Here is a 57,671-nt window from a genome sequence, read left to right as displayed (position 1 = left end):
CCTCGTCTCAAATCGTAAGTTAAAGCTTATATTTTAAAAACTCGTGTTCTGGAGCGGCCCGTGAGCAAGCGCCGAATGACCGTAACCCCCCGTAAAATCCCGGCCCAGGCACGCTCGCGGGCAACCGTCGAAGCCATTATGCAAGCAGCTACTTACATTTTGACCCAGGTCGGTTGGGAAGGACTGACAACCAATGCGATTGCAGAGCGCGCGGGTGTCAATATTGGCTCGCTCTATCAGTTTTTTCCGAACAAGGAGGCGGTAATCGCCGAGCTGCAGCGACGTCATGCCGCTGCAACGCGTACGGATCTGCTTAACGCTTTGGAGATTTTGCCAGGACAACCGTCTCTTCGAGAGGCGCTCACATTGATCGTCGACATGATCGTCGCGGAGCATCGAATTGCCCCTGCGCTGCATAAGGCGATTCATGAAGAACTCCCCCTTACCGTTCGGCAGGCAGAACCAGAAAAAGGTCATCTGCAACGACAGTTCTCAGACGTATTGCGGCCTTTCATGACGAATGTTCCCGATCCGGATCTTTCGATCTACCTGGTGGGCATCGCTGCGCACGCGATCATCCATACGGTTACCGCGGATCGACCGCAATTGCTGGAGGATCAGCGCTTTATCACTGAGGTTGTCACCCTGCTTGAAAGCTACCTTCACAGGCCGACGGAGAATTGAGGAGAGGCACCTGAAGGTTTCTTAACGACTGGCTTGCCACTGGGCCGATCCGGGGCCTTTGAAGCCCTCCTCCCCCCTAATTCTTCCTATAGACCTGCGCGCAATAGTTTAGAAATCTCTGAACTATCTTTTTGCGCTGCCCTATTCTTTTCGCTCCTCGCCCTTCCCTATCATCGACGCCAATAAAGGAGCCCTCCCCTAGAGATGCGGCCCGAAGTTTGCCTTTTCTGATAGTCACTGCCGTTTGTCGTGCGTTTCGGTTTGCGCCGCAACGCCGCTGTGTCAATCACACGAAGGATTCTTTGGGGCACATCGATGAAACTGGAAATATTCCGCACGCTGTGGGGCTACACCGCAAGCAAGGCGCAAGCGCTCGAGGAGTTGCTTGAGGCCGGTTTCGATGGCATGGAAGCTCGCCTGCCCATGACCGCCAGCGAGCGTGCCGAGTTCGCAGCCTTTCTACGCGCTAACCATGTCAGCTATATCAGCACCGTCTTCAGCGCCTACGACGTCCTGCCGGAACAATCGGCGAGTGTCGACGAACACCTCCTGGACCTGGATAAGAAACTCAGTTGGGCCGCCGAGTTGTCGCCGCGCTTCGTCAACCTCCTGGCGGGCAACGACCGCTGGCCACTGGCACAGCAAGTCGACTTCTTTGGCCGCGCCATGGACCTCGCGCGCAAGCACGACCAGGTGTGCGCCTTTGAAACCCATCGCGCTCGCTCGTTGTTCAACCCGTGGGTCACCCTCGAGCTGATTCGTCAACTGCCGGACCTGCGCTTCACCAGTGACATCAGTCATTGGGTCGTCACCTGCGAGCGCCTGCTCAATGATCCGTTCGACGACCTCAGCGCCTTCGTCGAACGCGTTCACCACATTCAGGCCCGGGTCGGTTATGACCAAGGGCCGCAAGTGCCCCACCCCGCCGCCCCCGAGTACGGCCCAGCGCTGGCCTTCCATCAGCAACATTGGGAGGCCGTCTGGCGCTCCCAGGAACTCCGCGGCTATCAAATCAGCACGCTGACACCCGAGTTCGGTGCCGACGGCTATCTGCATCATCTGCCCTTCACCAATGTACCGGTAGCCGATCTGTGGTCGCTGAACGTGTGGATGGCAAACACCGAGCGCGAGCATTTCCGGCGTTTCACCTGCGCCTCAACCCGATAAGGAGCGTTCCCTCATGCCTGACAAAACGCCCAAGAGCGCCAACTTCAGCCGCATTCCGGTGGTGGACATCGCCGGGCTTTACAGCGACGACATCACACAACGCCAGGCGGTCGCCGAAGAACTCGGTAACGCCGCCCGCGCGGTGGGTTTTCTGTACATCAAGAACCACGGCATCGCGTCGTCACTGATCGACGGCTTGCGCCACGCGGCGAAGGCGCTGTTTGCGCAATCGCTTGAGTACAAGATGCAGCACTACATCGGCACTTCCCGCAGCCACAAGGGGTTTGTGCCTGAAGGTGAAGAGGTCTATGCCAAAGGCAAACCGGATCACAAGGAGGCCTTCGATATCGGTTTTGAAGTGGGCGAAGACGATCCGCTGGTCATTGCCGGAACGCCGTTGATCGGCGCCAATGAATGGCCCGACCTGCCGGGTTTCCGCCCCGCGGTCGAAGCGTATTACGCAGCGGTGTTCGCATTAGGTCGTCGCCTGTTCAAGGGTTTTGCACTCGCATTGGGCCTGGAAGAAGACTATTTCGACGCGTTGGTCACGCGCCCACCGTCGAAGCTGCGCCTGATTCATTACCCATTTGATACGGCGGCACAAGACGCGCCAGGCATTGGTGCGCATACCGACTACGAGTGCTTCACCATTTTGCTCGCCGACAAGCCAGGCCTCGAAGTGATGAACGATCAGGGGCAATGGATTGATGCGCCGCCCGTAGACGGTGCGTTTGTGGTCAATATCGGCGACATGCTGGAGGTCATGACCGCGGGGACGTTCGTCGCCACGGCTCACCGAGTGCGCAGCGTCAGCGAGGAGCGCTACTCCTTTCCACTGTTCTACGCGTGCGACTTCCACACCCAGATCAAGCCGCTGCCGCAATTTCTGGCGGGGGGTGAGGATTACGAGGAAATCACCATCGGCGAACACATGTTCGGCCAAGCGTTGCAGACCTATCAGTACCTGCGCCGCAAAGTCGAACGCGGCGAACTCAAGCTGTATGAGAAGGCACGCAAGCCCTCCAGCTTCGGCCACCTGAAGAACCAGGCGCAGAACGCGTCCTGATGCAACCCTCGACCGGTTCCAACAACCCTGTTTTAAAACCCGCCCAGTCCTACTTTACCGACGTGGAGTCATCGATGATGCGCAATCCAATGAATAATGTTGTTCGCTTGACCCTGCTTGCCGTCGCAATCCTGGGTTCGACTGGCGCCCATGCGGCGACCACGGTGACGCCCGGCGTACTCAAGGTCGGCATGGAGATCACCTATCCGCCCTTCGAGTCCTACGACGAACATAAAAACGTCGTCGGCTCCGACCCCGAACTTGCGCACTTGCTCGCCAAGCACCTGGACCTCAAGGCTGACTTCGTTGACACCAAGTTTTCCAACCTGATCCTCAGCCTGAACGCCGGTCACTACGATGCGATCATCTCCGGCATGTACATCACTCCCCAGCGGCAGACTCAAGCGCAAACCATCGCATACGCCAAGACCGGTGCCGCAATCATGGTGCTGAAGGACAGCCCACTGAAACCGAAAGTACCGGAAGACCTTTGTGGCCTGAAAGTCGGCCTGGAAAAAGGCACCACGTGGGTGGCGCAGTTCAACACACTCTCGACTGACTACTGCACCCCGAATAACAAGGGCGCGATTATGGTCAGCGAATTCCCGTCCGCCCCTGAAGTGACCCAAGCACTGCTCTCCGGCAATGTGCAGGCTCAGGTAGAGATCGACGGCGCCGCCGGCATGATCGCAGAACGTACCAAGGGCCGCGTGGTCGTCAGCACCGAGCACTCGATCTACCAACAGACGCTGGGTATCTACGTCAAGAAAGGCAACGACGCGCTCTATCAGGCACTGCTCAAGGCCTTCGATGCGACGAAAGCGTCGGGGGAATACGCCGCCCTGTTGAAGAAATACAACCTGGAAGCACCGACTAACTGACTCAGTACAGCCATGGCCTTCTGTAGGAGCGAGGGGGACGCCTAGTTCCTACAAAAAGCCTTACCTGACTGGCATTGGGGTAAAGCCCCGTCGGCGCGAGCAGTTGGAGATACACATGCAATTTGAATGGCCCTACTTTTTTTCTCTGTTTTCAGTCTCCGACTTCTGGAGCGCCTGCGTTACCGTGGTGCAGCTCAGCACGCTGGCCTGGTTCATCGGCATGCTATTGGGGTTCCTGCTGGCCTCGGCCAAACTCTCGGCCACGCGTTGGGTCAGCGTGCCGGCGTCGATTTATATCTGGTTCTTTCGCAGCGTGCCGCTGCTGGTCCTGGTGGTGTTCGTCTATAACCTGCCGCAGATGTTCCCGGTCACCCGTGAAGTACTCTCCAACCCCTTCTATTCCGGCCTGTTGGCCCTGGTGGTCACCGAAGCGGCGTACATGGCGGAAATTCACCGTGGCGGCTTGATATCCGTTGCCAAAGGCCAGAAAGAAGCCGGCCGCGCGCTGGGCATCGGTCTGCTCGGGCTACAGCGCCTGATCGTGATCCCGCAGGCGTTTCGCATTTCCCTGCCGACGCTGATCAACGAATACATCACCGTGGTGAAACTGACCTCGCTGGTCTCGGTGATTTCCTTGACCGAACTACTGACCGTAGGCCAGCGCCTGTACGCACAAAACTTCCTGGTCATGGAAACCCTGTCGGCGGTGGCGGTGTATTACGTGCTGATCGTGACCGTGCTCGGCTGGCTGTTTCATTGGCTGGAGCAACACCTGGAACTCAACAACCGCAAACCACACACCCTGGATGACATCAGCGTGCAGCGCCTGCGTGCGTCACAGGTGGCACCGCCTTCCACGGGCGCTCGTACCGCGTTGGGAGCCGGCTCGGCGCCCGCCCTGCAACTGGTCGATATTCACAAGCGCTACGGCCCGCACGCGGTGCTCAAGGGCATCAACCTGAGCATTGATGTGGGTCAGGTGATTTCCATCATCGGCCCGTCGGGATCGGGAAAAACCTCGCTGATTCGAACGATCAACGCCCTGGAGAGCATCGACCAAGGCGAGATCATTCTGTTCGGCGAAAGTTATATCCACGCCGGTGACAACCCCCATGCGCAACAAGTCCGCCGTGGGGTGAAGCGCATCGGTATGGTGTTCCAGAGCTTCAACCTGTTTCCACATCGCACCATTCTCGACAACGTCACGCTTGCACCGCGCTATCACGGCGTCGACACGTTCGTCAGTGAGCAGCGTGCCTACGCCCTGCTGGACAAGGTCGGGCTGCTGGCGCACGCGCAAAAATACCCGCACCAATTGTCTGGAGGCCAGCAACAACGGGTGGCAATTGCCCGCGCATTGGCCATGGATCCCCACATCATGCTGTTTGATGAGCCAACGTCAGCCCTCGACCCGGAACTGGTGGGCGATGTGCTCAAGGTGATCGGCGACTTGGCCAAAGACGGCATGACCCTGTTGATAGTGACCCATGAGATGGACTTCGCCCTGTCAATTTCCGACCGGGTGATTTTCATGGAAAACGGTTTGGTTGCGCTGGATGCGGCGCCCGAGAGCATTCGTGCCGATCAGTGCGGGGACAGAATCAGGCAATTCATGCAGGTTTGAACGCGAGACGGTGTGTGGCTTGCACCCTGCGCAAGCCATCGGGCCCCGGATCAACGCGATTTTTTTTATAAACCCATTCAATCAGTTAGGTATTCCCACTGACCCAACGACACCTACATCTGATTTAAATCAACCAGGCCCTGGCCCTTCACGCAGAAATTAAGCGCAGCAGTCGCACCTTCGTACTCGATGGTGCAGAAACGCTAGTTTCCTGGAGGTTCGTCATGGCTACGCATCTACAAGGCTCCCAACCGATCGCCCCGCCGTCTGCCCAACCCGTTGCGGGCAGTCTGCACAAGGTTGAACCCAAGCGCCTGTCGTTGAGTCTGTTGATCGCCCTGGTGGTCGGCTCGATGATCGGCAGCGGCATTTTCAGCCTGCCACAAAACATGGCGGCCGGTGCGGGCGCTGGCGCGATCCTGATTGGGTGGTTGATCACCGGCGTCGGCATGCTGTCGCTGGCCCTGGTCTATCAGACCCTGTCCAACCGTCAACCGGCGCTGGACAACGGCGTATTTGCCTATGCCCGTGCGCTGGGCGGTGAATACCTGAGTTTCAATTCCGCCTGGGGTTACTGGATCAGTGCCTGGATCGGTAACGTCAGTTACCTGGTGATCCTGTTCGCGGCCCTGAGCTACTTCTTCCCGCTGTTCGGCGATGGCAATAACAAAGCCGCGATCGCCGGTGCATCCGTGGTGCTGTGGGCGTTGCACTGGATGATCCTGCGGGGGGTGCGCACCGCTGCCCGCGCCAACGCGTTGACGACCCTCGCCAAGATCGTGCCGTTGCTGCTGTTCATCGGCCTGGTGATCGCGGCGTTCCAGCGTGAGACCTTCAGCGTCGACTTCTGGGGCGCGCCCGCCTTGGGCAGTACGTTGGATCAAGTCAAAAGCACCATGCTGGTGACTGTCTGGGTGTTTATCGGGATCGAAGGCGCCAACGTGTTTTCTGCCCGGGCGGCGGAGCGCGCGAATGTCGGGCGCGCCACGGTGATCGGTTTTGTTATCACGCTGTTGCTGCTGATCGCGGTGTCGTTGCTGTCGCTGGGGGTTCTCAAACAACCGGAACTCGCCGCCCTCAAGAACCCATCGATGGCGGGTGTACTGCAGGTAGCGGCCGGGCCATGGGGGGCGGTGCTGATCAGTATCGGCTTGATCATTTCGGTGGGCGGCGCCCTGCTCGCCTGGACGCTGCTGGCCGCCGAGTCGGTATTTACGCCGGCCAAGGAAAAGGTCATGCCGGGCGCGCTGGCCACGGAAAATACCCAGGGCGTGCCCGCCAATGCGCTGTGGCTGACCAACGGCTGCATCCAGGTATTCCTGCTGTTGACCCTGTATTCGAGCGCCAGTTATCTCGCGCTGATCTCCCTGGCCACGTCGATGATCCTGGTGCCCTACCTGTTCAGCGGCCTCTATGCATTGAAACTGACCTGGCAGGGCACCACCTACGCCGGCCACCGCGCCCTGCAACTGCGCGACATGGCCATCGCGGCGGTCGCCACGCTGTATTGCGTATGGCTGCTCTACGCCGCCGGGCCTAAATACCTGCTGCTCAGCGCCCTCCTCTACGCCCCTGGCTCGTTGATCTACCTGGGCAGCATGAAAGCCCGTCAGGGGCAACCGCTCAGCGGCCCTGAAACCGGGCTGTTGATCATCATCTGGGCGGCCGCTGCCTACGCCGGCTGGATGCTGTGGTCCGGTGCGCTGACCCTGTAAGGGGGTTGTTTTGTCCTGGCAGGCCGCGCGGAAGCAGCCGCTGCCTGCCTTCTATCTGAAGAGGAGTACCGCAAGATGAGCAATTCCGTAAAAAAAATGCCGGTCACTGCCGAACACAAATCAGACCAGCATCCCACGACGACAGACCTGTGGCGGCCATTGGAAAAACTGCGGCAACAGGTTGATCACCTGTTTGATGACTTCAATCGCGGGACTAGCCTGTCGCCCTTCAGCCGGGGCCTGTTCGACGTTGAACCGCTCTGGCGCCGCGAGCTGATGGGCCGTGGCATGCCAGCCGTGGACATCACCGAGAAAGAAAAAAGCTACGAAATCACCGCAGAAGTACCTGGCATGGACCAGAAAAACATTGAGGTCAAACTGTCCAATGGCAGCCTGATCATCAAAGGTGAGAAGCAGGAGGACAAGGAAGAAAAACGCAAAGGCTACCACCTTAGCGAGCGTCACTACGGTTCCTTCGAACGGGTGTTCAACCTGCCTAAGGGAATTGACGCCGATAAGATCGACGCGAGTTTCAGCAAGGGTGTGCTGAGCATCTCGTTGCCGAAAAAGCCTGAAGCCATGAAAGCGGATAAGGTCGTGCCGATCAAGGGCGAGTGAATCCCAGGCCACCTTGCCCCTTGCCGGGAGACCGGCCAGGGGCTTTTTTTGTGTACGCTCCGGCCCGGCCACCGCGCTGCATGCGCCTCAGCCGCGAAAGATATCGTACGGCTCAATCCTCAGGACCTTGCGGATCCCCAGGTAACTGGAAAATCCCGCGATCAACAACACCATGCCAAACGCCAACCCGAGGTTCCAGAAGGTGATGATCGCCGCGTAGTTAGGCAAGTAAGTCCGCGTGACGCTGATCAGCAGGGTCACCAGGGCGATGCCCAGGCCGTAACCGGTCATGGCGGTAAACAGTGCCATGAACAGGATCATGTACACCAACCATATAGATGATGCGATCGGCGTACTCGTTGATCCGCGCATCGTGGGTAACGATCAGGATGCAGCGCTGCTGATTGAGGATTTTTTCCTTGACGAAAGCGATGATCATTTTCCCGGTGTCGCCATCCAGGGACGCCGTGGGCTCATCCAGGATCAATATCTGCGGGGCGCCGACAATCGCTCGGGCGATGGCGACACGCTGCTGCTCGCCGCCCGACAGTTTGACCGGCAGGATGTCCCCGCGGTCCTTGAGCCCGACGACCTCCAGGCTTTGCCTGGCCTGCGCAATTGCGTCATTCCAGTCGTGGTGCTGGAGAATCAAGGGAATGGCCACATTTTCAGCGGCGGTCAGCCGCGCGAAGAGATGATAGTCCTGGAACACGAAGCCAATGCTGTTGAGCCGCAACTCGGCCAACTGGTCGGTGCTCAGGCTCCAGATATCCTGCCCATTGATCGTCACTGTGCCGGCGTCGGGGCGCAATATCCCGGAGATCATGCTTAACAGGGTGGTTTTGCCACTGCCCGAAGGCCCGACGATAAAGACCATTTCGCCAAACTGCGCGACCAGCGCCACCTGATCGACCGCCGTCATGCGCGCACTGCCCTCGCCAAACCATTTACTCAGACCGTTCGACGCGATGGCCGGGTGTGCGGCGGCAGTGGTGGGGACGCTACTCATGACTTCTCCTGCCCTGCCCGGCACCGGTCGGAATACCCAAGCCTGTGTCGCTGCCGCCCGCGTTGGAGCGGCCTTGCAGCAAGCCCGACGAGGCGTCGGGTGCTGCAACCGTTCACTACTTGCGGCTCGCCTTTTCGAGTACCCGGCTGGCACGCTCATTGGCTTGGTCGGCGGTCTGTTGCGCTTGATTGGCGGCTGCCGCCGCCTGCTCGGCTTTGGAGTAGGCTTCATCGGCCCTGGCTTTCGCCGACAGCGCATTGCTTTGGGCCGACTCCAGGCGCGCATCCAGCTCTTTGGCGGACTTACTACTGCAACCGGCCGACAGCGCCAACAGGATGCTGAGCAACACAACGGGTAAACGCATATTCATGGGAATCTCCTTGAAGGTCATGGCAGGAAAGCACCTGCTGCGGTTCAAGTATCCGGCGCTGTGGTGGTGGCACTCTGATTTTTGTCAACTATCGACCAACAATCAGTCCCTGGCAGCGTCGGCGCGCCCTCCCCGCGCCTTGGCCAATAAAGACTTCAGCGTGCTCAGTGAGCGGGTATTGAGTACGTCATCCTTACCTAGCCAGGCACGCCGGGCTTGAGCGACGCCGTAGCGCAAATACGAAAAATCCGTGGTGCGATGGGCATCCGAATTGATGCTGATAAGCACGCCCTGGTCTTTGGCGTATTGGCATTGCAGATCGAACAGGTCCATGCGCTGGGGTTGCGCGTTGAGCTCCAGGCAGCAGCCGCGTGCGGCGGCGGCCCTGATGATGGCCGACAGGTCCATATTCAACGGCGCGCGTTCATTGATCAGGCGACACAACGGGTGCGCCAGAATCGTGAAATAACGATGATCCATGGCCCTGAGCAGGCGTTGAGTCTGTTGGCGCAGTGTCAGGCCGAAATGGGAGTGGACCGCCCCCACCACAAGATCCAGGCGCCCCAGGACCGTGTCCGGTAGATCCAGGCTGCCATCTTCGAGAATCTCGACTTCCACGCCCTTGAGCACGGTGATGCCTTGCAGGCGGGCGTTGAGTGCATCGATCTGGTCGATCTGCTTCAACAACCGCTCGCCAGCCAGACCATGGGCCACTGCGAGTGCGCGGGAATGGTCAGTGATCGCCAGGTATTCCAACCCGGCTTGCTGCGCGGCCAATGCCATCTGTTCCAGGCTATTGCCGCCATCGGAGTCAAGGCTGTGCACGTGCAAATCACCCTTGAGGTCACTCACCTCCACGAGCCTCGGCAAACGCCCGCTGAGTGCCGCCGTCACTTCACCGCGATCTTCACGCAACTCCGGCGTGATCCAGCGCAACCCGAGCGCCTGATAAACAGACACCTCCGTGGCCCCCGCCAGCCGCTCCTGCCCCTTGAACACCCCATATTCATTCAGCTTGAGCCCTAGGTCCCGCGCCTGCTTGCGGATCGCGATGTTATGCGCCTTGCTGCCGGTGAAATACACCAGCGCGGCACCCAAGTCCGCGGGTTTGACGACCCGCACATCCACTTGCAGACCGGAATCCAGCACGACGCTGGCCCGTGTACGACCTTTCACCAATACGGTGGAAACCTCCGGGTGCTTGATCAAGTGCGCCGTGACACCCACAGAGGGCGCAGCGGTCACCAGGATGTCGATATCCCCCACGGTGTCGCGCATACGCCGCAGACTGCCAGCCAACTGGGCATCCTCGACCCCAGGCAGTTGGCGCAAGTATTCGATCAACCGCAGCGCCACGGGCTCGACAACCGCCAGCGGCAATCGGCGATCCTTTCCGAGCCCCTTCTGCGCGGCGCTCAATAAGCGCGCCTCCAGCCGTTCGCCAAAACCGGGAACGTGACGGATATGACCCTGCTGGGCGGCCTCGCACAGTTGCTGCGCGGTGGCGATGCCCAGGTCATGGTAAAGGTGCTTGATGCGTTTGGGCCCCAGGCCGGCGATGGACAGCAACTCCACCAGCCCAGGCGGCAATGTCGAACGCAAGCGCTGACGCAGGGCACAATTGCCGGTCGTGGCGATTTCACTGATCTTGCCCGCCAGGTCCACGCCAATCCCCGGCAGTTTTGGCAAGGGTTCGCCACGTGCGATGAGCGGCGCCAGCTCGACCGTCAGCGCCCTCACGGTGCGCGCCGCCACCCGATAAGCACGGATGCGAAACGGGTTGGCGTCATCGATCTCGAGCAGGTCGGCGATATCGTCAAACACCGCGGCAATCTCATCGTTACTGATCGCCTGCGAGCGTTCGGCCGTGGGGGGCGGCGCGCCGAGCAACGCTTCCCGAGGCGGTACAGCCGTGAGTTTCATGGCCCCAGCCTCGCCATGTAATGCGCGACCGCCTCGGCATCGGCGTCCGACAGCGTATGCGCAATCTGGCTCTCCAGGTCCCCCCGCTCGCGCAGGTCAGCCTGTTGAAACACCTTGATCTGGCTGATCAGGTAGGCGGCATGCTGGCCGGCCACGCGCGGTGTCCGACCTTGGCCCTGCCCCTCGCTGCCATGGCAGGCGCTGCACTGGGCGATACCGGCTGCCGGCACGCCGTGGCGAAAGATCCATTCGCCCCTGGCATCCGGCGTTTCGCTTTCTGCCTGCATGGGCCGCTGCTTTGAAAAATAGTCCGCCAGGTCAGCGATCTGCGCGTCGGTCAAATGGGTGAAGCCCCACATGTACTGAGTCGCGGCCTTATCCATGCGCACATGGCCTTTGAAATCGGTCAACTGGGCCTTGAGGTAGTCTTTTTGCTGACCGGCCAACTTGGGAAACGACGGCGACACCGACTCCCCCGTCAGCCCGTGGCACAGGGAACACACGTCGTTCACCAAGGCAAGCGCGGGCATGGACGCGGTTTTTTGCGATGCCCGATCACGGGTGCCGGAACAGCCCACAAGCACCACCACGCAGACGGCAAGCGCCAGGTGTGATCGGTTGATAGAGCACCTCATGGCACATGCCTCCATGATCAGCGTCGGTCGTCGGCGCGTAGCGGGTTCAAATCCGTTCGGTGTATAGGGTTCACCTTTCGAGGCGGTTCTCCCCCGAGTGCGCTTCAGTCGATTCGCGTTGCCAGGCCAGCTGCAATAACTTGATGACCTCTTGATCGGTGAGCTGCGGGAAATTCGCGTACCAGTAACCGATGGACATCATCCGCTCAGGCGTCAGCGGGCAGATCACTTCATTGACGATACAGCGCAGGGTCTCCACCGTCTCCAGCGGCGCTACCGGCACCGCCACGACGATACGCGCCGGGTGCTGCAACTGCACCGCCTGGACCGCGGCGAGCATCGAGGCCCCCGTCGCCAGGCCGTCGTCGATCAGGATGACCACCTGATCCTTCAGTTGCAGCGGCGCTCGGGCGCCCCGGTAAACCTGCTCACGGCGCGATAACTCGCGTGTTTCGCGGGCGACTACGGCGTCGTAACGGTCTTGATCAATCGGATGATCGCGCAGCATCTCTTCGTTGCGTATATGGATACCGCCACTGGCAATGGCGCCCATGGCGAATTCCGGATGGGACGGCATGCCGAGCTTGCGTACCACGAGGAGGTCCAGACGCACCTGCAGCGCGGTAGCCACCTCATATGCCACGGGGACTCCGCCACGGGGTAAGGCGAGGATGATGACGTCGGCTCGACCTGCGTATTTGAGCAACGGCTCCACCAGGCCTTGACCGGCCACTGACCGATCGGGCCAGAGGGTTTGCAGTGAAGGGCTATGAATCATGGGGCACCTCATCAGACGCTAGCGCCTGTTGGTTGATTACACCGGGCCTTCGCCGCGCTAGACCGCCAGTACGCTGCAAGGCACTTGGTAGAGGATGTGTTCAGTGGTACTGCCGAGCAGCTTCTCGATGCCGCGGTACTGGACCCGGCCCATCACGATCACATCCACCTGGTGTTCCTTGGCGAATTGACTCAGCACCGCAACCGGGTTGCCCGACACGAAGTGATGACGGTCCGACGGCACGCCATAACGTTTGGCCAGTTCGAGGAATCTTTTTTCCTCGTTGCTCGCCAGCTCCTTGCTGAGGTTGGAAAGCGCCATACCGCCCATATCGCCCATGTACAGCGCGGACATATCGCAGGCATACAGCATGTGCAACTCAGCATTGCATTGCAGGGCCAGGTTGATGGCCTGATCAATGATGCGCGCGTTCAGCTCGCTGTTCGCCTGCTGGATATCCGACACGTCAACCGCAGCCACGACGATACGCGGCAAGGCATGGTCCCGGCCGCCGACCAGGTACACAGGAATCGGGCACTCGCGCAGCAACTGCCAGTCCAGCGGGGTGAAAAACGCGCGCCTGAGCGCAGACTCGTGCTGCACCTGTTTGATCAACAGGTCGGGCTGCATCTCGCTGACGTAATCCAGGATGTCTCGCTTGATGTCAGTGGCCCATGCCACCTGCGTGGTCACGTTCAGGCCAAGCGCGTGGAGACTCTTGACCTGGGCTTCCAGCCAGTGGTGGTGATCCTCGAGGTAGCTTTCGCGGGCTCGGTCGCGCACGTCGCCTTCCAGCAACGCCAATATTTCCAGCGGTTTTGCCAACGCGGCAATGTGCAGGCTCGCGCCACTGGCCTTGGCCAGGGCACCGGCATGGGTAATCGCCGAGGCATCCCGCAGGGCGGGGTTGATGATCAGTAACAAGCAGGTGTATTGGCTCATGATCGATCTCCAGACAGGAAGGAAAAACCACCCCGGCGCTTCAACGTATCGGGCCAGGCGGTATCGCGGGAACCCTGCGCCAGGTTTTGGGGCATTGGGGTACCGTCGGGTAGTAGCCTTTGGCGGGGGCGTCGTTCGACGTTATGGGTCAATCCGAGCATAGGAGCTGGCCTGGCAGCGGATCTGATCCACATCAGAAAACAAATAGACAAGCGAACCGCAGGCTAGGCGGTCGCTGACGCTCTTCATCAGCCTATCCAATGGATAACCGGCGCCTTGTGCGCGATAGGCGCGGGCGCAGACTTTGGATGACCGACGATGATTGGGGCCACAGGCGTCCATTCGGCGGGAAGCCCCAATGCGTGCTTACCCTGCGGCGTATTCAGATAGCCCTGGGCGAAACCGATCCAACAGGTTCCAAGCCCCTCGGCATAAGCCGCCAGCATCAGGTTCTCGGCAGCCAGGGCGCAGTTTTCAATACACTGGTTGGGCTCGTTACCGGAGATCAGTACCAATACCGGTGCGTGGTAGAAAAGCTGAAAGTCTTCATCACTGAGCAACGTTTGGAAGTGACTGGAGTGCTCTCCCACCGGAGTCGTGGCAAGCACCCAGGCCTTGGCTTCCTGGGAAATCCGCTCCAGCAGTGCCTGGTCACGGATCACCGTGAACGTCCAGGGTTGTTGGTTCATCGAGCTGGGCGCCTGGACGGCGGCGTCGATCAAACGAAGAATGAGTTTTTCATCGACGGCTTCTGTCGTGTAGTCACGTGTCGAGCGCCGGCCGGCAATGGCCTTGTTCAGATTCATGAGTGCATACCTCAATGGAATTGCTTCATAACGTCGTCCACCCGAGCGCACGGCCTGTTGATTTAAATCAAGCCGAAGCGTCATGAGGGGATGACGCCGAGCGCCCGCCTCGCCCTGCGTTGGCGACGATAAAAGACCCGTTTCACACCCTCAGCCGCACCCATGTAGACCAGGCTGATTGCCAGCACTGTCAGCAGGATCGGCAGTGGCAAAGGCACCAGCCCGAACCACGGCGCTATCGGGCTGTAGGGCAACCCGACAGCCAGCAGGCCGATGGCCGCGGCGCTGCCCAGCAGCAGGGGCGCCGGGCGGCTTTGGTAGAACGGCCTGTAGGTGCGCACGATGAATATGGTCAGCAGTTGGGTCAGCAGCGACTCCACGAACCAGCCACTGCGAAATACCTCGGGGCCCTTCTGCGCCATCAGGTACAGGGCCACGAAGGTGAGGACATCGAACAGCGAGCTGACCAGCCCGAACACCACCATGAAGCTGCGGATCTCGCTGATGTTCCAGCGGTGCGGGGTGCTTTCCCATTCACGGTCAACGTTGTCGCTGGCGATGCCCATGGACGGAATATCGGACAGGAAGTTGTTGAGCAGTATTTGCTTGGCCAGCATCGGCAGGAACGGCAATACCAGGGATGCCAGGGCCATGCTGATCATGTTGCCGAAGTTGGCGCTGGAGACGATCGAGATGTACTTCAAGGTATTGGCAAAGGTATGCCGGCCCTCCTCGATGCCTTCGCGCAATACGTCGAGGTTGTGCTCCAGCAACACAAAGTCGGCGGCTTGCTTGGCCACGTCGGCGGCGTTGTCCACGGAAATGCCGATGTCGGCCACTTGCAGCGCCGGCGCGTCATTGATGCCGTCGCCCATATAGCCGACCACATGCCCGGTCTTTTGCAGGGCGCGGATGATGCGTTCCTTCTGGTTGGGGTCGACCTCGGCAAAGAGCATGGTCAGCGGCGCCAGGTGCATCAACGCTTCGTCCTTCATGCTGGACAGTTCGGCGCCGGTGATGATGCGTTCCACCGGCAGGCCCACTGCCGTGGCCACATGCCGGGCGACCAGATGACTGTCGCCGCTGATGATCTTGACCTGCACCCCCAGCCTGTCGAGGCTGGCGAGGGTGTCCTTGACCCCCGGCTCCGGCGGGTCGAAGAACAACAGAAAGCCGCGAAAGGTCATCTCGGTTTCCACCTCCCGGCCATAGTGCGGCTGGTCCGGCACGGCCCGCGTGGCCAGGCCCAGCACCCGGAACCCCTGCTCGCTCCACGCCGCGAAGCGCTGGGCGATCGTCGCCCGTTCGGCCTCGGTCAGCGCCAGGTCCTGCGCGCCGTGACGCACCTGGGTGCAGACTTCGAGCACGTTATCCAGCGCGCCCTTGGTCACCACCAACCGCTCGGCCTCAGGTGCATGGGCGACCACCACGCTCAGGCGCTTGCGCACGAAGTCATACGGCACTTCATCGAGCTTGCTGGCCGCGGGGCACGGCGCCAGGGTTTTACCGGCCAGGGTAATGGCCTCGTCCATCGCGTTGCGCATGCCGGTCTGTAGGCTGGCGTTGAACACCGCCAATTGCAGCACAGGGGTGGCGGGCTGGCCCTCGACATCCATGGCGCCGTCCAGCACCACGACACCGCGGGTCAAGGTGCCGGTCTTGTCGGTACACAAGATGTCCATTGCGCCAAGGTTTTCAATGGCATTGAGGTGACGCACGATCACGCCCTTGGCCGCCATGCGCTGCGCGCCCTTGGCCAGCGTAATGCTCAGGATCGCCGGCAACAGTTCCGGTGACAGGCCGATGGATAACGCAATCGCAAACAACAGGGTGTCGAGGGTCGGACGGTGCAGCAGGATATTGATGCCGAACACCACGATGGTGATCACCAGCATCACCCGCAACAGCAGGCCGCCGAAGCGTCGCAGGCCGCGCTCGAACTCGGTCTCGGGCGGGCGCAGCGCCAGGGTCTTGGCGATACGGCCGATTTCACTCTGCGTGGCATAGCGCGTGACGAGTACCTCGGCGGTACCGCTGCGCACCGAGGTGCCCATGAACACGCAATTGTGGCGCTGCCCCAAGGTGGCATCCGGCGCGCAGTCCCCCGCCAGTTTTTCCACCGGGAAGGTTTCGCCCGTCAGCAGGCTTTCGCCGATAAAACAGTCGAGTGCCTGCAAGATTCGCCCGTCCGCCGCGATCAGGCTGCCCGCGCTGAGCAGCAGAATGTCCCCTGGCACCACCTCGCTGGCGGCAACGTCCACGGGTTTGCCCGCGCGCCGCACCGTGGCGCGTAGCGCGATCTTGCTGCGCAGTTGTTCCACCGCGTGGCTGGCGCGGCTTTCATACCAGGCGCTGAGTACCGCGCTGATCAGCACAATGCAGCCAACAATCGCCGCATCCAGCCAGTCCCCCACCACCACGGCCACCAGCGCACCCAACATCAGAATCAACACCAAGGGCGTGCGCATTTGCTCCAGCACCAGCCTGCCCAGGCCTTGCGGGCGGTCCTTGGCCTGGGGCGGGGCCCTGCGCAGGCGGGCACGGGCCTGGGCATGGCTCAAGCCCTGGGGCGTGCTGCGCAGGCTGCTCAATACCTGGCTGAGCGCTGGGCTCCAGTAATCGGCGTCGACCAAGTGCACGGGTTGCCTGGCGGAGGACTGCCATTCCCGATGGGCCAGCCAGAGGCCCGGCAACATCGGTAACCAGAAGGTCAGGCCCCGGAAAAACAAGGTGGCGGACAGCGCCACGGCAACATTCACCCCCACCCAATGCAGCGTCACTACCGCCGCGGCTTCGAACGCGCCAAGACCACCCGGCACAATGCCGATACTGCGCAGCACACTGGCAAGCATAAAGCCGGCAAACAACCCCAACGGCGGTGCGGACACCCCCAGCGCACGCACCAGAACCCACAAGGTGGCGCTGTCCAACAGGATGATTGCCAGCTCCAGCACGGTGATGCGCCACAGCAACCCTCGGCTGCGCACCAACTGGCGGTCGGCGCCCGTGAGCAATGAAACGATCCTGGCAGCCATCGCAAAGCGTTGCCCCGGTAAACGCGCCGCCAGGTGGGTACTACCGGCCAGCCTGGGCGTAACGACGGCCAATACCAGGCTGACGGCGACAAACACCAGGCACGTCGTCATCACCGTGGGTGTCGCATGCCCCTGCAAGATCACCACCGGCAACGCCACGCCGACCGACAGCGCATACGCGAGGAAATAGCCGGATAAATCCAGCACCAGGCTGGCCAGCACCACCGGTTTGGCAAACCCCAGGCGTACAAACGACGCCACCACCGCAAAGGCGCCACTGATACCGGAGGACGGCAGGGCTTGATCGACAAACAGCTTCATCAGGCTGAGCTTGCCCGCGTCCCACAGCGACAGCCGGTGTGCCCCGGCCTTGAGCACCAGCCGAAACACCTGCCCCTGCGCCATATACGTCAAGGCTTGCAAACCCAGCGCAGCCAGCAGCCACAACGGTTCGGCCTGGGTCAGTAACTGGGTGAAGGATTCAACGTCGGTGAACTGCAACGCCACGCCGACCACGGTCGCAAACATCGCCGCGCCCAACAGCCAGGTCAGCCACAGCGCAGAGCGGCTGTAAGGCTGTTTTTCTTCACGCGCAGGGGGATGGGTGACACCTGGAATGGACGGTTTGACAGACATGCCGTGCCCCGGATCGAACCAGCGGAGTGTCCGATTCTGCCGCGGCGACCAGACGTGCGTTTGATTCAGGTCAAACACCCCGGATTGACCGTGCCGCTATCGGGATGGCCGGGCCCTTTGCGCCGGGCTTTGTGACTTTAATCAATAAGCCCGCGCTGCCGAAGCCGCACTGTGATGCAGGTCGTTCCGCGAGGCCACCGACTTCACTACCTGCCCTGCACTGGAGCCCCTCCATGCTGACCAACCCGCACACTGCCGCGCTCATCGCCGAGATGGATAAAGCGTCACCCGAAGAGCACTGGCTGGAGAAACTGCGCGACGGAACGCATGTGCTGATCCGTCCGCTGTCGACCGACGATCACGCACGCCTGCTGCGTTTCTTCCAGCGTTTGTCGCCGCTGTCACTGCGCTTCCGTTTCCTGGGGGCGGTGACCCATGTCGACGAGCGCATCATCGACTCGCTGCTGAGCGTCCCGGGGGATATCAGCCGGGGTTATCTCGCCTTGATCCACCATGACGGCGAATTGCAGGTCATTGGCGTCAGCCGCTACAGGCAAGCCATGGATAGAGACGACTGCTGCGAATGCGCGGTCGCCGTCGCCGACCCCTGGCTACGCAAGGGGCTGGGGCATTTATTGCTGGGGCACCTGATTGACGCGGCCAGGCGCAACGGCTTCAGCGTGATGCGCTCGACGGATTTATCGACCGATTACCCGATTCATGGTTTGTATAAGCAGTCGGGGTTTACCTCGGTGTACCAGGGGCGTGATTTCGATCGCATTATTCATGAGTTGGCGCTGTGACCGGGGCGGCTCCCGGCGCATCAACCTGCTCAAGGTGGTAGCGCGATTGCACGAGGCGGCTGATCTGTTCCAACGCCACCGGGATGGATACCGCGTCGTCGTTTTCAATCAGGCGGGTTTTGTTGGCCAGGACATCGTCGCGAATCACCTCGCGGAACCAGTTGGAAAAATCCCCGGCCCTTCGATGTTCGCCAAACGCCCGAGCGTCCAGCTGCGCCAGCGCGGATAGAAACTCCGTCAGGTTGGACGCATGCTTGCCCAGCGCGGGAAAGTAAAACGCGCGCCATGCGCCGACATTGCCGGCAGCGTATTTGCCGCTGTGGCGGTGATGCTTTTGATGCGGCTGCAACTGCTCCAGAAGCACAACCGCTTCACCATGATGAAGGTCCCAGAGGCATACCGGTTCAAGCCCCGGTGGGTGTGCCGGGAACGCGGGGCACGTTCGCTGCGTGTGATGGGCGAAGCGTTGGACCAATTCCCTCGCGGTGCTGCCCAGGGTCACCAGCATATCGACCCCTTCGAGCAACGCCGGGCAGACTTGGTCGAAGTCCAGGGCCACGATGATCGCCCCCATATTGGCGAGAAACCCCAAGGGCCACACCGCGCGCTGAGGCAGCATGTAGTGGGCTTCGTCCACGATCAGCCAGTAGGGTCGACCGGATGTGTTCCGTAGACGCTGGATAAACGGCAGCAGTTCGCCAAACAGTTGCACCCGGGCGGGCGGGTCCAGGGCGAGCGTGCTCACTACTACGTTGAGCCGGGCCTGTAACAGAAGGCGCAGTGATTCTTCTGTCGTGGGGGGCGTGGTGAGGCCGCCCACGGTAACCGCGTCCTCCAGGCACAGGTAATCGCCCTCGGGATCGATGATGCAGAAATCCTGGCGCGCCTGGACCATGCGCTCTGTCAGCCAGGTCACGTAGCTCGATTTGCCGGACCCCGAATTACCAATGATCAGCAACACCGAGCCTGGCGGTAGCCAGACCGGACGCTCATCGTCGGTCTGGCCCAACCGCAAGCCGATGCGTTCGATCTTGCCCAGCGCCGCGTCTTGTTGCAGCAGCCTTTCTATCAGCTCGCAGACACCCCGACCATGATCCTGTGTCAGGCAGATATCAGCGCGGGCCTTGATCGATTCAATGGCATTGCTCACCGCCGCCGTACAGCCGCAGAGTGCCAGAAACGCATGGTCATTTTCAGCATCGCCCACCCCCACCACGTTCAGCTCGCAGATCCCCAGCCTCGACAACGCGGCACTCAGGCCCGAGGCTTTGTTCACACAGGACGGCAAGATCATGATCGCATCCTTGTTGAAACTGATCTGCAGCTCCAGGCCAAGCTCGCGGATGGTACTGATCACCGCCTCTTCGAACGGGTGCCAGGTGGCGACCACGGACCGGCCGACGGACAAGGGCGACACCCCCTTTTCGCGCAGGCGCCCCACCAGTTCGGTCGAGGCGGGATCTGCGATGAGTTCCTCGGTATCGGTAGTGGGGTCATACAAGAGCGCGCCATTTTCCGCGACGACCAGGTCGAACAGCGACAGTTGCGCAAAGTGGTGCTTGAGCGCTTGCAACTCGCGGCCGGTAATCAACAGCAGCTTGCGACCGCTGTGTTTCAGGGCGGCGAGCGAGGCACAGACTTCAGGTGGGACGCTGCCGTTTTCGGCAATAGTGCCGTCATAGTCGACCGCCAAGGCTAAGAAGTGCACGGGTGCTCCTTGAGGGGTTGACCTCGACGAAAACCGGCCGATTGGTGGGCCATCGCTCAGGGCGCGAACTTCACGTTCAGGGCCTATGGAGGGGTGGGCAAGGGTCCGGGTGCAGGTACTTTTCAAACCAATTGCCGGTCAGCCTCGCCACGTCCGCCAGGGCGCCTGGTTCTTTGAACAGATGGGTGGCCCCTTTCACGACCTCCAGGTGTTGCGTGCAGTGCAACGCCCGGCAGGTCTGTTCATTCACGTGCAGGGTCACCGGGTCCTGCGCGCCGACCACTTGCAAGGTGGGCGCCCTGACCCGGCGCAACACCTGCGCCGCGAGATCGGTGCGCCCTCCTCGGCTGACGACCGCCTGGACCGTGGCCGCACGGGTGGCGGCGACCAAGACGGCGGCCGCGGCCGTACTGGCGCCGAACAACCCCAGGGCGAGCGGGCGTAACTCGGCATCGTGGGCAATCGCCTCGATGACCCTGGTCAGTCGATCGGCGAGCAAGGAAATGTCGAAGCGCAGCACACCGGTCAGGTTATCCCAGCGTTGCTCGGTCCGCGTCAGCAGGTCGAGCATCAAGGTCCCCATGCCGTGGCGAGCCAGGTACTCCGCAATATAGTGGTTGCGCGGGTTGGAATGGCCCCCGCCGCTCCCATGCACCAGAATGACCAGGCGCTCGGTGCCTGGCGGCAATCGCAAATCACCTGCCAGCTCAAAGCCGGAAAAGTTGAACTTCCTGTATTGGAGCCCAGAGACCGTAACGCCAGCGGGAGAAGCCATTGGTTGAATACCTTCGTATGTAATCTTTTGGGGGGGCAAGGTACTTCAGACGTGGCTTCATCTTTGTTCTTTCATCAAGTCGATCACCCTGCCGACCTGGAGCCGCTGCGGGCTAACTTGCCTTTTTTTGGCAAGCGCTCCTTGATAAAAATCAAACCCGCGCCGATCGAGGGGCCAAATCAATTGACCAGGCCACGCAACAGCACGGGCAGCACGGCCGGCCAGTCTTGTGCCGAGAACCCCGGACCGAACTCGGCAATGGCCGCGCCGTGCAGCCACATGCCCGCCGCTGCCGCCGACAACGCCGGCATCCCCTGGGCCTGCAGGCCATGAATGATCGAGCGCGATACGACGCTGGCACCCGCCCGGTTCGAGGGTGTATTGCTGTTGATGATGGCTTGGCCATCCGGCGCAGCAATGACCGTGTCACCACCTTCAAGGACCACCACCCTTGAGCAGGACTGGGCAGCGGCTCGAGTGCGGGTCAGCGAGTCGCCTGAAAACGCGAATTTCTGTCGGAATTCGTCCTCGTCGAGGGGCAGCACGCCGGCGCATCGGGGGGTACGATCCTGGGTGGCGATGGGCGGCAAGTCGCTCAGCCACAACCGGGGATGGTTCTCATAGGTCTGGGGGACGAGGGTGTCGAGTACCGTTTCGGGGGTACCGATATCGGCAACGACGACATCGCCACACAGTGCCCGCCCAGGTTGCAACAGATGGCCCGGTTTCTTGCGAAAAAACGTCACGGTCAGCACGGCCGCGACCGCGCCCAGGCTTTCACCGGTATCGCCCATGACCCCGCTGGGTATATCGATCGCGATAATCGGAGCATTGCCACGGCCCGCGGCGGTCAGCGTCTCGAGGACTGGCCCTTGCAGGGCGCGGGCAAGGCCGGCGCCGAACACCGCGTCAACGATCAGTTCGGCCCCCTCGAGCAGCGCTGGGCTCAGCGTGTGAACCGCGCCCTGCCAGCGTTGTGCGTGCTGCTTGGCTTCGCCCTTCAGGGCCGATGGATCGCCCCACATGGCCAGCGTCACCGGCCAGCCTGCCTCGGCCAGCCGATGCGCGGTGACAAAGCCATCCCCTCCGTTGTTGCCCGGCCCGCAGAGCACCACCAGCGGCCTGGGCGTCCAGCGGCGCTGGATTTCGCGCGCCACGGCCGCACCGGCATTGCTCATCAACGCGAAAGACGACACGCCAGCGACAACCGAGAGCCGGTCGGCTTCCGCCATCTGACTCACCGTCAGCAACACGCTCTGGCGCCGATCTCTGTCAAACGTATGCATGCTTTTTCACGCTCTCAACGGCCACTGAAATCGATCACCACCCGCGCGGGGACATCGCCATGCTCAAGGCGCTCGAACACCTGGTTGATCGCAGACAACGGCTGCAGTTCAATGTCGGCCTTGACCTTGCCCGCGGCGGCGAACGCCAGCGCCTCCGCCATGTCCTGGCGATTGCCGACGAACGAGCCGCGCACCGTAATGCAGTTGGCGACCACGTCGAACAATGCCATGGGAAACTCGCCAGGGGGCAAGCCGACGAGCACGCAGGTCCCCAGTTTGCGGGTCATCGCGACGCCTTGCTTGAACGCGCCGAGCGAAGGCGCGGTAATGAGCACCCCATGGGCACCGCCCTGGGTGGCGGCAATGACCGCGGCCACCGGGTCCGCACCTTTGGCGTTCACCACTGCGTCAGCCCCCAGTTGCGTGGCATGGGCCAGCTTGCGCTCGTCGATGTCGACGGCACACACCCGCAGCCCCATGGCCTTGGCGTACTGAACCGCGAGATGGCCCAGGCCGCCCACCCCGGAAATGACGATCCACTGCCCCGGCCGCACATCCGCCTCCTTGATGCCTTTGTAGGTGGTCACCCCGGCGCAAATGATCGGCGCGGCCTCACACGGTGTCAGGCCGGCGGGGATATGCGCCACATACTCAGGGTCTGCCAGTATGTATTCGGCAAAGCCACCGTTGCGCGTGTAGCCGCCAAACTCGGCCTGGGCGCAAACGGTTTCCCAGGCTTGCAGGCAGTATTCGCAATGGCCGCACGCCGAATACAGCCATGGCACCCCCACGCGCTCGCCCTTCTGTACGGCCGTCACGCCTTCGCCCAGCGCCACCACGATGCCGATGCCCTCGTGTCCAGGGGTAAAGGGTAAGGAAGGCTTGAGTGGCCAATCCCCCCGCGCCGCGTGCAGGTCGGTGTGACACACCCCGCAGGCTTCCACTTTAATCAGGATCATCCCCGGCCCCGGTACCGGAATATCCACCTGGCGCATGACCAATGGTTGTCCAAATGACTCGACGACGGCGGCTAACATCTTACTGTTCATCTCGCGACCCTCTTCCAGAGTGGTGTTTGCCGGCCCGGCGAGTGCCCGGCCAGCCCGAAAAGCCTTTAACCCAAACCTCTGACCGCCTCGATCATCTTGACCAGGACAGCCTGTGCATCGCCGTACACCATGTTGCAGTTTTCTGCGTAAAACAGCGGGTTCTGAATACCCGCGTAGCCCTTGCCTTCCCCGCGCTTGACCACATACACGTGATGCGCCTTGTCCACGTCCAGGATCGGCATGCCATAGATGGGCGATGCCTTGTCATTGCGTGCCGCGGGGTTGACCACGTCGTTGGCGCCGATGACCAGCACCATATCGGTGTCGGGGAAGTCGGTATTGATGTCTTCGAGTTGGAAAATCAGGTCGTAGGGCACCCCCGCTTCTGCCAGTAACACGTCCATTTGCCCCGGCATGCGCCCCGCCACCGGGTGTACCGCGAAACGCACAAGGACACCGTGGGCCTGCAACAGCTTCACGAACTCATAGAGCTTTTGCTGGCCCTGGGCGACGGCCAAACCATAACCCGGCACGATGATGACTTTAGCGGCGTAGCGCATGGCGACCCCGGCATCACTGGCGGCGGTCGGCTTCAGCTCGCCCGTGATCACCGCGCCTTTGCGAACGGGCTGATCACCAAAACGGGCAAACAACACATGCGCCACCGTGCGATTCATGGCGTTGGCCATCAACAATGTAAGCAACACACCGGCGGCGCCCACCAGCATGCCCGCGATCATCATGGCCGGAACCTGCAACACAAACCCTTCGAGGCCGACCGCCAGGCCGGTAAAGGCATTGTAGATGGAGATCACCACCGGCATGTCGGCACCGCCGATGGGCAACGTCATCAACACGCCAAACAGCAACGCCCCCGCGAAGAATCCGGCGATCAACCAGGGCACATGGCCTGGCACGCCGTCTGCCGCCTGCATGGCGAGCATCAGCCAGGCGCCGGCAGCCAGGGTCAGCAGCATCACCGCCGCGTTGATCAGTTGCAGGCCCTTGAGGCGCAGGGGTTTATCGAGGCGACCATCGAGCTTGGCCCAGGCGATCAACGAACCCGATAGCGAAACCGCGCCGATCAGTGCGCCGAACAACGTGCCGGCCAAGGTGGGCAGGTCGAGCGCCCGCGTGCCGAACAGTTCCATGGCCGCGATGGCGGCGGCGGCGCCACCGCCCATACCGTTGTAGATCGCGACCATCTGCGGCATGGCGGTCATTGCCGCCTTGCGCCCACTCCACCAGGCAGCGCCACCGCCCAGCAACAAGGCCACCAGCGCCAGGCCGATGTTGGTGGGCAGATGCGGTCGTGCCGCCTCGCTCACGGAAAACACATAGAGGAAACTCACGATCACCGCGCCCGCCATGCCCCACCCGGCCACATGGATACCGCCGGGGGCCGTGACAGGCGACGACATGCGCCACAACCCGAAGATCAGTAAAAACGCGGCGAAGAAGTACACCAGCCCTATCAGCCATTGCGACGTCATCATCAACATGATCAAACCTCAGGCCTTCTCAGCCTTGCGGGTGGCGGAGTGATGGGCTTTGCGCCGCTTGGGCTCCGGCGCGCTGGTCTGGAACATGGCGAGCATCCGGCCGGTGACGGCGTACCCGCCCGCTGCATTCCCCGCCCCGAGCAGCACCGCGACGAACCCGGCCACTTGCTCTGGCAGTGTCGCGGCGTCGAGCAAGCCGATCAGGCCACCGATCACCACGATGCCGTGGATAAAGTTCGAGCCCGACATCAACGGTGTATGCAGGATCGCCGGGACCCGGCCAATGATGACCCAGCCGGCAAACGCGGCGAGCATGAAAATATACAGGCCGATAAAACCAACGTTGCTCATGAGGTTTTCTCCTTGGGCGCATCTGTCGGGCTCAGCGGTGGCATGAGTTTGCCGGCGTGGGTGAGCGCCGTTTGCGCCAGTAACGGATCGTCCCAATCAATGTGGATGACGTTGTTTTTCAACATCAGCGCCAAGAGGTTGAACTGGTTTTTCGCATACAGCAGGCTGGCGTCCTGGCTCAAGGACGAAGGCAGGTTCAACGGCGCCAACAGCGTGACCTGACCGACCTTGACGGTCTGGCCGGGGACGCAGCCCTCGCAGTTGCCCCCGCCTTCGGCGCCCAGGTCGACGATCACGGCGCCAGGCTTCATTCCGGCGAGCTGTGCGGCGCTGATCAGGCGTGGCGAAGGCCGCCCCGGTACGGCCGCCGTGGTAATCACCAGGTCTGCCCGTTGGATATGCTCAGTCAGCACGAGCGCGACCTGGTGTTTTTCCGCGTCACTCAACTCCCGTGCATAACCGCCTTTGCCCCGCGCATCGACCCCCACGTCGACAAAACTGGCGCCCAGGGAGCGCGCCTGCTCGGCGGTTTCCGGGCGCACGTCGTACCCTTCGACCACCGCGCCCAACCGATGCGCGGTGGCGATGGCCTCCAGCCCCGCGACACCCAGGCCCAGCACCAGCACCCGAGCAGGCCCGACGATGCCGGCCGCGGTGGTGACCTTTGGCAGTATGCGAGACAGATGCACCGACCCCAGTTGCACGGCGTAGTACCCCGACAATGCCGATTGGCTGGACAACGCGTCCATCGACTGGGCCCGCGTGGTCCGCGGCAGCCGCTCCATGGCAAAACACGTGATTTGGCGCTCCAGCAAGCGTTGCACCAGGGCCGGGTTGTTCTGCGCATACACGAAACACAGGAGCAGCGAGCCCGGCTTCATTTTGCCGACCACCTCCTGCGAAGGTGCCTGCACGGCGAGGACCACATCGGCCTCATGTAGCCACTGCCCGTTGCCGGAGACGAACACCACGTCCGTATAAGCCGCGTCGGGCAGGAAGCTCGCGTCCCCTGCCCCCGTTTGCATATGCAGCTTGGCGCCCAATGCACATAACTTCGCACACAGGCTCGGTACCAGGGCCACCCGCCGTTCGTGCGGGTGGGTTTCTTTCATCACAGCCACATTGACGTACATCGCGCGCTCCATGGGGGGGCGCCCGCCTGTGTGCGGGCGCCCGGGATAGGGACGGGATAAGGCTTCAGACCGGTGCCTGGGCCGACACGTAACGCACGAGTTTCTTATTGACGAACTGTTGGATGCCCATGTCGCCCAGTTCGCGGCCATAGCCCGAATCCTTGATACCGCCAAAGGGCAGTTCGGCATCGCTCCAACTGATGTTGTTGATAAACATCATGCCGGTCTCGATCCGGCTGGCCACCCGACGTCCCCGCTCCACATCACGGGTGAACACCGACCCGCCGAGGCCAAAGTCGGAATCGTTTGCCAGGGCGATCGCGGCTTCTTCGTCCTTGACGCGGAAAAACAGCGCCACGGGGCCGAAGAACTCGTCGCGGAATGCCGGATTGTCGGGGGCGATATCGGTGAGGATGGTCGGGGTCATGAATGAACCGGCGCGATCGATACGCCCGCCCCCCAGCAGCACCCGTGCCCCGTGGGCCGTCGCCGTGTGCACCTGGCCAAGTAACTGCAACAAGGCTGCTTCCGAAGACAGCGGGCCCAGGGTGGTGCTTTCCTCCATGGGGTCACCGGGTTTCAAGGCCGCAAGCCCGGCCTTGAAGCCCTCCAGGAAGGCATCAGCCATGGATTCGACGACAATGAAGCGTTTTGCCGCGCAGCAGGTCTGCCCGCAGTTATACATCCGCCCCCAGATCGCCCATTTGATCGCCAGGTCCAGGTCAGCGTCCTCAAGCACAATGAACGCATCGCTGCCCCCCAGCTCCATGGAGGACGGCTTCAGGTTCTGTCCCGCCCACGACGCCAGGCTGCGGCCAGCGGCGACACTCCCAGTCAATGCAACCCCACGCACACGCGGGTCGTCCACCACCTGCCTGGACTGCTCGTGGGATATCAGCAGGTTGGTATAGAGCCCCGCGGGTGCGCCGGCTTCGAGCAGGACCTGCTCAAAGGCAATCGCACATTGCGGCACACAACCGGCATGCTTGATCACCAGCACGTTACCGGCCATCAAGTGCGGGCCCGCCACGCGCGCCAACTGATAGAAGGGAAAGTTCCACGGTTCGACGCCGAAGACCACGCCGATGGGGCTGCTCTCCATATGCGCCTCGCCCGCACTCGGCTCCAGCGCCTGCGGCGCCAGGAAGCGCTCGGCGTTCTTGGCGTAGTACGCCATGATATCGGCGCTGAACTTGACTTCGCCGCGGGCCTCGTTGATTCGCTTGCCCATCTCCAATGTGATCTTACGGGCCAGGGTGTCGAAGCGCTGATGCATCAATTCAGCCGCTTTGGCGATGACCGAAGCACGCTGGGCATACGTCTTGGTTTTCCACGCCGCGTAGCACTGCGCCGCGACGGCCAGTTTGCGCTCCAGTTGCTCAGCCGTCAGCGTATCGAATTGTGCGAGCAACTCGCCGTTGTATGGATTGATCGTCGTGTAAGCCATAACGGTTGCCTTCCCCTCAAATTGAGTCATTCAACGCAGAGCGCACGGCCAGCATCCGCCCTGCCCATAAGCCAGGATTACGATGGTCGCTATGGGGGCAGGTGACTAGCGTCGGAATCTACCCATAAGCCTTTATCAAGGGCTGCTGGCGGGTGATGGCCGAGCACCTTAACGGTGCCGGGGATGCACTTCGGTGGTGCGCAGACGAGCGAGTTGACGTCTCGCACAGGCTGGTGTCGCGCTTCGTCTTTACGCGCTGTCGATTGGCGCCAGGCAGAAGGCCCTGGGAGAGGTGGGAGCTCGGAAAATACTTACATAGATCAATTAAAGCGTCGGACAAACCGCATAGGATTGCGCGGCAGGCAACGCACCATCGGGTCTTGTCAGGAGGGTTAGTCATGCACGTCAACCAATCCATGTCGGAGGACGCCTTACCGCACACGGTATCTGGGAGTGCACCGCCTGCGGCTCAACAACCCTTGGCCCTCAAGACCACGCCCAGCGTCGAACGCCTGCGCGGTATCGACCAGACACTTCGCCAGACAGCACAGTTGGTCTCACTGATCACGGGGCAGCTCGAGGCGAATGAGCTGAATCCGGCGACACCTGCCCAAGGGCTGCTTGAACAATTGGATGCCACGGTGGAGCACTTGTTGAGCCGGTTCAACACCCCGCTCGACCTGCCCTCCTCCCTCACCGAGAGAGATCGGCACGATGCCGTGGACTTCCCCGTGCAAACCCTGTTCAAGGCACTGGCCCAAGACTGTTTACCGTTGGCCGTCGCCCGGCGCATCAAACTGCGGATCGTGCCGTGTTCGGCATGGGTCAGGAGCCTTCCCGAGGGCCTCAGGCAAGTACTGAGCAGCCTGATGTACAACCTCATGCACGCGAACCGCAACAGTCGCCTGACGCTGGGCGCCCGGCGCCATCGGCAATGGCTGAGCCTGGAACTGTGGTGTTCGGGCTGTGAAAGCCGCGAGGCCGCCTTGCGCATCGTGTCGATGCCTGTGCATGCGCCCTTCCTGCCGGATGCCTATGGCCGCGCGGGCGCGCTTTCAACCTATGAGTTGAGCGCAATGCTGGGGGCGCAGTTGCAGGTCCGGTACTCGCCCGGAAAAGCCACGCTCATTTCCATCAGCGTGCCGTCAGCGCGGTCGTCGGTACGCCCAAAAACCGCGATCAAACCGCCGATCACGGCGTCCCATCGGCTGTTGCTGGTTGTCGAGCCGCAGGCCCTGCTCCGCGAGATGCTGTGCTGCGGCTTAGGTTCGTTGGGCTATCAAACGGCTGCGGTCAGTGATGGTGCCGCCGCGTTGGCGTGGCTGGCACGCTCAGGTCTCCAGCCTGACCTGGTCTTGACCGAACATGCGCTGGCCCCCGCCATGGACGGTGTGCAGTTGGTGCAGCGACTGCGCGATCAATTCAACCGAACCACGCCGGCTATCGTACTGACCGCCGACACCCAGCGGCAGGTTGCCCACGCGGTCCTCGCCGCCGATTGCATGCTGCTGCGCAAACCCGTGAGCTTGAATACGCTGCGCGCAACCCTTGGTACCGCACTGAGCGCGGCAGCCACAGGCCATGCGCCAGGTGCCCTGCCGGCGTCTTCGGGCGCGGTGATCTACGTCGTGGACGAGGACGAGGCGTTGCGCAACAACTTGCGCAGGGTATTGGAGGCCCAAGGTTACCCCGTGCGTGACGCTGCTGGCGCCGAGCAGTTTTTCGAGCGCTATCCCGGCGATCAACGGGGCTGCCTGGTGATTGAAGCACGCCCCTCCGGCATCAGCGGGCTGGAGGTGGTTGGGCGTCTGAGGGCACGGGGGGACGAGTTGCCCATCATCATGATCAGTGGCAACAGCCGCGTCGCGGATGTCGTGGATGCGATGAAGGCCGGCGTGTGCGACTTCATCGAAAAGCCGTTCCGTTACCAGCAGCTATTGACCAGCCTGACAAACGCCTTGGCCAACCAAGCGGATACCCAGGGCTTCAAGGCGCTTCGCCAGGCCGCCATTGACCATATCAGTCACCTGACTCCCCGCCAGCGCCAAATCATGGAGATGGTCCTGGACGGCCACCCCAGCAAGAACATTGCATTTGAGCTGGGTATCAGCCAAAGGACGGTTGAGAAGCATCGCGCGTCGATCATGAGCCGGACCGAAGCCAAATCGATTCCCGAACTGGCTCGCATCGCCCTGGCGGCCGGTGAAAAAGCCCTTTCAGCCGCGGTTCATGGCAAAGGGCTCACCCCGTGAGCATGATTTTCAGGCCCTGACAAATTCCCCTGTGGCGAGCGGGCTTACTGTGGTGAGCGTGCTTGTTGTGGCGAGCGGGCTTGCCCCGCGTTGGGCTGCGCAGCAGCCCCAAAGCCAGGCACTGCGGTGCGTCAGTTAAAAAACCATGGCCGGTAATGGGGCCGCTTCGCGCCCCAACGCGGGGCAAGCCCGCTCGCCACAACAAGCCCGCTCGCCACAGTAAGCGCCCTCGCCACGGAGGGAGATCCGCTGCCCCGTGAGTCAAGCCGCGCCACCTGGGCCATTCGTTTGTTGGGCGATGGGCGCGACCACCAGGTTGTCGACAACCTTCTGCACCCCGGCCGTGCTCGAGGCCGTCAAACGCGCCATGTCGCGTTCGGGAAGCGACCCGACAACGCCCGAAAGCGTGACGTCCCCGCCGTCCACGCGCACATCGATACCGTGGGCGTCAATAATCGCTCTGCGGCGAAACGCTGATTCGATATCGGTCTTGATGGTTTGCGCAGAGGCATGGGTCTTGACCACGATATCGTTGCTGATCCCCTTGATCCCCGGCAGATAGCGCACTGCATATCCTGCCGCCTGGCGCTGATGCTCCGAATCGACTTCACCGCTGAGTACCAGCCAGCCATCCGTCACACTGATGTTGACGCGGTGTTCCGCCAGCGAGGTGTTCCCTTGCAACGCTGAAGCGACCGCGGCGACCAGATCGCTGTCGGTACGCACATGGCTGGAAGGCAGAACCACGTCGATGCGGTTGATCAGGTCTACGACGCCAGCCACATGCGCCACAGCCTGTTCGGCGTGCCAGCGCTCGGCATGACTGGTGACATTGCCAGAGAGCGTGACGATACCATCGGACACCTGGACCAGAATCTGATCGGCTTTCAGCGCCAGGTCCCAGTTCAGTTCGTCGATCACCTGCTGCCTCAGCTTTTCATCGCTATTCATAAAAAAGCTCCGGAATGTTTGCAAACGTCTCAAGCCGCCCAAGCGTAGCGCGTTGCCACCCGCCCGAGCAGGTCGGAAAGTACCTATTCCAAGCACTACCCCGACGCCGCACGTGCGTGCGCTAAGCGCTCAATTGCCGCTCCACGGCGGGCAGTTCCACACAGTCCCGATACTCAGGTACCGACACCGACCAGCCCAGCTCCTGGCTGATGCGCCGGCGCAGCACATCCGAGGCGTTGGGTTCACCGTGGACGACATAGGTATGTTTCGGCGCGCGCTTGAAGCCGCGCAGCCATTGCATGATTTCATCAGCATCAGCGTGGGCAGAGAGGGTTTGCATGGGCACGACCTCTGCGCGGATCGGCACGTCCTGGCCATGGATACGGACCGACGGCGCGCCGGCGACAATCTGTGCGCCGCGTGTGCCACCGGCCTGGAAACCGGGGACCAACAGGGTGTTGAGTGGGTTGGGCGCCAGCGCCTTGAGGTGGTGCAATACACGCCCACCGGTGGCCATGCCACTGGCGGCAATGATGATCGCCGGGGTGCGTTGCTGGTCCAGGTCAATCGACTGTTGCACGGAACACACGAAGTGCGTGCCATCGCACATGCCCTGGCACTCTTCCAGCGACAACCGATGCTCCGACCGAAAGCGCTGGTACAAACGGGTGACGTCCGTTGCCATCGGGCTATTGAGGTAGATCGGCAGGTCCGGGATCGCATGCCGTTGTTTCAGGCGATACAAGTGATACATCAGCAGTTGCGCGCGCCCGACGGCAAACGACGGTACCAGGGTGATACCGTGGCGCAGCGCGGTGCGGGTGATCACTTGCGCCAATTGTTCCTCGGGCGGCTCCACGGGGTGTTGACGATCGCCATAGGTCGACTCCACCAGCAGATAGTCGGTTTGCTCGATGGTTTGCGGGGCGAACATCAAGGGATCGTTCGGGCGCCCCAGGTCACCGGAACACACCAGCGTGACGCCATCGGCAACGATTTCGATCGTCGCCGCACCAAGAATATGCCCGGCATCACGCAGCAGGATGCTCAAGCCTGGGGCAATCGCGACGCGGTGCTGCAGTTCGATTGGCCGCAGCAGTTTCAATGCCCGCTCGGCGTCCTGTTCGGTGTAGAGCGGCAAGGCCGGAGTGTGCTTGGAGAACCCGTGGCGGTTGGCGAACTCGGCCTCTTCTTCCTGCAAGCGGCCGCTGTCGCGCAGCAGGATTTTGGCCAGTTCACAGGTGGCGGGCGTGGCGTATACGGGGCCGCGATAGCCATTGCGTACCAGCAGCGGCAGGTAGCCGCTGTGGTCCAGGTGGGCATGTGTCAGCACGATAGCGTGCAGGTCGCGCGCCGGCAGCTGGAACGCATCCCAGTTGTGCAGGCGCAGTTGCTTGTAGCCCTGGAACAGGCCGCAATCGACCAGGATGTGCAGGTCTCGATGCTCCAGCAGGTATTTGCTGCCGGTGACCGTGCCAGCGGCCCCCAGAAATGTCATGCGCATGCTTGTCTCCTTGATCGTTTAAAAAATGGGCCGTTTCAATCAGACCGGGGCAGCGGCTTGACGATCATCAAACTGCAGGACGTGCGGTTCAGCACGCTTTCGGCGGTGCTGCCCAGCATCCGATCGAGCCGGTCGCGATAGACCGTGCCGAGCACGACCACATCGAAGGCATGCTGGCGGGCGAACTGGCTGATCACTTTGTGGGGCATGCCGCTGAGCACATGTTGGCGTTTTTTTTCGATGCCATGGCGTTCGGCAAGCTCATCAAAGGCTTCCGCCTGGGCGTCGTTGACGGCTTCGCTCAAACTGCTTTCCAGGCTGTGGGTAGGCACGCTCAGGGCCGTATCGCCCACCACCGCCCAGTTGCTGACATTCAACAGATGCAGTTGCGCTTCGCAGGCCCGCGCCCAGGTGGACGCCATTTCGACGACGCGCTCGTTCAGCCCGAAGGTCAGCTCTTCCAGGTGCGACAGATCAACGGCGGCGAGCACTTTCAACGGCTTTGGGCGCTTGGCGTTGGTCACCAGGTGCAGGCAGGCCGGGCAGTCGCGCAGCAACAGCCAATCCAGGGGGCGGTGGAAGGTGCGCTCGAGCGCCGAAACATGTTCCACATCCTTGACCACCAGGTCCGGGTGGAAGTCGTTCACGTAGTCCAGCACCTGCGACAGGCTTGGCTTGGCCCACACCACCTCACTGGTCATCTGCAACCCGGTGCGCCGCTGGAAACGTATCTGCTGTTCCAACCAGTGACGGTGGACCTGCAGGTAACCTTCCCTGGCCTGGGCCATCGCGTCATGGTCAAACACGCCAGCCAGCGCCAGCGGCGTGACATAGTCGAACGCCACAATATGCAGCAATGCCCCGCTGGCAGTGGCCAGTGCCTGAGCCCGATCAAAGGCCGGGGTGCGCGTCATCTCGGAGGGTGCGATCAATAAGATACGTTTGAGTTTGAGCATCACATACCTCGGTCCGGGCCGGCGTTACCGCCTGACTGCCACTCAACTGCCTGTCGAGCCCCATGCCCCCTTCATCCAGATTGAAAAAGTCGTGGTTGAAGTATCAGACCCGGAAAGGTACGCACTCTGATTTTTGTCAAATAATGGCTGGCTTTCACGCAAACCGTGGATCGACCTGCGGCTCACTCACCCCTTGTTGATATAGCTCAATGATTTCCCGCAGCGCGGGCGTAGAAACCAGTGACTGGCCACTGACGGCCCGTCATGAGCCACGAACTGGACGGAGGACACCATCATGAGCGACTTGAGTTTGCGCAAAGCCATTTTGGAAGAGCTGGAGTTCCAACCACAGATCGATGCAGCCAACATCGGTGTTGCCGTGGAAAAAGGCGTAGTCACGCTGACCGGACATGTCAGCAGTTATGATCAGAAAGTCCGCGCCGAACGCGCGGTCAAAGCCGTCAAAGGCGTGCGCGCCGTCGCCGAGGAGATCCAGGTCCGGCTGAACAAAGGCGCCGGCACTGCGGACGACACCATCGCCGCCCGCGCCCTGAGCATCATCAGTTGGAGCGCCGACGTGCCTCCCAATGCCGTTAAAGTCATCGTTCAACACGGCTGGATCACCCTTGAAGGGGAAGTTGACTGGCAATACCAGAAGGAAACCGTAGAAAAAGCGGTGCGCAAGCTATCCGGCGTACTCGGCGTAGACAATCGGCTGACCCTGAGCCCCCGAGTGGACGTCGTCGATATCCGCAAACGCATCGAAGAAGCGCTCAAGCGCAATGCCGAAGTGGACGCCAAGGATATTCACGTCAGGGTCGACGGTGATGTGGTCAGGCTCGACGGCAAGGTGCACCTGTGGCGTGAGCGCAAGCTCGTGGAACGGGCGGCCTGGTCGGTGCCTGGCGTCATGCGGGTGGAAGATCACTTGCTGCTTGCATGAGGTGAGGAATGCCCCTGGGTATCAACCGGGGCATTCAACGGTTGTGTCTGCTTTGCGTGCCTTTTTTTGAGTCAAGGTCATGAAAAAGAACCATCAATGGAACCTGTCTTACTTTCTGACCGCGTTTGTCGTGTTCACCGTTGCGCAGTTTCTGTGGACGGAGCATCGGGTGGTGCAAAGCATCCCCTACAGTCAGTTTCTGCAATTGTTGAACGAGCAGAAAGTCAGCGACCTGCTGGTCGAAAAAGACCAGATCAGCGGCAAGCTGCAGGTACCGATCGATGGCCACAACCTGTTCTCCACCGTGCGGGTCGACCCCGCGCTGGCCGCGAACCTGGCGCAATCGGGGGCGAGTTTTACCGGGGTCAATGACAACACCTTTTTGAGCGGCCTGCTGGGCTGGCTGCTGCCTTTTGTCCTGATCATGGTGGTCTGGCACTTCTTGTTTCGCGGCGTCGCGGAAAAACAGGGCCTTGGCGGGCTGATGAACATCGGCAAGTCGAGGGCCAAGGTGTTTGTCCAACGGGACACCGGGGTCACATTCGCGGATGTCGCCGGCATCGACGAGGCCAAGGCCGAACTGGTGGAAATCGTCTCGTTCCTCAAGGACAAGGACAAGTACGCACGGTTGGGGGCGCATATTCCCAAAGGCACGCTGCTGGTCGGCCCGCCAGGCACCGGCAAGACCCTGGTGGCCAAGGCCATTGCGGGCGAGGCCGGGGTGCCGTTTTTCTCGATCTCGGGTTCGGAGTTCGTCGAAATGTTCGTGGGCGTCGGCGCCGCGCGGGTCCATGACCTGTTCGAACAGGCGCGGGGGGCCGCCCCCTGCATCATTTTCATCGATGAGCTGGATGCCTTGGGCAAGATGCGCGGCGTCGGGGTCCTGGGCGGCAATGACGAAAAAGAACAGACCCTTAACCAGCTGTTGGCCGAACTGGACGGCTTCGACCCCCGTGAAGGCGTGGTGCTGCTGGCCGCGACCAATCGCCCGGAAGTGCTCGACCCGGCGCTGTTGCGCGCCGGCCGGATCGACCGCCAGGTCCTGATCGATCGCCCCGACCGCAAAGGTCGACAGGCGATCCTCAAGGTCCACCTGCAAAAAATCACCGTGGACCCCGCGCTCGACAGCGAACAGATTGCCGACATCACCACCGGTTTCACCGGCGCCGACCTGGCCAACCTGGTCAACGAGGCGGCGATTGTGGCCACCCGCCGTGGCGCCAACACGGTCGACCTGGAGGATTTCACCGCGGCCGTGGAACGTCTGGTCGCCGGCCTCGAACGCAAGAGCAGCGTGTTACGCCCGGAAGAACGCCAGGTCGTGGCCTACCACGAGATGGGCCATGCCCTGGCGGCGAGTCACCTGCCGGACATGGACCCGGTGCACAAGGTCTCCATCGTGCCGCGGGCCATTGGCTCCCTGGGCTACACCTTGCAACGCCCGACCGAAGACCACTTCCTGATCAGTTGCCAGATGCTCAAGGACCGCATGGTCGTGCTGATGGCCGGGCGTGCCGCCGAGTTTCTGATTTACGGTCAGATCTCCACCGGGGCCGCCGATGACCTGGCCCACGCGACGGATATCGCCCGGCAGTTGGCGACCCGCTTCGGCATGAGTGCCGAACTGGGTCAAGCAGTGCTGGAGCGCCAGAATATGACGTACCTGGGTGAGCGCATGCAGGGCAGCGGCGAGAAGGATTATTCGGAGCAGACCGCCAGGGAAGTCGACCTGTGTATTCGTGCCCTGCTCGATGAAGCCTATGGGCGCGCCAAGGTCCTGCTCCAAGCGCACCGCGCCGACCTGGATGCCGGTGCGCACTTGTTGATGCAAAAGGAAAGCCTGACCCCGGAGGACTTCGCGCCGCTCATGCCGCAGCAGCAACGGGCACCGCTGAGCATCGGTTCCGACGCCCCCCACTGAGGCTTGCCATGCTGGCTGTCACCCTGATCAACATGCTGGTGGTCATCCTGGCCGTGGTCATTCACTACGAATGCCTGTTGCGGCTGAACGACTGGCTGCCGCGGCTCAGGGTCTGGAGCCGCTTCAGGATGGTCATCGGCGTCTTTGGTGCCCTGCTGGCGCATGCGATCGAAGTGTGGTGCTTTGCGCTGGCTTATTACCTGATGACGCGCTACGGCGAATGGGGCCGCCTGTCGGGGCGCTTCGACGGCTCGTTCATGGACTGTGTGTACTTTTCCTTTACCACCTACACCACGATCGGTTTCGGTGACATCACCCCCGTGGGCCATCTCAAGTACTTGACCGGCCTGCAAGCGCTGACCGGTCTGGTGCTGATCACCTGGACAGCTTCGTTTCTGTTTCTCGAAATGCAGAAGTACTGGAAACGCAAGTAGCGGCCCCTCCACTAGGTGGCCGGCGTCCATTGCCAGTTGAGGACTTCGGGCAGGTCTTCGCCATGCTCGATCAGGTGCAACTTGTGTTTCTCCATCATCGACCAATAGCGCGATTGTGCGGCGTGGCGTTGTTCCTGCAGGCGAGGTACACGCTCGACGACGTCCAGCGCCAATCGATAGCGATCCAGGTCGTTGATCACCGCCATGTCGAACGGCGTGGTGGTGGCGCCCTCCTCCTTGAAGCCACGCACATGGAAGTTGTCATGATTGGTGCGTTTGTACAGCAACCGGTGTACCAGCGCCGGGTAGCCGTGGAAGGCAAAGATCACCGGTTTGTCGGGGGTGAACAACTCATCGAACGCGGTATCCGACAGGCCATGGGGGTGCTGGGACGGCGATTGCAATACCATCAGGTCCACCACATTGACGACCCGTACCCGCAGGTCTGGGACGTACTCGCGCAACAAGGTCACGGCGGCCAGGGTTTCCAGGGTCGGCACGTCTCCGGCACAGGCCATGACCACATCCGGGTCCTGATCGTCACGGCAGGCCCAGCCCCAGCGACCGATCCCCGCCAGGCAATGACGCACGGCCGCGTCGATATCCAGCCACTGCCACTCCGGTTGCTTGCCCACCACAATGACATTGATGTAATTGCGGCTGCGCAGGCAGTGATCGGCCACCGACAACAGGCAGTTGGCGTCGGGAGGCAGGTAGATACGCGCCACGTCGGACTTCTTGTTCGCGACCAGGTCGATAAACCCGGGGTCCTGGTGGGAGAAGCCATTATGGTCCTGGCGCCACACATGGGAGGTCAGCAACAGGTTGAGCGAGGCCACCGGCTTGCGCCAGGGCACGCCGGCAGCGGTTTTCAGCCATTTGGCATGCTGGTTGACCATGGAATCGACGATATGGATAAACGCCTCATAGCACGACAGCAAGCCATGGCGCCCGGTCAGCAGATAGCCCTCAAGCCAGCCTTCACAGACGTGCTCGCTGAGGATCTCCATGACCCGGCCCGAAATCGCCAGGTTCTGGTCGTCGGCCTCCAATGGGTCCATCCACGCCTTGGCGGTGACCTCGTAGACCGCGTCCAGGCGATTGGAGGCGGTTTCATCCGGGCCAAACAAGCGGAAGTTGCCGGCACCCTGGGCGTTTTTCATCACGTCGCGTAGAAAAAAACCCAGGACCCGAGTGGCCTCGGCGCGCCGGCAACCGGGCACTGGCAGTTCGACGGCGTAATCGGCAAAGCGTGGCAAGTCGAGCGGGCGCAATAACAGCCCGCCGTTGGCGTGGGGGTTGGCGCTCATGCGGCGGTGTCCGGTGGGCGCCAGGGCCGTGATTTCCGGCAGCAAGGCCCCGTCGGCATCAAACAGTTCGCCGGGGCGATAGCTGTTCAGCCACTCCTCCAGTTGCTGCACATGGCCCGGCACCTGGAAGTTAGCCAAGGGGACCTGGTGGGCGCGCCATGTGCCTTCGACCCGGCAGCCATCGACAAATGCCGGCCCGGTCCAGCCTTTGGGCGTGCGTAATACCAACATGGGCCACAGCTGGCGCTCCGGCGCCGCGTTGCGCCGTGGCTGGCGAGCTGCGTGCTGGATCTCGCGGATCTTCAGCAGCAGGGTCTGCAAGGTGCGGGCCAGTGCTTGATGGACCTGCGCCGGTTCATCGCCTTCTACGAAGTAGGCATCGTAGCCATACCCATACAGCAGGGCTGACAGCTCTTCTTCGCTGATCCTGGACAGAACGGTGGGGTTGGCAATCTTGTAGCCGTTGAGGTGCAGGATCGGCAGCACCGCGCCATCACGCGCCGGGTTGATGAATTTATTGGCGTGCCAACTGGCGGCCAGCGGGCCGGTTTCGGCCTCGCCGTCACCGATCACGCAAGCGACGATCAGGTCCGGGTTATCAAACACCGCGCCATAGGCGTGGGCCAGGCAGTAACCCAGTTCACCGCCTTCATGGATCGAGCCTGGGATCTGTGCCGAGACATGGCTGGAAATGCCATAGGGCCAGGAAAACTGTCGAAACAGGCGCAGCAACCCGTTGGTATTGCGCTCCACGGACGGATAGCACTCGGTGTAGGTGCCCTCCAGGTAGGTCTGCGCGACGACCGCCGGCCCGCCATGGCCGGGCCCGGCGACGAACAGCAGGTTGACATCGTACTGGGTGATCAGGCGGTTGAGGTGCGTGTAGAGCAGATTGAGCCCCGGCGTCGTGCCCCAATGCCCCAGCAAGCGCGGCTTGATGTGCGCCTGGGTCAAGGGAACCTGGAGCAAGGGGTTGCTCTTCAGGTAGATCTGCCCCACCGCCAGGTAATTGGACGCGCGCCAATACGCGTCCAGCCCTTCCAGTTCCTCGGCACTCAAGAAATCGCTCATAACCCCCTCCCTCCGCCCAGGCTCGAAACATGGATTGTCATTCGTCGATTCTGTGGGCCTCGAATGCGCGAGACTTGATGTACGTCAAGTCTTGAAGCCGAGGCTCAAGCTCAATGAACGTGGGAAGCGGGCGGACCGAACAAAGGGTGCAGACAGTGCCATTTCCCTTTCGTCCCTACATTCAGGCTCAGGCCTGGACGGAGTGCATGTATGACAGTCCATCATTTGTTTGTGGTCGACAATCCGACGGCCTTACGTTCCATGCCTCAAGTGCGCCCGCAGCCACTTCGCCCCCTCAAGACGAAGTGCTCCGACTGCGCCCTGTCGGCGCTGTGCCTGCCGATCGGCCTTGGGGGGCACGAGGTGGCGCAACTGGACACACTGGTCGCGCAACGCTTCAAGGTAAAAAAAGGCGCAGCCCTGTTCCGTACAGGCGATCCGCTGCGCTCGCTGTACGCGGTGCGTATCGGTTCATTCAAGACCGGCATGGTCTCGGTCGACGGCCGTGAACAGGTCACCGGCTTTCACATTGCCGGCGACATGCTCGGCCTGGACGCGATCAGTGCCGACGCGCATGCCTGCACGGCGGTAGCCCTGGAGGACAGTGAGGTCTGCCCCATCCACTATACCCACCTGGAAAACCTCGCCCGCCAGTTGCCCTCGCTGCAGCACAACCTCACCCGGCTGTTGAGCCGTGAAATCGTGCAGGATCACACCCTGCTGATGCTGATTGGCAAGATGAACTCCGATGAGCGCCTGGCGGCGTTCCTGCTGAGCCTGTCGCAACGCTTGAGTGCTCGCGGGTATTCCGCCCGGCACTTCGTGTTGAAGATGCGCCGCGAAGAAATCGGCTCCTACCTGGGCCTGCGCCTGGAAACCATCTGCCGAGGCATTGCGCACCTGCGCGATCAGGGCTTGGCCCATGTCGATGGGCGAAATGTCACGATCCAGGACCCGGAGGGCCTCAAGCACCTGGTCGCAGGCTGTCATCGCCCCCTCTAACGCTGGAGATGCGTCATGCGTGCCATGGTTCTGCACACCCCCGGCCAGCCGTTGCAACTTGAGCAACGGCCGATCCCGACGCCTGCCGCCGGGCAACTGCTGATCAAGGTGCTGGCCTGTGGCGTGTGCCGTACCGACCTGCACCTGGTGGACGGTGAGTTGCCGCAAGCGCAACTGCCACGGGTGCCAGGCCATGAAATTGTCGGAGAAGTGACCGCCGTGGGCGCTGCTGTTGACGCGGGTTGGATCGGCCGGCGCGTGGGGGTGCCCTGGCTAGGCTGGACCTGTGGCACCTGTGACTTCTGTCGCAGCGGCCGCGAAAACCTTTGCGATCGGGCGCAGTTCACCGGTTGCCAGCTGGACGGCGGTTACGCCGAATACACGCTGGCTGACCCACGCTTTTGCCTGCCGATTCCCGCCGACCTTTCCGATGTTCAAGCCGCGCCGTTGTTGTGTGCCGGGCTGATTGGCTTTCGCGCCTTGCAGATGGCTGCCGACGCCCGCCACCTGGGGCTTTACGGCTTCGGTGCGGCGGCGCACCTGGCGATTCAGGTCGCCCTGGGCCGTGGGCAAACCGTGTACGCGTTCACCCGCCCGGATGACAGCGCCGGCCAGGCGTATGCCCGCTCCTTGGGCGCGGTGTGGGCCGGCCCTTCGGACCAGGCCCCTCCTCACCTGCTGGATGCCAGCCTGATTTTCGCCCCCGTCGGCGCCTTGGTCCCGCTGGCGTTGGCGGCCACCGTGAAAGGCGGCTGTGTGATTTGCGCCGGGATCCACATGAGCGATATTCCGGCCTTTCCCTATCGGTTGCTGTGGGGCGAGCGCAGCGTTCGTTCGGTGGCCAACCTGACGCGGCACGACGGTGCGGCATTTTTCGAAACCTTGCAGCACACGCCCGTGCATTGCGACATCACCCGCTTTGCCCTGGAGGAGGCCAATCAAGCCTTGGCGCATTTGCGTTCGGGGCAGTTCAACGGCGCGATCGTGCTGACGCCATGAACGGCGGCGCGCCGGCCGCCGAACACAGGCCACGCTGGCTATTTCTTGGTGGCGGTCGTCAGCATGCGGATCGCCCGTTCGTTGGCTTCGTCCGCGGTGCGCTGGGCCTGGTTGGCCAACGCCGCCGCCTGATCGGCCTTGAGGTAGGCTTCATCCGCGCGCAGGCGCGCCGTGGCGGCCGTGTTTTCCGCGGCTTCCAGGCGCGCATCAAATGTTTTGGCGGCTTGATGACTGCAGCCGGCGGAGGTTGCCAGCAATACTGCCAGCAGTGAAATGGACAGGTATTTGTTCACGGTGCATCCCTCGTTTCAGGTCATTGATCGATCAGCGGCATTCGTTTCCAGTATCTGCCGCTGGGCCTGTGTCCCTCTGATCTTCGTCAACAAGTGGACAGTCGCCCTACCCGTCGATGCTGGCTGGCGGCTGCCTGATCGCCAGAATGCTGCCCGGTACCGAATACAAAGCGCGTTCGGTGTTGCTGCCCACCAGTCGGTCGAACCCGACCCGGTGAACGGTGCCCATGACCACCACATCCGCCAGGTACTGCTCGACAAACTCCTGGATCACCGGCACCGGCTGGCCCATGACAAAGTGCCGCCGCTCCGGTGGCACCCCATAGCGGTCGGCCAACGACACGAACGCCTGATGCAGGGACTGGCGCAACTCTTCGACGAAGTCCACGCTCCAGCCGCCCATCACCAGCGGCGCGTCACCATTGAACGCGGGCGACAGGTCGTAGGCGTACAACAGGTGCAACGGCGCGTCGCATTGCAGGGCCAGGGCGTAGGCGCACTGAATGATGGTGTCATTCAAGCCGCTGATCTGCGTGTCGGGATCGAACGGATCAACCGCTGCCACTACGCGGTGGGGCAAGCCATAGCGGGCCTCGCTCACCAGGTGCAGCGGCGTTGCGCACTCACGCAGCAGTTGGCAGTCAAGGGGGGTGATGAACACGCGTTTGAGCAGGGGTTCGAGCTTCACATCCTTGATCACCAGGTCCGGGTTCAAGTCAGCGACGGTGCGCAGGATGTCGAGCAAGGGGTGGGTGGTGAATACCAGTTCCACCGAGACCTTCAGCGCTGTGCCGCCCAGGCGCTGGATTTCTTCGACCAACCAGTGGCGATAGCGGCTCAGGTAGTCCTGATACACCGACTCATCCACGCGCTCCTCCCACAAGTGGATAATCGGCGCGGGTTCGATGAACGCCCGCACATCGAGGGTCGCATTACACGCCTTGGCCAGTGACACCGCCCGGAGCAGCGCCGGGGAGTGATACAGCGTGCGATCGGTGATCAGCAGCAGACGTTGGTACTGGCTCATTTCACACCTCTTCGGGCGCCGACCAAATAGGCGGCGGGTTCCATGGCTCAACCCCGTGCGGGTTTAATCGCCCACACACTGCAGGGCGCGCGTTGCAGCAGGCTCTCGGCAGTGGTGCCGAGCAGTTTGTCCAACCCCCAGTGCTGCACGGTCCCCATCACGATAATGTCGCTCTGATGCGTGTGGGCGAAGTCGCAGATGTTGAACAGCGGTACGCCTTCGATAAAGTGGCGCCGTTCAACCGGAATGCCCTGGCGTTCGGCCAGGGACGAGAAGGCTTCGTGCTGCGCTTCGTTGAGCGCCTCATAGAGCCCGGCCGCCAGGGGAACCGCGCCGAAGCCCATGTCCTTGGCGTACACCGCGGCCCAGTCATACACATGCAGCAACTCCAACTGCGCCTCACACTGGGCCGCCAGCTTGACCGCGGCTTCAACGATCTGGTCGTTAAACACCTGGTCCTGTTCCTCACTGCGCAACACGTCGACAATCGCCAGCACCTTGCGTGGCAGCGGATGGCGTGAATCGGTGACCAGGTGCACGGGCACCGGGCAGTCGCGCAGCAGTTGCCAGTCCAGCGGGGTAAAGAACACCCGTTTCAACGCCGGCACTTGCTCGGCATCCTTGATGATCAGGGCCAGCGACATTTCGTTGACGAAGTGCAGGATTTCCTCATAGGGATGCTGCACCCACACCACCTCGCTGGTGACCACCACCCCGTGTTTGCTCATCTGCCCGGCTTGCTCGGCCAGCCAGTGACGGTGTGCGTCCAGGTAGCCTTCGCGGGCCTTGCTGATCTGTTCGGGGGCGAACAGGCCCGCGACCGCCAGGGCCTGCAAATAGTCGAATGCCACGATGTGCAACGGCAGGTGCATCGCGCGCGCCAGTGCGGCGGCACGATCGAACGCCGGTGTGTGCGTCATGGCGGAAGGGGCAATCAACAGTAAACGTTGGGGCTGCAACATGGGGCACCTCGGCGCGCGGTCATTTCACGACGTGACTAGACCTACAGAGTGAGCGTTTCGAGGCGCCATCGATTGATCTTTGTCAGTTTCACGCCGGCTTTTTCGCTGGGCAGGGGCCGATAAAAGTTGATGTTGATCAACCGCAGCCTGGTGCTTTGCCCCTAGCCTGAATCAGGGCCTACGGCATCATTGGCGGTATCGGAGGGGGCAATGAACCACGAAGATCAGCAAGTATTGGTCAGGGCATTGGACGCTGCGACGAACCCGGTATTGATCACCGAGCGCACAGGTTGCATCGTCTGGATCAATAAGGCGTTCTGCCTGCTCAGCGGCTACTCCAAGCCGGAACTGGTGGGGAAAACCCCTCACCTGCTGACCTCCGGCCGGCACACCACCACGTTCTATCGAGAACTGTGGATGACCATCCTCGCCGGCGTGACCTGGCAAGGCGAGATGGTCGAGCGCCGCAAGGATGGCGGCAGTTGTACGGTCAACCAGGTCATTACCCCGGTCCTCGATCCCCACGGGGTGGTGACGCATTTCATCGCCATCCTGCACAACTTCAACGTCATGGACGAAGAGCGTGCCTACATGCAACACCTGGCGTTCCACGACGCCCTCACCGGCTTGCCTAACCGCAACCTGTTCACGAACCTGCTCGATCAAGCGATCAAGCATGCGGCAAAGCAGCGTCGGGCCCTGGCGTTGATGTTCATCGATGTGGACCATTTCAAATCGGTCAATGACACGTTGGGCCATGTCTGCGGCGACAAACTGTTGATTGCCGTGGCCGAACGCCTCGGCCAGACCGTACGCCGGTCTGACGTGGTGTGCCGGCTGAGTGGCGACGAGTTCGCGGTGCTGATCAATGGCATGGACCAGGCCGAACAGGTCGAAGGGTTGGCCGGCAAGCTGATCGCCGCGATCGACCAGCCGTTCATGATCGACAGCCATCGGGTGAGCACCCACATCAGCGTGGGCATCAGCCGCTACCCGGCGGATGGCGCGTGTGTCGAACAGCTGCTGGCGCGGGCGGACGACGCGATGTATCAGGCCAAGAAAGGTGGGGGTAATGCCTGTCGCTTGAGTTGGCTGCAAGGGCCTGTTGAATAGGCGACCGGCTCAGGGCGTGGTGTCGGCGGCACGCTGACTGCGCCCGTCGTACTCGAACCAGAAACTGGCGCCGCCGCTTTCGCAGCGACCCCGCATCAATTCCGTGAGCAGTTGGTCATTGAAATGCTTGTGGTAGGCGCTGCCGAACAGCAGCTTGGTCCGCGGGTTATCGATCAGCAGCGCAAGCAGCAGATACTGTTCTGTCCAATAGATCTGATGATCGATCGCCCAGTGCTGCGGCAGGCCGAACGGCAGGAAGACGTCATGGACATGCACCGTGATTTTGCGCGTGATCCGCGGCAATAAGCGCAGGTAGATGTGCGCACAATCGCTGCCGGTCTTGACCGTATGCGTGGAGTCGATGAACAGGATATCGCCGTCTTCGAGCATCGCATTCAGGGTGTCGGCGGTCACGTCTTGAGCGCGTTGTGTGTGCAGGTCCAGCGCGCCCTCCTGGCCGAGCGCAGTGATGAAGGGACGCGGAAACGGTTCGATACAGCGCAAGCGGCCCATGCCGTTATGACCCAAGGCTTCCAAGGCAATCAGCGAGGAAAAGCCACTGCCGATCTCGACAATGTTCTTCGGGCGTATACGCCGGATATACGCGTAGTAAGACATGGCATCGCTGTACATGAACTGGCCGTTTTCCCAGAAGTACGAACGACAGGTGTGCATATTCCCGACAGGGGCCGGCGTGAAGTCCTGTGAGTAAGGCAACAGTTCGAGCAGTTCAGCCCGCAGGTTTTCCGGCTCGAATATCCCGCAGTTCAAATAAGGCGGTGTTGACTCCGTGTACTCGTAGGCGCTCAGCGTCTCGGCGATAGAGGGGGTGTTCGAATAGAAATTAACCGGAATCAGGTTAATCCCGAGCGCTTGTAGTCGTTCTCGGTCTTGCTGGTGTCCCCACAGCAGTTTCTGCATCACCGGTAGAGCGGCATTGAATTCCCTATCGGTTACGCGCGTCATCTTGTGTATTTCCTTTTATGAACTACTTTTAGTCGATTACCGCCCTCTCTCCAGGCCATACCTTTGATGACCCCGAACAACGCACGCCATATTAGGGACACGACTTGCCAGCTATGATCAAGGCGTCAGGCGGTTTTTTTTCCAGCCCATGGAGGTACCGTGAGCTGCTGATATCGATGATCAGGCGCGATGTGCTCGGCCGTTACCGGGGCTCGGTGCTGGGAGTGCTGTGGTCTTTCCTCAACCCCCTGCTGATGCTGCTGGTGTACACCCTGGTTTTCAGTGTGATGTTCAAGCAGCAGTGGCAAGGCGGCAGCGGATCGCGTACGGAGTTCGCACTGCTGGTGTTTGCAGGGTTGCTGGTCTTCAACATCTTCGCGGAATGCGTGCAGCGCGCGCCCAGTTTGATCCTGCATAACACCAACTACGTCAAGAAAGTGATATTCCCCCTGGAGATACTGCCTTGGATGTCCCTCGGCTCGGTCCTGTTGCACGCGACGGCGAGCCTGCTCATCTGGTTGTTGTTCCATTTCCTGTTGATCGGCACTCCGCCCGTGACCGCGTTGTTGCTGCCGCTGGTGTTGTTGCCGTTGATACTGTTTTCCATGGGTATTTCATGGCTGCTGGCCGGCCTCGGGGTGTACCTGCGAGACGTCGGTCAAGTGGTCAGTGCCTTCACCACCGCCCTGTTGTTCGTGTCGGCGGTGTTCTACCCGGTCAACGTATTGCCTGAAGCGTACCGCTCGCTGTTGTTGCTCAATCCGCTGGCGATGCTCATCGAGCAGGCGCGCGACGTGCTGTTCTGGGGTGTGCCCATTGAACCGCAGTCCTGGGCGATCAGCTTGGTGACATCGTGTGCGGTGGCGTGGGTGGGCTTCCAGTGTTTCCAGTGGATGAGAAATGGATTTGCCGATGTCCTCTGAGGTTGCCGTACAGATAACAGGTTTGGGTAAGTGCTTCCGGATATACGACAAACCCCGAGACCGGCTGAAGCAATTGCTGTTGCCCGGCGGTAAACCGCTTTACCGCCCGTTATGGGCTGTCAAAGACGTCGACCTGACCATCCTCAAGGGGGAGACGATCGGCATCATTGGCCGCAATGGCAGCGGTAAATCCACCCTGTTGCAACTGATCTGCGGGACGCTCGGCGCGACCACCGGATCCGTGGTGTGCCACGGCCGTATTGCTGCGCTGCTTGAGCTGGGCTCCGGGTTCAATCCCGATTTCACGGGGCGTGAGAACGTCTTTCTTAACGGGGCGATATTGGGGCTCAGCCGCGCCGAGGTCGAAAAACGTTTCGACGAAATCACCCACTTCGCCGCCATTGGCGACTTTATCGACCAGCCGACCCGGACGTACTCCAGCGGGATGCTCATGCGCCTGGCGTTCGCGGTCTCCGTATGGGTGGACCCCGATATCCTGATCGTCGACGAAGCCCTCGCCGTTGGCGACGCTTCCTTTCAGTTCAAGTGCTTGCAGCGCCTTGAAGTGCTGGCCGAGCGCGGCACGACATTACTGTTCGTTTCCCACGACATGAGCATGGTCAAGCGCTTCTGCAAGCGGGCGCTCTACCTTCGTGGCGGCGAAGTCCGCGCCAGCGGGCGGCCCGAGGACGTTGCCGAGCGTTACCTGCTGGATATGCGTGATGAGCAGCGCCGCGGCGCCAGCGAGGATACCGTGGCCGTTGTGCCCAAGGTGCATTTGAGCAAGGCGGACGGCATCGCATTCGGCACCGACGAAGGCGGCATTCTGAGCGCCTGCTTCACCAACACCGGCAGCCTGCACTCCACCTTTGTGCATGATGAAGTGATTGAGTTGAGGGTCGAGGCTCGGGTGCGGGAGTCGATCACGCTGCCCAGCCTGAGTATCACCATCCAGGAACCGCGCTTGCTGGTGATTGGCGGTGCCAACCTGGCCCTTGTGCTCGAGCAACCCTGTGACGGTTGGTGCAAGGCTCACCTCACGGCCAGGTTCCGCTCGCGCTTTGCCGCCGGCAAGTACCACATCACGTTGAAACTCATGAATGGCCATACCGAGGAAAGCGCTCACTTGATCGAGAAACAGGTCGCGCTCCTGACCTTCGACACCCTGACGCTCGACAGCGATTTTCTCGGCATCGTCGACCTCGGTATCGAGGCGATAGCCCCTACAGAGCCCACAGCCCAGTGAACAAGGACACCACTCGCGTGCATAACGATAAAGACAACGTCTGGCAGATAGCGATTCACGGCACATTTGACGTGGAGAACTACGGCGACCTGTTGTTCCCGATCATCGCCGAGGCAGAGCTGGCCCGGCGCCTGGGCGCGGTGAATATGCACCGGTTTTCCTATCACCGGAAGTCCGCACGCAAATGGCCCTATGCCGTGACCTCGTTGACCGAACTGCCTGCGCTTGCCCACCAGATGGATGCGACGCTGATCGGCGGTGGCTTTATCATCCGATTCGACAAGTGTGTCGCCGACGGTTACCTGCCGCCCGATCCGTCTATCCATCACCCCACCGGGTATTGGCTGGTACCCGCGCTGATGGCGTTGCAAAACGGCGTGCCACTGATCTGGAATGCCCCCGGCATGCACTGCAATGAAATCCCCGAATGGGGCCGGCCGCTGTTGGCGCTTGCTGTCGAGCACAGCCCCCATGTCAGGGTACGGGATGCTTTGACACAGAAGGCCCTGCAAACATTGAGCTCACATGCCGATATCAAGGTACTGCCCGACACGGCCTTCGGTCTGGCCCAAGTACTGGATGTACACACCCCGTCGGCTGAATTGCGCGATATCTTCAGGCGCTACGACCTGGCAGGCCCCTACGTGGTCGTACACGCCACCCAAGGCTTGCAGAGCTTTCTCGCGCTTTGGCGCAGCAACAGTGATGTGTTGGCCGGGGTGAAATTACTGGTCCTGCCCATTGGACCGGTCCTGGGCGATCACCCGTCAGCCCTCGGGGCACCGCTGGACCGCGCAGTTACCCTACCGTTCTGGCCGTCGCCGTTGCTGCTGGCCGAACTGATTGCGCACTCGGCAGGCGTGGTGGGCCACAGTTACCACCTGGCAATCAGCGCAATCGCTTTCGGCCTGCCGGTCTTCTGCTCAGCGGACCTGGAAGTCGGCAAATTCACGGCCTTGCCTGCCTACGGGCGGGTCTTCCAGTTGCGTCATGACCAGACGTTGGACCCGCAGTGGCTGGTCGATCAACTTGGCAGGCGGCCCCTCTCCGCTGCCACTTGCCAAGCCGTCGAGCAGTTGCGTGAACACTGGGACCAGGTGGCGCGGCTCATCGTTTCCCGACGGGCGGCCGCCCCGGAAGTCATCAACCGCCTCTGGCAATTCCTGCCCGCACTGCTCGAAAACATGCAAGGGCCACAGCAGGCGGCGGTGGAAACCCCGCGCCCGTTGGCGCAGGCCACGCAGCCCGATTGGCGCAGCGCCTACCACCGCTTTAAACGACTGATTTCAAGGAGCACGTCATGATCAACCTGGAGAAGATCGCACGTCATCACCTGCACCACCAACCGTTCCGTTGGGCCCAGGTCGACGGCTTATACAGCCCGCAGGACGCCGCGGCACTGGCCGAGACCTACCCCTGCGATCATTTCAAAGTGGTCAAGGGCTACGGCGGAGAAAAGGACTACGAGTACGAAGCCAGGCAATTGATCGCCATGACCACCGGCCAAGTGGTCAACCCTCAGGCCCTCAGCCCGCATTGGATGGCACTGGCGCAGGATCTGCGCTCATCGGCTTACCGCCAGGCATTGAGCGCATTGACGGGGCTGGACCTCAGTGTCGCGCCCATGGAGGTCAACCTGTTCCATTACGGTCCCGGCGCCAACCTTGGCCCGCATCCGGACCTGGCAGACAAGGTCGTCACCCATATCCTCTATTTCAATGACAGCTGGAACCCGGCGCGCGGCGGTTGCCTGCAAATTCTCGGTTCCAGGGACCCCGACAGCGTCTTCGAGCAGATTCCTCCCGTGGTCGGCAACTCGGCCGTGCTGGTGCGTAGCGACACCTCCTGGCATGCCGTGTCACGGGTGGTCGACGACAGCCCGGTTTCCCGGCGCAGTATTACCGTAACGTTCTATCGCCCGGGCTCGACCAGTTCCATGTGGCCAGAGGGGGATGACACCCCGCTGCATGACTACTCGCCCCATCGCCAAGGCGTTACGCATGGCGGAGCGGGTTGGTATGCGTAAGGTGGCGACAGCGCTGATGACGGGTCTGCTTACGTGGTTGCGTGGGTTGCCGTTGCCCCCTTGGCTGCGCAAGCGCCTGAGCGTGATCTACCGTGGCGCCTGGTTCCGGCCGGTGCGTCGGTTAAGCCAGTGGCCGCAGGTGCGCGAAACACCCCCGGTCAAGCAGTTGCAACTGCTCGCCGACACCCAGTACCCGGACTACATCATCTGGGGGGTGATCGACTGGAGCTTCCGCCATCAGCGGCCGCAACAACTCGCCCAGGTACTGAGTGCCAGTGGGCGACGGGTGTTTTATGTCTCCAGCACGCTCAAGGCCTCGAATCAGCCGGGTTTCTCCATCTATCCGCTCAATGAGAGGGGGAACCTGTTCGAAGTCCAATTGCACCTGAGCGACCCGCCTTCCATTTACTCCACGGTCCCCTCATCGATCCAGGTGGCGCAGCTGCGCTATGGGTTGGGCGAACTCTTGCTGTGTACCCGGCCCCGCGCGGTGGTCGGGATCGTGCACCACCCTTTCTGGCTGGACGTGGCCAAGGCCGCGCCGAATAGCCGCATGGTCTATGACTGCATCGATCATCACCAAGGTTTCAGCAACACCGATGCCGGCATTCTGAAGCTTGAGCAGCAGTTGGTGCTGGAGGCCCAGGCAACCGTGTTCACTTCCGACCGGCTCGCCCAGCAATGGGGGCAGACGCCCTCCGCGCAGCGCACGGTGATTCGAAACGCGGCGGACTTCGGTTTTTTTTCAAGGCGCCCCTTCTCGCTGTTCAACGACCCGCAAGGGCGCAAGATCATCGGCTATTACGGCGCGATTGCCGAATGGTTCGATACCGAACTGGTTTCAGCCATTGCCGATGCCTTTGCGCACCACCTGGTGCTCCTGGTCGGTGAGGACACCACCAACGCCCGGCATAAGCTGCGCCACCATCCCAATGTGCAATTCACCGGCGAGGTCAGCTACAGCACCCTCCCCAGCTACTTGTATGCGATGGACGTGTGCCTCCTGCCGTTCCAGGTCATACCGTTGACCCTGGCGACCAACCCGGTGAAAGTCTACGAATACCTCAGCGCCGGCAAGCCGGTGGTGGCCATCGATTTGCCAGAAACCCACCAGTTTGGCGCGCTGATACGTCGGGCCCAAAACCCGGCTGAATTTATCGACGGTATTGCCCACGCACTGGCCGAACCACCTGACGAACACCGTGCGGCGCGCCAGGCGTTCGCCGCCGCCCAATCCTGGGAACAGCGCCGTGACGCCTTGCTCAGCGTCACCGAACCCCAGCACGTGCCGCGCGAGATCAGTGTGATTGTGGTGACCTACAACAATCTGGCCCTGACCCAGGCATGCCTGGCCAGCCTGACCGCCAATGCCCAGGCCGCCGCGCTGGAAATCATTGTGGTCGACAACGGCTCCAGCGATGGCACACCGGCGTTTCTCGATCAGTGGGCCAAGGCCAATGGACAGGTCGTCATCCTCAATGCCGACAACCGTGGTTTTGCCGCCGCCAACAATCAGGGGCTGGCAGTGGCTACCGGGGACTACTTCGTACTGCTCAACAACGATACCCAGGTGACCCCAGGCTGGGCAGACACCCTGCGCAGGCATCTGGACCGCAACCCCGGTATCGGCCTGGTCGGCCCCGTCACCAACAATATCGGCAACCAGGCCAAGATCGATCTTACGTACTCACTGGCAGACATGCCTGATCGGGCCTGCGGGTATACCTACAGGCACCTGGGAGAGTGGTTCGTACTGCCGACCCTGGCTTTTTTCTGTGTGATGTTGCGACGCAGCACCTATGCTCAAGTGGGACCGCTGGACGAAGCGTTCGGCTGTGGCTTCTTCGAAGACGACGACTACTGCCGGCGCGTCGAGCAAGCGGGTTTTTTCAATGCCTGTGCTCGGGATGTGTTTATCCACCATCACCTGTCGGCGAGCTTCAACCTTATGGATATTGACCAACGCCAGGCCCTGTTTGATCGGAACAAAGCGATCTACGAGAAAAAATGGGGCACCTGGATACCCCACCGTTATGGATAACGACATGCCCGTAAGCAAGATAGTTGTAGTAGTGGGCACGCGACCGGAAGTCATCAAGATGGCCCCGGTCATCCATGCCCTCAAGCGTTCGCCCCAGTTCGCCTGCCACGTCGTCGCCACCGCGCAACACCGCGAACTGATGGACCAGGCATTGCGCGAGTTCAATATCGAGCCCGACCTGGACCTGGACCTGATGCAGCCCCAACAGTCGCTCAGTGCCCTTACCTGCCGCCTGCTGACGCAGGTCGAGCGACTGCTGCTGGAGTGGCGTCCGGATGCCGTGCTGGCACAGGGCGATACCTCGACGGTATTCGCCACCGCCCTGTCGTGTTTCTACCAGCAGGTTCCTTTTGGCCACGTGGAAGCCGGGTTACGCACTGGCGACCTGGGCAATCCGTTTCCCGAGGAACTGAACCGGACAGTCACCAGCCGCATTGCCAAATGGCACTTCGCACCGACCCCTAGGGCTCGCGGCAATTTGTTGGACGAAGGCATTGCCCCCCAGGCCATCCACCTCACGGGCAATACCGTGATCGACGCGCTGCACCAGAGCCTTCGCCGGGGTGACGAACCGACCGAGGGCGCCCTCGACGGTGAACGCCGCCTGCTGGTGACCTTGCATCGCCGGGAGAGCTTCGGCGCGCCCCTGCTCGACATCTGTACCGCGATTCGCCACCTGGTCGACCGCAATGAAGATTTGCGCGTGATTTTCCCGGTGCATCCGAACCCCAGCGTCAAAGTGCCTGTCGAGGCGGCGCTGGGAGGACATCCACGGATCGAGCTTTGCCCGTCCCTGGGCTACCACCACTTTATTCGCGTCATGAAGAGCGCCTTCCTGGTACTCAGCGATTCGGGCGGCATCCAGGAAGAGGCGCCGGCCCTGGGCGTGCCCGTGCTGGTGTTGCGCAACGAGACCGAACGCCAGGAAGCCATAGAGCATGGCATGGTGAAGCTGGTGGGTACCCGAACTGCCGATATCGTCCAGGCAGTGCAGCATCTGCTCGACGACGAGGGGCTCTACTCGAGCATGATCAAGGATCAATCCCCCTATGGGGATGGCATGGCCGCAGAGCGGATCGTGCAGGTATTGACGGCGCATTTCTCCACATGCGCCTGATCTATCTCTCACCGATGCGCTGGCATAGCTTCAGCCAGCGACCCCATGAACTGGTGCGCTGCTTCCATGAAAAAACCGGCGCCCCCGTCCTTTGGATAGACCCCTACCCCACGCGTTTTCCGACACTCAGCGATTTCACAAGGCTGCGGCCTGCACCTGCCGTCGCACAGGCGCCCTTGCCGGCATGGTTGACCGTGCTCAAGCCTCGCGCCTTGCCAATCGAGCCGATGCCTGGCTCAGGCTGGATCAACCGCCCGCTCTGGCAATCGCTGATTGTGAAAGCGCGGGAGTTTGCGCAACAGCCCACGGTGCTGGGGATTGGCAAGCCTTCGCACCTGGCGTCGAGACTGCTGCAGGAGCCTGTTTTCGAAGCCAGCTTTTACGATGCCATGGATAATTTTTCCGAGTTCTATACAGGGCTGTCACGCCGGGCCATGGAACGCCGCCAACGCCACACGGCTCAATCGGTGTCCACGGTACTGGCTTCTTCCTCGGCGCTGCTGACGCAAATGCTGGCCTGCTCGGACAACGTCAAGCTGCTCGGCAATGCCTGCGCCATCGAGCGCCTGCCCAGCCGCCAGCATTCGCATGCAGGCCGAGGGAATACACCCGTCCTGGGCTACGTCGGCACCATCGCCAAGTGGTTTGCCTGGGATGTCGTGATTGCCCTCGCCGAGGCGTTTCCGCATGCCGACATACGCCTGGTCGGCCCGCTGCACACCCCTGTGCCTGCTGGTCTGCCCGGCAACATCCACTTGAGTGGCGAGGTATCCCACGAGGACGCCTTGAAAGCCATGGCGGCGTTCGATGTCGGGTTGATTCCCTTCACCAGCGACGCGCTGACACGGTATGTCGACCCGATCAAGTACTACGAATATCGGGCGCTTGGCCTGCCAGTGATCAGTACGGTATTTGGCGAGATGGCCCACCGAGGTACGTGCCCGGGCACTTTTCTCGTGGAGGGGCCCGGGGACATCCGGCAGGCCATGGACAAGGCGCTGAACTTCAATGAATCAGAAGCATACACGCGCAGGTTTCGCCACGAAAACTCCTGGACGACTCGATTTTCCGTGGCGATACCTTGAGCGACCGGGCGTGTACGTGAATCGATAACCAGACGGGACGAACAGGGAGTGACACCGTTGGAAGTACAGGAAGTACAGGTTTTCGATACGCAGGCCAACGCGCCGCCAACGCGCGAATGCGATGTGATCATCGTCAATTACAACGCGGGGGCCCTATTGCAGGCATGTGTGAAGTCGGTGCTTGACGCCGGTGCAACCCGAGTCATCGTGGTGGATAACCACTCCCATGATGACAGCCTGGCCAGGTTGCTGAGCACCTGTGCGGTGGGCGATGCCCTGCACATCATTCGTAACGACGCGAACCTGGGCTTCGCCGTTGCCTGTAACCAGGGCGCACGGCTTGCAAGTGCACCCAACCTGCTGTTCCTGAACCCGGACACGGTTATTGCTCCGCAAGCCATCGAGCGCTTGCTGACGGCCTTGCACGGGGCGGCCGACATAGGTGCGGTAGGCGGCCTGCTGTGCAATCTCGATGGTACTGAGCAGGCCGGTGGCCGACGCGTATTTCCCACGCCCAGGCGCGCATTCATGCGGGCGTTCGGGCTGTCGCGTCTGGCCAGGTTCTGGCCAGCGCTGTTTTCCGACTTCCTGCTGCATCAGGAAGCCCTGCCCCCGCAACCCATTGCTGTCGAAGCCATTTCCGGGGCGTGCATGTTGGTCAAGCGCGAGGCGATCGAACACATTGGTTTATGGGACGAAGACTATTTTCTGCACTGCGAAGACCTGGACTGGTGCATGCGTTTTCACCATGGTGGCTGGAACGTCCTGTTTGTACCGGATGCCCAGGTGACGCATGTGTTCGGAGGCTGCAGTCGGAACCGTCCGTATTTTGTGGAGTGGCACAAGCACCGTGGAATCCTGCGGTTTTACCGCAAATTTTTCCGCCGGCAATATTCAGTGTTCTTGTGGGTGTTCGTGGTGATTGGCGTCTGGTTTCGATTCGGCCTGATGGTCGGGCGTCACGCGTTCACCCGGTGTCTGGCGGCGTTGAACAACCGCCCCAGGGAGCAATGAGGTGCGCATCGGCCTGCTCGGTGGTTCCAGCTTCCTCGGTGAGCATCTGTTGCGGGCCCTGGCGCGGGAAGGCCATCAGGTCGTCGCGTTCAGCCGTCAAGGCGGCAGACCCTGCCAGGAACACGTGACCTGGCTGCCGGCCGAGACCTGGCCGGAGCTATGCCTGGACGCGTTTGTTTCGCTGGCCCCGGCCTGGGTGTTACCTGACTACCTGGAGCGTTTGGCCAGCGCTCACGTAAAGTGCATCGTGGTCCTGTCTTCGACAAGTCGCTTTACCAAGCAAGCCTCGCCTGATCCTCGCGAGCGTGCCCTGGCGCAACGCCTGGTCGATGCCGAGCAGCGCTTGCAGCAGTGGGCGGTCGAACACAACACGCAGTGGGCTGTTCTACGCCCGACCCTGATCTACGGGCATGGGAAGGACAAAAGCATTTGCGAGATAGCCCGGTTCATTCAGCGCTACGGTTTCTTCCCGTTGATCGGTAACAGCGTGGGCCTGCGTCAACCGGTCCACTGTGACGATATTGTCCAGGTGTGCGTTGCCGCCCTGGAAACCAGGGGCTGGCCAAGTGGCAGCTACAACCTGTCAGGCGCACAAACCTTGCCCTACCACGCCATGGTCAGGCGAGTGTTCCAGGCCGTAGGGCGGCCGGAACGGACGCTCAACGTTCCGGCCTGGCTATTGCGCCAGGTGATCGCGCTCGCACGCTGCCTGCCGCGTTATCGCCACCTTTCAAGCGCCATGGCGCAGCGCATGAGCCAGGACCTGACCTTTGATCATTCAGCGGCGCGTGAACAATTCGGCTTTGCGCCGAGGGCGTTTGATTTGAGCGCTGAAGACTTGCCCCCCGTCGGCTAAAAAACCTGCGCCTTGAACTTGGCAGCGAGCTGCCCGACATAAAGGCCGCAGAACTTATCGATCAACCAGGCACAGAAAAAATCCGCCGTAGCGACTACGGCGGCAACCAAAGGTTTTTGTCGAAGCAGAGCGGCTAAGACAGCTTCAACGCTACACCCATGACCGATTAAAAAACGTGAAGTTTAATTAATCGAGTTTAATCAAATGCCGGCTGCAGGCCGCGGAAACTGTGCTTAGAATCGGCTTCGACAAACACGTCGAGCACAATAAAAACCAGTCTCTCTTACCTGAAACATCTGCCCAATAAAACTTCATGCGCCCTGTAAAAAGTGCGGTGTTTCTGTGCGCGTCAATCATTTCGGGGAAGTAAATAACATGGTCAAACAGTGGAGCCTGTTAACACTGGCGATATGCGCCAGTATCAGCCAGGTGGCCCTCGCCGAGTCCGTGACGGACCAGGCCGACGCCAAAGGTTTTATCGACGGCAGCAGCGTCACCGGGCTGTTGCGCAATTACTACATGAACCGCAACCGCGAAGGTGGCCGGGCCGACAACCGTGACTGGACTCAAGGCGCCATGCTCAATTACGCCTCGGGCTTCACCCAGGGCACCATTGGTTTTGGCGTGGATGCCTACGCCTTTGGCGGGTTGAAACTGGACGCCACGCACCAGGATGCCGGTACCGGTAACTTGCCGACCGACCGCCACGGCGATCCGGAAGACGCCTATGGCTCCGTGGGGGCGGCGGTGAAGGTGAAAATATCCAAGACCCAACTGAAATTCGGCGACATGCAACCCACCGCGCCCGTCTTCGCCACCGGTGGCACTCGCCTGTTACCGCAGACGGCCACCGGCTTTGACCTGACCAGCAGTGAAATCGCGGGGCTGGACCTGGAGGCCGGGCACTTCACCAGCACCAACAGTGGCATGACCAGCAACCATGACCACGACATCTACGCCACCTACGCCAACGTGCCGGCTTCCAGTGCGAGCTTTGTCGGTGGCAAATACACCTTCAGCCCGTCGCTGAGTGCAACCGTGTATGCCGGTGAACTGGAAGATATCTGGCGCCAGTACTACACCAACCTCAACTATGTGCTGCCGTTGGGGCATGACCAGTCGCTGGCGTTGGATGGCAACCTGTATCGCACCCTCGATACGGGCAGCGCCAAGGCCGGAGCGATCAACAACACCACCTATTCGCTGGCGGCGGCCTATTCGTTCCTGACGGCCCATACCCTGACGCTGTCGTTCCAGAAAGTGCATGGCGACACGCCGTTCGATTACATCGGTACCGGCAACAACGGCGCGGGTGAAGGCGGCGATTCGGTGTACCTGGCCAACTCGGTGCAATGGGGTGACTTCAACGGCCCAGGCGAGCAATCCTGGGGGATTCGCTATGACCTGAACCTGGCCAGCTACGGCGTGCCGGGCTTGAGCTTCATGGCCCGCTACATCAACGGTTCGGACATCGATGGCACCCACACGCCGGCCAACAGCGCCTATGCCGGTGATTACGGTGCCGATGGCGCGCACCACGAAACAGATGTGGAAGCCAAATACGTCGTCCAGAGCGGCCCGGCGAAAAACCTGTCGCTGCGCGTGCGCGATGCCATCGTGGCGTCGAATGCCGACCAAGGTGACGGCAACTTGAACGAACTGCGGCTGATCGTCGACTACCCGTTCACCCTGTTGTAAGCGGCGGCTGCGCGCCGG

50 protein-coding genes are annotated in these 57,671 nt (G+C 61.5%); 25 read left to right on the top strand and 25 right to left on the bottom strand.

The features are described 5' to 3' along the window. The first annotated feature begins 60 nt into the window (after positions 1-60). The 7 genes from ACODSV_RS17305 (at position 61) to ACODSV_RS17275 (ending at position 7,755) form a co-directional block, all read left to right on the top strand. Positions 61-684 (top strand): TetR/AcrR family transcriptional regulator, encoded by a 624-nt coding sequence (locus ACODSV_RS17305; RefSeq protein WP_190300989.1) that lies wholly within the window; start codon positions 61-63, stop codon positions 682-684. 315 nt (positions 685-999) lie between these two features. Continuing rightward, complete coding sequence (locus ACODSV_RS17300) at positions 1,000-1,851, top strand: sugar phosphate isomerase/epimerase family protein (RefSeq protein ID WP_150054528.1); 852 nt, start codon at positions 1,000-1,002, stop codon at positions 1,849-1,851. 13 nt (positions 1,852-1,864) lie between these two features. Next, on the top strand, positions 1,865-2,917 hold the full coding sequence (locus ACODSV_RS17295; protein ID WP_102623351.1) for an isopenicillin N synthase family dioxygenase: 1,053 nt from the start codon (positions 1,865-1,867) through the stop codon (positions 2,915-2,917). Between the two features lie 77 nt (positions 2,918-2,994). Further along, complete coding sequence (locus tag ACODSV_RS17290) at positions 2,995-3,798, top strand: ABC transporter substrate-binding protein (protein WP_102623401.1); 804 nt, start codon at positions 2,995-2,997, stop codon at positions 3,796-3,798. Between the two features lie 115 nt (positions 3,799-3,913). Beyond that, positions 3,914-5,422, top strand: coding sequence for an amino acid ABC transporter permease/ATP-binding protein (locus tag ACODSV_RS17285; protein ID WP_102623350.1), 1,509 nt, complete (start codon positions 3,914-3,916; stop codon positions 5,420-5,422). A 224-nt stretch (positions 5,423-5,646) separates the two neighbouring features. Beyond that, complete coding sequence (gene arcD, locus ACODSV_RS17280; protein WP_150054601.1) at positions 5,647-7,137, top strand: arginine-ornithine antiporter; 1,491 nt, start codon at positions 5,647-5,649, stop codon at positions 7,135-7,137. 75 nt (positions 7,138-7,212) lie between these two features. Beyond that, complete coding sequence (locus ACODSV_RS17275; protein ID WP_150054600.1) at positions 7,213-7,755, top strand: Hsp20/alpha crystallin family protein; 543 nt, start codon at positions 7,213-7,215, stop codon at positions 7,753-7,755. Between the two features lie 87 nt (positions 7,756-7,842). On the opposite strand, the gene ACODSV_RS17270 is transcribed toward ACODSV_RS17275, so the two are convergent. The 9 genes from ACODSV_RS17270 to mgtA form a co-directional block, all read right to left on the bottom strand. Further along, the gene (locus ACODSV_RS17270) at positions 7,843-8,064 is read right to left on the bottom strand and encodes an ABC transporter permease family protein (RefSeq protein WP_223817835.1); all 222 of its coding nucleotides are present in this window, start codon (positions 8,062-8,064) and stop codon (positions 7,843-7,845) included. Continuing rightward, the gene (locus tag ACODSV_RS17265) at positions 7,976-8,764 is read right to left on the bottom strand and encodes an ABC transporter ATP-binding protein (protein WP_150054599.1); all 789 of its coding nucleotides are present in this window, start codon (positions 8,762-8,764) and stop codon (positions 7,976-7,978) included. The genes ACODSV_RS17270 and ACODSV_RS17265 overlap by 89 nt, the downstream gene beginning before the upstream one ends. A 115-nt stretch (positions 8,765-8,879) precedes the next feature. Continuing rightward, positions 8,880-9,134 carry an Lpp/OprI family alanine-zipper lipoprotein gene (locus ACODSV_RS17260; RefSeq protein WP_024075488.1) on the bottom strand — a complete coding sequence of 85 codons (255 nt, stop codon included), beginning with the start codon at positions 9,132-9,134 and terminating at the stop codon, positions 8,880-8,882. A gap of 102 nt (positions 9,135-9,236) precedes the next feature. After that, entirely contained in the window at positions 9,237-11,057 is a 1,821-nt protein-coding gene (gene polX, locus ACODSV_RS17255) for a DNA polymerase/3'-5' exonuclease PolX (protein WP_150095559.1), read from the bottom strand. Next, positions 11,054-11,692 (bottom strand): c-type cytochrome, encoded by a 639-nt coding sequence (locus tag ACODSV_RS17250; RefSeq protein ID WP_069076097.1) that lies wholly within the window; start codon positions 11,690-11,692, stop codon positions 11,054-11,056. The genes polX and ACODSV_RS17250 overlap by 4 nt, the downstream gene beginning before the upstream one ends. A gap of 70 nt (positions 11,693-11,762) precedes the next feature. Next, positions 11,763-12,470, bottom strand: coding sequence for a phosphoribosyltransferase (locus tag ACODSV_RS17245; protein ID WP_150054597.1), 708 nt, complete (start codon positions 12,468-12,470; stop codon positions 11,763-11,765). A gap of 57 nt (positions 12,471-12,527) precedes the next feature. Next, positions 12,528-13,412 (bottom strand): universal stress protein, encoded by an 885-nt coding sequence (locus tag ACODSV_RS17240; protein WP_069076095.1) that lies wholly within the window; start codon positions 13,410-13,412, stop codon positions 12,528-12,530. Positions 13,413-13,660: 248 nt separating this feature from the next. Beyond that, positions 13,661-14,218: a nitroreductase family protein gene (locus tag ACODSV_RS17235; RefSeq protein ID WP_150054596.1), complete on the bottom strand. Its 558-nt coding sequence runs from the start codon at positions 14,216-14,218 to the stop codon at positions 13,661-13,663. Between the two features lie 80 nt (positions 14,219-14,298). Continuing rightward, on the bottom strand, positions 14,299-17,889 hold the full coding sequence (gene mgtA / locus ACODSV_RS17230) for a magnesium-translocating P-type ATPase (RefSeq protein WP_489045829.1): 3,591 nt from the start codon (positions 17,887-17,889) through the stop codon (positions 14,299-14,301). Positions 17,890-18,122: 233 nt separating this feature from the next. On the opposite strand from mgtA, the gene ACODSV_RS17225 reads away from it, so the two are divergent. Beyond that, positions 18,123-18,692, top strand: coding sequence for a GNAT family N-acetyltransferase (locus ACODSV_RS17225; RefSeq protein WP_024075499.1), 570 nt, complete (start codon positions 18,123-18,125; stop codon positions 18,690-18,692). On the opposite strand, the gene ACODSV_RS17220 is transcribed toward ACODSV_RS17225, so the two are convergent. From ACODSV_RS17220 to ACODSV_RS17185, 8 genes are all read right to left on the bottom strand, one after another. Further along, positions 18,670-20,400, bottom strand: a complete 1,731-nt coding sequence (locus tag ACODSV_RS17220) for an HAD-IIB family hydrolase (RefSeq protein WP_150054594.1) — start codon at positions 20,398-20,400, stop codon at positions 18,670-18,672. The genes ACODSV_RS17225 and ACODSV_RS17220 overlap by 23 nt on opposite strands. A gap of 76 nt (positions 20,401-20,476) precedes the next feature. Further along, positions 20,477-21,175: a dienelactone hydrolase family protein gene (locus ACODSV_RS17215; protein ID WP_150054593.1), complete on the bottom strand. Its 699-nt coding sequence runs from the start codon at positions 21,173-21,175 to the stop codon at positions 20,477-20,479. A gap of 179 nt (positions 21,176-21,354) precedes the next feature. Continuing rightward, positions 21,355-22,461: an NAD(P)H-hydrate epimerase gene (locus ACODSV_RS17210; protein WP_150054592.1), complete on the bottom strand. Its 1,107-nt coding sequence runs from the start codon at positions 22,459-22,461 to the stop codon at positions 21,355-21,357. Between the two features lie 14 nt (positions 22,462-22,475). Beyond that, a complete protein-coding gene (gene adhP / locus ACODSV_RS17205; protein ID WP_069076088.1) occupies positions 22,476-23,510 on the bottom strand; it encodes an alcohol dehydrogenase AdhP in 1,035 nt (344 codons plus the stop codon). 65 nt (positions 23,511-23,575) lie between these two features. Further along, positions 23,576-25,012 (bottom strand): NAD(P)(+) transhydrogenase (Re/Si-specific) subunit beta, encoded by a 1,437-nt coding sequence (locus ACODSV_RS17200; protein ID WP_150054591.1) that lies wholly within the window; start codon positions 25,010-25,012, stop codon positions 23,576-23,578. Between the two features lie 9 nt (positions 25,013-25,021). Further along, positions 25,022-25,363 (bottom strand): NAD(P) transhydrogenase subunit alpha part 2, encoded by a 342-nt coding sequence (locus ACODSV_RS17195; RefSeq protein ID WP_024075505.1) that lies wholly within the window; start codon positions 25,361-25,363, stop codon positions 25,022-25,024. Continuing rightward, positions 25,360-26,496 (bottom strand): NAD(P) transhydrogenase subunit alpha, encoded by a 1,137-nt coding sequence (locus ACODSV_RS17190; protein ID WP_024075506.1) that lies wholly within the window; start codon positions 26,494-26,496, stop codon positions 25,360-25,362. Before ACODSV_RS17190 ends, ACODSV_RS17195 begins: the two co-directional genes overlap by 4 nt. Positions 26,497-26,560: 64 nt before the next feature. Next, positions 26,561-27,943 carry an NAD-dependent succinate-semialdehyde dehydrogenase gene (locus ACODSV_RS17185; RefSeq protein WP_102623339.1) on the bottom strand — a complete coding sequence of 461 codons (1,383 nt, stop codon included), beginning with the start codon at positions 27,941-27,943 and terminating at the stop codon, positions 26,561-26,563. 398 nt (positions 27,944-28,341) lie between these two features. Here ACODSV_RS17185 and ACODSV_RS17180 point away from each other — a divergent pair, with 398 nt between their 5' ends. Continuing rightward, positions 28,342-30,195, top strand: coding sequence for a response regulator (locus ACODSV_RS17180; RefSeq protein ID WP_190301001.1), 1,854 nt, complete (start codon positions 28,342-28,344; stop codon positions 30,193-30,195). A 261-nt stretch (positions 30,196-30,456) separates the two neighbouring features. On the opposite strand, the gene ACODSV_RS17175 is transcribed toward ACODSV_RS17180, so the two are convergent. From ACODSV_RS17175 to ACODSV_RS17165, 3 genes are all read right to left on the bottom strand, one after another. After that, entirely contained in the window at positions 30,457-31,146 is a 690-nt protein-coding gene (locus ACODSV_RS17175) for a BON domain-containing protein (protein WP_150055759.1), read from the bottom strand. Positions 31,147-31,267: 121 nt separating this feature from the next. Next, entirely contained in the window at positions 31,268-32,650 is a 1,383-nt protein-coding gene (locus ACODSV_RS17170) for an MBL fold metallo-hydrolase RNA specificity domain-containing protein (protein ID WP_069076084.1), read from the bottom strand. Between the two features lie 35 nt (positions 32,651-32,685). Next, the gene (locus tag ACODSV_RS17165) at positions 32,686-33,606 is read right to left on the bottom strand and encodes a universal stress protein (RefSeq protein ID WP_102623336.1); all 921 of its coding nucleotides are present in this window, start codon (positions 33,604-33,606) and stop codon (positions 32,686-32,688) included. A gap of 295 nt (positions 33,607-33,901) precedes the next feature. Between ACODSV_RS17165 and ACODSV_RS17160 the strand changes: the two genes are divergently transcribed. From ACODSV_RS17160 to ACODSV_RS17150, 3 genes are all read left to right on the top strand, one after another. Continuing rightward, on the top strand, positions 33,902-34,549 hold the full coding sequence (locus ACODSV_RS17160) for a BON domain-containing protein (protein WP_150095171.1): 648 nt from the start codon (positions 33,902-33,904) through the stop codon (positions 34,547-34,549). A 79-nt stretch (positions 34,550-34,628) separates the two neighbouring features. Beyond that, positions 34,629-36,470 (top strand): ATP-dependent zinc metalloprotease FtsH, encoded by a 1,842-nt coding sequence (gene ftsH, locus ACODSV_RS17155; protein WP_150055761.1) that lies wholly within the window; start codon positions 34,629-34,631, stop codon positions 36,468-36,470. 8 nt (positions 36,471-36,478) lie between these two features. After that, positions 36,479-36,904 carry a potassium channel family protein gene (locus ACODSV_RS17150; RefSeq protein WP_024075514.1) on the top strand — a complete coding sequence of 142 codons (426 nt, stop codon included), beginning with the start codon at positions 36,479-36,481 and terminating at the stop codon, positions 36,902-36,904. 11 nt (positions 36,905-36,915) lie between these two features. Here the strand turns inward: ACODSV_RS17150 and ACODSV_RS17145 are convergent, their stop codons facing one another. Continuing rightward, positions 36,916-39,285 carry a phosphoketolase family protein gene (locus ACODSV_RS17145; protein WP_150055762.1) on the bottom strand — a complete coding sequence of 790 codons (2,370 nt, stop codon included), beginning with the start codon at positions 39,283-39,285 and terminating at the stop codon, positions 36,916-36,918. Between the two features lie 261 nt (positions 39,286-39,546). Between ACODSV_RS17145 and fnr the strand changes: the two genes are divergently transcribed. Continuing rightward, positions 39,547-40,287: a fumarate/nitrate reduction transcriptional regulator Fnr gene (gene fnr, locus ACODSV_RS17140; RefSeq protein WP_150055770.1), complete on the top strand. Its 741-nt coding sequence runs from the start codon at positions 39,547-39,549 to the stop codon at positions 40,285-40,287. A 15-nt stretch (positions 40,288-40,302) separates the two neighbouring features. Then, complete coding sequence (locus ACODSV_RS17135) at positions 40,303-41,286, top strand: zinc-dependent alcohol dehydrogenase family protein (RefSeq protein WP_024075517.1); 984 nt, start codon at positions 40,303-40,305, stop codon at positions 41,284-41,286. Positions 41,287-41,324: 38 nt separating this feature from the next. On the opposite strand, the gene ACODSV_RS17130 is transcribed toward ACODSV_RS17135, so the two are convergent. The 3 genes from ACODSV_RS17130 to ACODSV_RS17120 form a co-directional block, all read right to left on the bottom strand. Further along, positions 41,325-41,579: an Lpp/OprI family alanine-zipper lipoprotein gene (locus ACODSV_RS17130; RefSeq protein ID WP_150055763.1), complete on the bottom strand. Its 255-nt coding sequence runs from the start codon at positions 41,577-41,579 to the stop codon at positions 41,325-41,327. Between the two features lie 106 nt (positions 41,580-41,685). Continuing rightward, positions 41,686-42,606, bottom strand: coding sequence for a universal stress protein (locus ACODSV_RS17125; RefSeq protein ID WP_024075519.1), 921 nt, complete (start codon positions 42,604-42,606; stop codon positions 41,686-41,688). A gap of 47 nt (positions 42,607-42,653) precedes the next feature. Next, the gene (locus tag ACODSV_RS17120; protein WP_024075520.1) at positions 42,654-43,568 is read right to left on the bottom strand and encodes a universal stress protein; all 915 of its coding nucleotides are present in this window, start codon (positions 43,566-43,568) and stop codon (positions 42,654-42,656) included. Positions 43,569-43,778: 210 nt separating this feature from the next. Between ACODSV_RS17120 and ACODSV_RS17115 the strand changes: the two genes are divergently transcribed. Beyond that, the gene (locus tag ACODSV_RS17115; RefSeq protein ID WP_024075521.1) at positions 43,779-44,681 is read left to right on the top strand and encodes a GGDEF domain-containing protein; all 903 of its coding nucleotides are present in this window, start codon (positions 43,779-43,781) and stop codon (positions 44,679-44,681) included. 9 nt (positions 44,682-44,690) lie between these two features. Here the strand turns inward: ACODSV_RS17115 and ACODSV_RS17110 are convergent, their stop codons facing one another. After that, complete coding sequence (locus ACODSV_RS17110) at positions 44,691-45,647, bottom strand: class I SAM-dependent methyltransferase (RefSeq protein WP_150055765.1); 957 nt, start codon at positions 45,645-45,647, stop codon at positions 44,691-44,693. A 176-nt stretch (positions 45,648-45,823) separates the two neighbouring features. Here ACODSV_RS17110 and ACODSV_RS17105 point away from each other — a divergent pair, with 176 nt between their 5' ends. From ACODSV_RS17105 to ACODSV_RS17060, 10 genes are all read left to right on the top strand, one after another. Further along, positions 45,824-46,570, top strand: a complete 747-nt coding sequence (locus tag ACODSV_RS17105; protein WP_102623331.1) for an ABC transporter permease — start codon at positions 45,824-45,826, stop codon at positions 46,568-46,570. Then, the gene (locus ACODSV_RS17100; protein WP_102623330.1) at positions 46,560-47,816 is read left to right on the top strand and encodes an ABC transporter ATP-binding protein; all 1,257 of its coding nucleotides are present in this window, start codon (positions 46,560-46,562) and stop codon (positions 47,814-47,816) included. The genes ACODSV_RS17105 and ACODSV_RS17100 overlap by 11 nt, the downstream gene beginning before the upstream one ends. 17 nt (positions 47,817-47,833) lie before the next feature. After that, complete coding sequence (locus tag ACODSV_RS17095; protein WP_150055766.1) at positions 47,834-49,120, top strand: polysaccharide pyruvyl transferase family protein; 1,287 nt, start codon at positions 47,834-47,836, stop codon at positions 49,118-49,120. Further along, positions 49,117-49,842 carry a 2OG-Fe(II) oxygenase gene (locus ACODSV_RS17090; protein WP_150055767.1) on the top strand — a complete coding sequence of 242 codons (726 nt, stop codon included), beginning with the start codon at positions 49,117-49,119 and terminating at the stop codon, positions 49,840-49,842. Before ACODSV_RS17095 ends, ACODSV_RS17090 begins: the two co-directional genes overlap by 4 nt. Then, positions 49,784-51,883, top strand: a complete 2,100-nt coding sequence (locus ACODSV_RS17085; RefSeq protein ID WP_223817894.1) for a glycosyltransferase — start codon at positions 49,784-49,786, stop codon at positions 51,881-51,883. The genes ACODSV_RS17090 and ACODSV_RS17085 overlap by 59 nt, the downstream gene beginning before the upstream one ends. A 4-nt stretch (positions 51,884-51,887) precedes the next feature. After that, positions 51,888-53,000, top strand: a complete 1,113-nt coding sequence (gene wecB, locus ACODSV_RS17080) for a non-hydrolyzing UDP-N-acetylglucosamine 2-epimerase (RefSeq protein WP_102623397.1) — start codon at positions 51,888-51,890, stop codon at positions 52,998-53,000. Then, positions 52,991-54,085, top strand: coding sequence for a glycosyltransferase family protein (locus ACODSV_RS17075; protein WP_150055768.1), 1,095 nt, complete (start codon positions 52,991-52,993; stop codon positions 54,083-54,085). The genes wecB and ACODSV_RS17075 overlap by 10 nt, the downstream gene beginning before the upstream one ends. Before the next feature lie 48 nt (positions 54,086-54,133). Next, a complete protein-coding gene (locus ACODSV_RS17070; protein ID WP_227496798.1) occupies positions 54,134-55,099 on the top strand; it encodes a glycosyltransferase family 2 protein in 966 nt (321 codons plus the stop codon). A 1-nt stretch (position 55,100) separates the two neighbouring features. After that, positions 55,101-55,955, top strand: coding sequence for an NAD-dependent epimerase/dehydratase family protein (locus ACODSV_RS17065; protein WP_150055769.1), 855 nt, complete (start codon positions 55,101-55,103; stop codon positions 55,953-55,955). Positions 55,956-56,330: 375 nt separating this feature from the next. Next, positions 56,331-57,653 (top strand): OprD family porin, encoded by a 1,323-nt coding sequence (locus ACODSV_RS17060; protein WP_024075532.1) that lies wholly within the window; start codon positions 56,331-56,333, stop codon positions 57,651-57,653. Positions 57,654-57,671 lie beyond the last annotated feature (18 nt).

It is taken from the genome of Pseudomonas sp. FG86, assembly GCF_057808775.1.
Note: the sequence above shows the minus strand (reverse complement) of the source record. Positions and strands in the feature narration are given on the sequence as shown.

Bases quoted from the DNA above. Each gene is read 5' to 3' on its own strand.
- ACODSV_RS17150 (WP_024075514.1), top strand. From the start codon at position 36,479: ATGCTGGCTGTCACCCTGATCAACATGCTGGTGGTCATCCTGGCCGTG.
- ACODSV_RS17260 (WP_024075488.1), bottom strand. From the start codon at position 9,134: ATGAATATGCGTTTACCCGTTGTGTTGCTCAGCATCCTGTTGGCGCTG.
- ACODSV_RS17195 (WP_024075505.1), bottom strand. From the start codon at position 25,363: ATGAGCAACGTTGGTTTTATCGGCCTGTATATTTTCATGCTCGCCGCG.
- fnr (WP_150055770.1), top strand. From the start codon at position 39,547: ATGCCTCAAGTGCGCCCGCAGCCACTTCGCCCCCTCAAGACGAAGTGC.
- ACODSV_RS17240 (WP_069076095.1), bottom strand. From the start codon at position 13,412: ATGAGCCAATACACCTGCTTGTTACTGATCATCAACCCCGCCCTGCGG.
- ACODSV_RS17160 (WP_150095171.1), top strand. From the start codon at position 33,902: ATGAGCGACTTGAGTTTGCGCAAAGCCATTTTGGAAGAGCTGGAGTTC.
- ACODSV_RS17110 (WP_150055765.1), bottom strand. From the start codon at position 45,647: ATGACGCGCGTAACCGATAGGGAATTCAATGCCGCTCTACCGGTGATG.
- ACODSV_RS17100 (WP_102623330.1), top strand. From the start codon at position 46,560: ATGTCCTCTGAGGTTGCCGTACAGATAACAGGTTTGGGTAAGTGCTTC.
- ACODSV_RS17270 (WP_223817835.1), bottom strand. From the start codon at position 8,064: ATGGCACTGTTTACCGCCATGACCGGTTACGGCCTGGGCATCGCCCTG.
- wecB (WP_102623397.1), top strand. From the start codon at position 51,888: ATGCCCGTAAGCAAGATAGTTGTAGTAGTGGGCACGCGACCGGAAGTC.
- ACODSV_RS17290 (WP_102623401.1), top strand. From the start codon at position 2,995: ATGCGCAATCCAATGAATAATGTTGTTCGCTTGACCCTGCTTGCCGTC.
- ACODSV_RS17215 (WP_150054593.1), bottom strand. From the start codon at position 21,175: ATGGCTTCTCCCGCTGGCGTTACGGTCTCTGGGCTCCAATACAGGAAG.
- ACODSV_RS17060 (WP_024075532.1), top strand. From the start codon at position 56,331: ATGGTCAAACAGTGGAGCCTGTTAACACTGGCGATATGCGCCAGTATC.
- ACODSV_RS17180 (WP_190301001.1), top strand. From the start codon at position 28,342: ATGCACGTCAACCAATCCATGTCGGAGGACGCCTTACCGCACACGGTA.
- ACODSV_RS17120 (WP_024075520.1), bottom strand. From the start codon at position 43,568: ATGTTGCAGCCCCAACGTTTACTGTTGATTGCCCCTTCCGCCATGACG.
- ftsH (WP_150055761.1), top strand. From the start codon at position 34,629: ATGAAAAAGAACCATCAATGGAACCTGTCTTACTTTCTGACCGCGTTT.
- mgtA (WP_489045829.1), bottom strand. From the start codon at position 17,889: ATGTCTGTCAAACCGTCCATTCCAGGTGTCACCCATCCCCCTGCGCGT.
- arcD (WP_150054601.1), top strand. From the start codon at position 5,647: ATGGCTACGCATCTACAAGGCTCCCAACCGATCGCCCCGCCGTCTGCC.
- ACODSV_RS17185 (WP_102623339.1), bottom strand. From the start codon at position 27,943: ATGGCTTACACGACGATCAATCCATACAACGGCGAGTTGCTCGCACAA.
- ACODSV_RS17295 (WP_102623351.1), top strand. From the start codon at position 1,865: ATGCCTGACAAAACGCCCAAGAGCGCCAACTTCAGCCGCATTCCGGTG.
- ACODSV_RS17085 (WP_223817894.1), top strand. From the start codon at position 49,784: ATGACTACTCGCCCCATCGCCAAGGCGTTACGCATGGCGGAGCGGGTT.
- polX (WP_150095559.1), bottom strand. From the start codon at position 11,057: ATGAAACTCACGGCTGTACCGCCTCGGGAAGCGTTGCTCGGCGCGCCG.
- ACODSV_RS17075 (WP_150055768.1), top strand. From the start codon at position 52,991: ATGCGCCTGATCTATCTCTCACCGATGCGCTGGCATAGCTTCAGCCAG.
- ACODSV_RS17105 (WP_102623331.1), top strand. From the start codon at position 45,824: ATGATCAGGCGCGATGTGCTCGGCCGTTACCGGGGCTCGGTGCTGGGA.
- ACODSV_RS17225 (WP_024075499.1), top strand. From the start codon at position 18,123: ATGCTGACCAACCCGCACACTGCCGCGCTCATCGCCGAGATGGATAAA.
- ACODSV_RS17285 (WP_102623350.1), top strand. From the start codon at position 3,914: ATGCAATTTGAATGGCCCTACTTTTTTTCTCTGTTTTCAGTCTCCGAC.
- ACODSV_RS17125 (WP_024075519.1), bottom strand. From the start codon at position 42,606: ATGAGCCAGTACCAACGTCTGCTGCTGATCACCGATCGCACGCTGTAT.
- ACODSV_RS17115 (WP_024075521.1), top strand. From the start codon at position 43,779: ATGAACCACGAAGATCAGCAAGTATTGGTCAGGGCATTGGACGCTGCG.
- ACODSV_RS17135 (WP_024075517.1), top strand. From the start codon at position 40,303: ATGCGTGCCATGGTTCTGCACACCCCCGGCCAGCCGTTGCAACTTGAG.
- ACODSV_RS17175 (WP_150055759.1), bottom strand. From the start codon at position 31,146: ATGAATAGCGATGAAAAGCTGAGGCAGCAGGTGATCGACGAACTGAAC.
- ACODSV_RS17090 (WP_150055767.1), top strand. From the start codon at position 49,117: ATGATCAACCTGGAGAAGATCGCACGTCATCACCTGCACCACCAACCG.
- ACODSV_RS17170 (WP_069076084.1), bottom strand. From the start codon at position 32,650: ATGCGCATGACATTTCTGGGGGCCGCTGGCACGGTCACCGGCAGCAAA.
- ACODSV_RS17210 (WP_150054592.1), bottom strand. From the start codon at position 22,461: ATGCATACGTTTGACAGAGATCGGCGCCAGAGCGTGTTGCTGACGGTG.
- ACODSV_RS17265 (WP_150054599.1), bottom strand. From the start codon at position 8,764: ATGAGTAGCGTCCCCACCACTGCCGCCGCACACCCGGCCATCGCGTCG.
- adhP (WP_069076088.1), bottom strand. From the start codon at position 23,510: ATGAACAGTAAGATGTTAGCCGCCGTCGTCGAGTCATTTGGACAACCA.
- ACODSV_RS17250 (WP_069076097.1), bottom strand. From the start codon at position 11,692: ATGAGGTGCTCTATCAACCGATCACACCTGGCGCTTGCCGTCTGCGTG.
- ACODSV_RS17190 (WP_024075506.1), bottom strand. From the start codon at position 26,496: ATGTACGTCAATGTGGCTGTGATGAAAGAAACCCACCCGCACGAACGG.
- ACODSV_RS17145 (WP_150055762.1), bottom strand. From the start codon at position 39,285: ATGAGCGATTTCTTGAGTGCCGAGGAACTGGAAGGGCTGGACGCGTAT.
- ACODSV_RS17165 (WP_102623336.1), bottom strand. From the start codon at position 33,606: ATGCTCAAACTCAAACGTATCTTATTGATCGCACCCTCCGAGATGACG.
- ACODSV_RS17300 (WP_150054528.1), top strand. From the start codon at position 1,000: ATGAAACTGGAAATATTCCGCACGCTGTGGGGCTACACCGCAAGCAAG.
- ACODSV_RS17200 (WP_150054591.1), bottom strand. From the start codon at position 25,012: ATGTTGATGATGACGTCGCAATGGCTGATAGGGCTGGTGTACTTCTTC.
- ACODSV_RS17275 (WP_150054600.1), top strand. From the start codon at position 7,213: ATGAGCAATTCCGTAAAAAAAATGCCGGTCACTGCCGAACACAAATCA.
- ACODSV_RS17235 (WP_150054596.1), bottom strand. From the start codon at position 14,218: ATGAATCTGAACAAGGCCATTGCCGGCCGGCGCTCGACACGTGACTAC.
- ACODSV_RS17245 (WP_150054597.1), bottom strand. From the start codon at position 12,470: ATGATTCATAGCCCTTCACTGCAAACCCTCTGGCCCGATCGGTCAGTG.